This is a genomic window from Streptomyces sp. NPDC005281 (assembly GCF_040607495.1).
Classification (GTDB): Bacteria; Actinomycetota; Actinomycetes; order Streptomycetales; family Streptomycetaceae; genus Streptomyces.
This window is the reverse complement of sequence record NZ_JBEXGX010000026.1, coordinates 57,472-115,142: the sequence shown is the minus strand read 5'-3', so window position 1 is coordinate 115,142 and position 57,671 is coordinate 57,472. Positions and strand designations below refer to the sequence as shown.

Annotated in this window: 46 protein-coding genes and 1 tRNA gene (1 of these 47 running past the window's edge); 21 read left to right on the top strand and 26 right to left on the bottom strand. The window is 71.3% G+C overall.

Annotation, left to right across the window (positions count from 1 at the left end; translation table 11 throughout):
- Positions 1–141 precede the first annotated feature (141 nt).
- Both ABZV42_RS30830 and ABZV42_RS30825 read right to left on the bottom strand, forming a co-directional pair.
- The gene (locus ABZV42_RS30830; protein WP_355988413.1) at positions 142–813 is read right to left on the bottom strand and encodes a response regulator transcription factor; all 672 of its coding nucleotides are present in this window, start codon (positions 811–813) and stop codon (positions 142–144) included.
- Between the two features lie 86 nt (positions 814–899).
- A complete protein-coding gene (locus ABZV42_RS30825) occupies positions 900–2,105 on the bottom strand; it encodes a sensor histidine kinase (RefSeq protein ID WP_355988416.1) in 1,206 nt (401 codons plus the stop codon).
- A 254-nt stretch (positions 2,106–2,359) separates the two neighbouring features.
- On the opposite strand from ABZV42_RS30825, the gene ABZV42_RS30820 reads away from it, so the two are divergent.
- On the top strand, positions 2,360–3,688 hold the full coding sequence (locus ABZV42_RS30820; RefSeq protein WP_356054652.1) for an SAM-dependent methyltransferase: 1,329 nt from the start codon (positions 2,360–2,362) through the stop codon (positions 3,686–3,688).
- Here ABZV42_RS30820 and ABZV42_RS30815 read toward each other — a convergent pair.
- Positions 3,653–4,804, bottom strand: coding sequence for an NADH-quinone oxidoreductase subunit D (locus tag ABZV42_RS30815; RefSeq protein WP_355988421.1), 1,152 nt, complete (start codon positions 4,802–4,804; stop codon positions 3,653–3,655). The two genes, ABZV42_RS30820 and ABZV42_RS30815, sit on opposite strands and share 36 nt — an antisense overlap.
- A gap of 31 nt (positions 4,805–4,835) precedes the next feature.
- Here ABZV42_RS30815 and ABZV42_RS30810 point away from each other — a divergent pair, with 31 nt between their 5' ends.
- Both ABZV42_RS30810 and ABZV42_RS30805 read left to right on the top strand, forming a co-directional pair.
- Positions 4,836–5,339: a PH domain-containing protein gene (locus tag ABZV42_RS30810; RefSeq protein ID WP_355988424.1), complete on the top strand. Its 504-nt coding sequence runs from the start codon at positions 4,836–4,838 to the stop codon at positions 5,337–5,339.
- A 167-nt stretch (positions 5,340–5,506) separates the two neighbouring features.
- A complete protein-coding gene (locus tag ABZV42_RS30805; RefSeq protein ID WP_355988500.1) occupies positions 5,507–6,841 on the top strand; it encodes a PH domain-containing protein in 1,335 nt (444 codons plus the stop codon).
- 302 nt (positions 6,842–7,143) lie between these two features.
- Here ABZV42_RS30805 and ABZV42_RS30800 read toward each other — a convergent pair whose 3' ends face one another.
- Both ABZV42_RS30800 and ABZV42_RS30795 read right to left on the bottom strand, forming a co-directional pair.
- Positions 7,144–8,916: a hypothetical protein gene (locus tag ABZV42_RS30800; RefSeq protein ID WP_356054650.1), complete on the bottom strand. Its 1,773-nt coding sequence runs from the start codon at positions 8,914–8,916 to the stop codon at positions 7,144–7,146.
- A 360-nt stretch (positions 8,917–9,276) separates the two neighbouring features.
- Positions 9,277–10,407, bottom strand: a complete 1,131-nt coding sequence (locus ABZV42_RS30795; RefSeq protein WP_355988429.1) for an alpha/beta hydrolase-fold protein — start codon at positions 10,405–10,407, stop codon at positions 9,277–9,279.
- 223 nt (positions 10,408–10,630) lie between these two features.
- On the opposite strand from ABZV42_RS30795, the gene ABZV42_RS30790 reads away from it, so the two are divergent.
- The 6 genes from ABZV42_RS30790 to ABZV42_RS30765 all read left to right on the top strand — a co-directional run bounded on the left by ABZV42_RS30790 (position 10,631) and on the right by ABZV42_RS30765 (position 15,868).
- Complete coding sequence (locus ABZV42_RS30790) at positions 10,631–12,436, top strand: phosphatidylglycerol lysyltransferase domain-containing protein (RefSeq protein ID WP_356054647.1); 1,806 nt, start codon at positions 10,631–10,633, stop codon at positions 12,434–12,436.
- A gap of 256 nt (positions 12,437–12,692) precedes the next feature.
- Positions 12,693–13,604 (top strand): dihydropteroate synthase, encoded by a 912-nt coding sequence (gene folP / locus ABZV42_RS30785; protein WP_356054645.1) that lies wholly within the window; start codon positions 12,693–12,695, stop codon positions 13,602–13,604.
- Positions 13,601–14,092: a nuclear transport factor 2 family protein gene (locus tag ABZV42_RS30780; protein WP_355988438.1), complete on the top strand. Its 492-nt coding sequence runs from the start codon at positions 13,601–13,603 to the stop codon at positions 14,090–14,092. The genes folP and ABZV42_RS30780 overlap by 4 nt, the downstream gene beginning before the upstream one ends.
- Positions 14,093–14,338: 246 nt before the next feature.
- Positions 14,339–14,698: a dihydroneopterin aldolase gene (folB, locus tag ABZV42_RS30775; protein ID WP_355988441.1), complete on the top strand. Its 360-nt coding sequence runs from the start codon at positions 14,339–14,341 to the stop codon at positions 14,696–14,698.
- Positions 14,695–15,306: a 2-amino-4-hydroxy-6-hydroxymethyldihydropteridine diphosphokinase gene (folK, locus tag ABZV42_RS30770; protein WP_355988444.1), complete on the top strand. Its 612-nt coding sequence runs from the start codon at positions 14,695–14,697 to the stop codon at positions 15,304–15,306. Before folB ends, folK begins: the two co-directional genes overlap by 4 nt.
- 73 nt (positions 15,307–15,379) lie before the next feature.
- On the top strand, positions 15,380–15,868 hold the full coding sequence (locus tag ABZV42_RS30765; protein WP_355988446.1) for a DUF3180 domain-containing protein: 489 nt from the start codon (positions 15,380–15,382) through the stop codon (positions 15,866–15,868).
- A 3-nt stretch (positions 15,869–15,871) separates the two neighbouring features.
- Here ABZV42_RS30765 and ABZV42_RS30760 read toward each other — a convergent pair whose 3' ends face one another.
- Positions 15,872–16,525 (bottom strand): hypothetical protein, encoded by a 654-nt coding sequence (locus ABZV42_RS30760; protein ID WP_356054643.1) that lies wholly within the window; start codon positions 16,523–16,525, stop codon positions 15,872–15,874.
- A gap of 203 nt (positions 16,526–16,728) precedes the next feature.
- Here ABZV42_RS30760 and ABZV42_RS30755 point away from each other — a divergent pair, with 203 nt between their 5' ends.
- Positions 16,729–16,884 (top strand): hypothetical protein, encoded by a 156-nt coding sequence (locus tag ABZV42_RS30755; RefSeq protein WP_356054641.1) that lies wholly within the window; start codon positions 16,729–16,731, stop codon positions 16,882–16,884.
- 41 nt (positions 16,885–16,925) lie between these two features.
- Here ABZV42_RS30755 and folE read toward each other — a convergent pair whose 3' ends face one another.
- The 6 genes from folE to dacB form a co-directional block, all read right to left on the bottom strand.
- Positions 16,926–17,531, bottom strand: coding sequence for a GTP cyclohydrolase I FolE (gene folE / locus ABZV42_RS30750; protein ID WP_355988450.1), 606 nt, complete (start codon positions 17,529–17,531; stop codon positions 16,926–16,928).
- A gap of 144 nt (positions 17,532–17,675) precedes the next feature.
- Positions 17,676–19,703 (bottom strand): ATP-dependent zinc metalloprotease FtsH, encoded by a 2,028-nt coding sequence (gene ftsH / locus ABZV42_RS30745; RefSeq protein WP_355988502.1) that lies wholly within the window; start codon positions 19,701–19,703, stop codon positions 17,676–17,678.
- A gap of 200 nt (positions 19,704–19,903) precedes the next feature.
- Positions 19,904–20,464: a hypoxanthine phosphoribosyltransferase gene (gene hpt, locus ABZV42_RS30740; protein ID WP_339130687.1), complete on the bottom strand. Its 561-nt coding sequence runs from the start codon at positions 20,462–20,464 to the stop codon at positions 19,904–19,906.
- A 163-nt stretch (positions 20,465–20,627) separates the two neighbouring features.
- Positions 20,628–21,791: a tRNA lysidine(34) synthetase TilS gene (gene tilS / locus ABZV42_RS30735; protein WP_355988452.1), complete on the bottom strand. Its 1,164-nt coding sequence runs from the start codon at positions 21,789–21,791 to the stop codon at positions 20,628–20,630.
- A gap of 193 nt (positions 21,792–21,984) precedes the next feature.
- A complete protein-coding gene (locus tag ABZV42_RS30730) occupies positions 21,985–23,133 on the bottom strand; it encodes a zinc-dependent metalloprotease (RefSeq protein WP_356054639.1) in 1,149 nt (382 codons plus the stop codon).
- 169 nt (positions 23,134–23,302) lie between these two features.
- The gene (dacB, locus tag ABZV42_RS30725; protein WP_356054637.1) at positions 23,303–24,859 is read right to left on the bottom strand and encodes a D-alanyl-D-alanine carboxypeptidase/D-alanyl-D-alanine-endopeptidase; all 1,557 of its coding nucleotides are present in this window, start codon (positions 24,857–24,859) and stop codon (positions 23,303–23,305) included.
- Positions 24,860–24,938: 79 nt separating this feature from the next.
- Between dacB and ABZV42_RS30720 the strand changes: the two genes are divergently transcribed.
- Both ABZV42_RS30720 and ABZV42_RS30715 read left to right on the top strand, forming a co-directional pair.
- Positions 24,939–25,430, top strand: a complete 492-nt coding sequence (locus ABZV42_RS30720) for an inorganic diphosphatase (RefSeq protein ID WP_328449784.1) — start codon at positions 24,939–24,941, stop codon at positions 25,428–25,430.
- Between the two features lie 154 nt (positions 25,431–25,584).
- Entirely contained in the window at positions 25,585–27,240 is a 1,656-nt protein-coding gene (locus tag ABZV42_RS30715; RefSeq protein ID WP_355988458.1) for a threonine/serine exporter family protein, read from the top strand.
- 71 nt (positions 27,241–27,311) lie between these two features.
- Here the strand turns inward: ABZV42_RS30715 and ABZV42_RS30710 are convergent, their stop codons facing one another.
- A complete protein-coding gene (locus tag ABZV42_RS30710; protein ID WP_356054634.1) occupies positions 27,312–28,721 on the bottom strand; it encodes a DedA family protein in 1,410 nt (469 codons plus the stop codon).
- Positions 28,722–28,863: 142 nt separating this feature from the next.
- On the opposite strand from ABZV42_RS30710, the gene ABZV42_RS30705 reads away from it, so the two are divergent.
- Positions 28,864–29,229, top strand: a complete 366-nt coding sequence (locus ABZV42_RS30705; RefSeq protein ID WP_339130681.1) for a YbjQ family protein — start codon at positions 28,864–28,866, stop codon at positions 29,227–29,229.
- A 177-nt stretch (positions 29,230–29,406) separates the two neighbouring features.
- On the opposite strand, the gene ABZV42_RS30700 is transcribed toward ABZV42_RS30705, so the two are convergent.
- A complete protein-coding gene (locus ABZV42_RS30700; RefSeq protein WP_356054632.1) occupies positions 29,407–30,174 on the bottom strand; it encodes a MerR family transcriptional regulator in 768 nt (255 codons plus the stop codon).
- 132 nt (positions 30,175–30,306) lie between these two features.
- Here ABZV42_RS30700 and ABZV42_RS30695 point away from each other — a divergent pair, with 132 nt between their 5' ends.
- Both ABZV42_RS30695 and ABZV42_RS30690 read left to right on the top strand, forming a co-directional pair.
- A complete protein-coding gene (locus ABZV42_RS30695) occupies positions 30,307–31,593 on the top strand; it encodes an ion channel protein (RefSeq protein ID WP_355988464.1) in 1,287 nt (428 codons plus the stop codon).
- 67 nt (positions 31,594–31,660) lie between these two features.
- Positions 31,661–33,067, top strand: a complete 1,407-nt coding sequence (locus tag ABZV42_RS30690; protein WP_356054665.1) for a glutamate decarboxylase — start codon at positions 31,661–31,663, stop codon at positions 33,065–33,067.
- A 110-nt stretch (positions 33,068–33,177) separates the two neighbouring features.
- Here the strand turns inward: ABZV42_RS30690 and ABZV42_RS30685 are convergent, their stop codons facing one another.
- The 3 genes from ABZV42_RS30685 to ABZV42_RS30675 form a co-directional block, all read right to left on the bottom strand.
- Complete coding sequence (locus ABZV42_RS30685) at positions 33,178–33,726, bottom strand: DinB family protein (protein ID WP_356054630.1); 549 nt, start codon at positions 33,724–33,726, stop codon at positions 33,178–33,180.
- A 114-nt stretch (positions 33,727–33,840) separates the two neighbouring features.
- Positions 33,841–35,301, bottom strand: a complete 1,461-nt coding sequence (locus tag ABZV42_RS30680) for an aldehyde dehydrogenase family protein (RefSeq protein ID WP_355988468.1) — start codon at positions 35,299–35,301, stop codon at positions 33,841–33,843.
- Between the two features lie 135 nt (positions 35,302–35,436).
- Entirely contained in the window at positions 35,437–36,261 is an 825-nt protein-coding gene (locus ABZV42_RS30675) for a helix-turn-helix transcriptional regulator (protein ID WP_355988507.1), read from the bottom strand.
- Between the two features lie 338 nt (positions 36,262–36,599).
- Here ABZV42_RS30675 and ABZV42_RS30670 point away from each other — a divergent pair, with 338 nt between their 5' ends.
- The gene (locus ABZV42_RS30670; RefSeq protein ID WP_355988469.1) at positions 36,600–37,121 is read left to right on the top strand and encodes an ATP-binding protein; all 522 of its coding nucleotides are present in this window, start codon (positions 36,600–36,602) and stop codon (positions 37,119–37,121) included.
- A 140-nt stretch (positions 37,122–37,261) separates the two neighbouring features.
- Here the strand turns inward: ABZV42_RS30670 and ABZV42_RS30665 are convergent, their stop codons facing one another.
- Positions 37,262–37,546: a DUF397 domain-containing protein gene (locus tag ABZV42_RS30665; protein WP_103552684.1), complete on the bottom strand. Its 285-nt coding sequence runs from the start codon at positions 37,544–37,546 to the stop codon at positions 37,262–37,264.
- Positions 37,547–38,265: 719 nt separating this feature from the next.
- Between ABZV42_RS30665 and ABZV42_RS30660 the strand changes: the two genes are divergently transcribed.
- Both ABZV42_RS30660 and ABZV42_RS30655 read left to right on the top strand, forming a co-directional pair.
- Positions 38,266–38,772, top strand: coding sequence for a hypothetical protein (locus ABZV42_RS30660; protein ID WP_355988472.1), 507 nt, complete (start codon positions 38,266–38,268; stop codon positions 38,770–38,772).
- A gap of 176 nt (positions 38,773–38,948) precedes the next feature.
- Entirely contained in the window at positions 38,949–39,506 is a 558-nt protein-coding gene (locus ABZV42_RS30655) for a DUF4232 domain-containing protein (protein WP_356054628.1), read from the top strand.
- 250 nt (positions 39,507–39,756) lie between these two features.
- On the opposite strand, the gene ABZV42_RS30650 is transcribed toward ABZV42_RS30655, so the two are convergent.
- Complete coding sequence (locus ABZV42_RS30650; protein WP_356054626.1) at positions 39,757–40,887, bottom strand: DUF2786 domain-containing protein; 1,131 nt, start codon at positions 40,885–40,887, stop codon at positions 39,757–39,759.
- Positions 40,888–41,118: 231 nt separating this feature from the next.
- Between ABZV42_RS30650 and ABZV42_RS30645 the strand changes: the two genes are divergently transcribed.
- Positions 41,119–41,868, top strand: coding sequence for a Clp protease N-terminal domain-containing protein (locus ABZV42_RS30645; RefSeq protein ID WP_355988478.1), 750 nt, complete (start codon positions 41,119–41,121; stop codon positions 41,866–41,868).
- A gap of 212 nt (positions 41,869–42,080) precedes the next feature.
- The gene (locus ABZV42_RS30640) at positions 42,081–43,781 is read left to right on the top strand and encodes a bifunctional 3'-5' exonuclease/DNA polymerase (RefSeq protein WP_355988480.1); all 1,701 of its coding nucleotides are present in this window, start codon (positions 42,081–42,083) and stop codon (positions 43,779–43,781) included.
- A gap of 244 nt (positions 43,782–44,025) precedes the next feature.
- Here the strand turns inward: ABZV42_RS30640 and ABZV42_RS30635 are convergent, their stop codons facing one another.
- The 3 genes from ABZV42_RS30635 to ABZV42_RS30625 form a co-directional block, all read right to left on the bottom strand.
- Positions 44,026–48,081, bottom strand: a complete 4,056-nt coding sequence (locus ABZV42_RS30635; protein ID WP_356054624.1) for a BTAD domain-containing putative transcriptional regulator — start codon at positions 48,079–48,081, stop codon at positions 44,026–44,028.
- A gap of 596 nt (positions 48,082–48,677) precedes the next feature.
- Entirely contained in the window at positions 48,678–49,592 is a 915-nt protein-coding gene (locus ABZV42_RS30630; protein ID WP_355988484.1) for a glycosyltransferase, read from the bottom strand.
- 127 nt (positions 49,593–49,719) lie between these two features.
- Complete coding sequence (locus ABZV42_RS30625; RefSeq protein WP_355988486.1) at positions 49,720–50,145, bottom strand: DUF3052 domain-containing protein; 426 nt, start codon at positions 50,143–50,145, stop codon at positions 49,720–49,722.
- A gap of 336 nt (positions 50,146–50,481) precedes the next feature.
- Between ABZV42_RS30625 and ABZV42_RS30620 the strand changes: the two genes are divergently transcribed.
- Positions 50,482–52,044, top strand: a complete 1,563-nt coding sequence (locus ABZV42_RS30620; RefSeq protein ID WP_355988488.1) for an APC family permease — start codon at positions 50,482–50,484, stop codon at positions 52,042–52,044.
- Between the two features lie 155 nt (positions 52,045–52,199).
- On the opposite strand, the gene ABZV42_RS30615 is transcribed toward ABZV42_RS30620, so the two are convergent.
- The 4 genes from ABZV42_RS30615 to tmk form a co-directional block, all read right to left on the bottom strand.
- A tRNA-Thr gene (locus ABZV42_RS30615) sits at positions 52,200–52,273 on the bottom strand.
- A 97-nt stretch (positions 52,274–52,370) separates the two neighbouring features.
- Positions 52,371–53,957, bottom strand: coding sequence for an alpha/beta hydrolase (locus ABZV42_RS30610; RefSeq protein ID WP_355986937.1), 1,587 nt, complete (start codon positions 53,955–53,957; stop codon positions 52,371–52,373).
- Positions 53,958–54,150: 193 nt separating this feature from the next.
- Positions 54,151–55,356, bottom strand: coding sequence for a DNA polymerase III subunit delta' (locus ABZV42_RS30605; protein WP_356054622.1), 1,206 nt, complete (start codon positions 55,354–55,356; stop codon positions 54,151–54,153).
- Positions 55,357–55,631: 275 nt separating this feature from the next.
- A protein-coding gene (gene tmk / locus ABZV42_RS30600; protein ID WP_355986932.1) for a dTMP kinase crosses the window boundary here: on the bottom strand, positions 55,632–57,671 show its 3' portion. The gene runs 1,329 nt beyond the window's last position; 2,040 of the gene's 3,369 nt are visible here — the last part of the coding sequence; its start codon lies off the right edge, out of view; its stop codon occupies positions 55,632–55,634.

Sequence of the window (57,671 nt, the reverse complement as noted above, 5' to 3'; positions counted from 1 at the left end):
CACGCCCCGGCGCGGGCCGGGGGTCACCTCACGGACTGAGGACGCGTCGCGGGCGCGGCACGGGCTGCCGGGCGCGGCGCGGGTACGGGCTGCTGGATGCGGCGCGGGTGCTGCGCGGGCTGAGGGGTTCGGCCGGGAGCCTCAGCCGAGCCCGCCCGCCCGGACGAGCCCCGTCTCGTAGGCGAGGACTACCACCTGGACGCGGTCGCGCAGTCCCAGCTTGGTGAGGATGCGCCCGACGTGGGTCTTCACGGTGGCCTCCGAGAGGACCAGTCGGGCCGCGATCTCCCCGTTGGACAGGCCCTGCGCGACGAGGATCATGACCTCGCGCTCGCGCTCCGTGAGCCGCTCGAGGCCCTTGTGCCGGGGCTCGTTGCCGGTGTTGGGCAGCAGCGGCGCGAACCGGTCGAGCAGGCGCCGGGTGGTGGACGGCGCGACCACGGCGTCGCCGCTGTGCACGGAACGGATGGCGGCGAGCAGCTCGGCCGGGGGCACGTCCTTGAGCATGAAGCCGGACGCGCCCGCCTTCAGTCCGGAGAACGCGTACTCGTCGAGGTCGAACGTGGTGAGGATCAGCACCTTCGGCGGATTCGGGTCCGAGCAGATGCGGCGGGTGGTCTCCACACCGTCGAGCTTCGGCATACGGACGTCCATCAGGACCACGTCGACCTCGGTGGCGCTCAGCACCTGGAGGGCCTCGACGCCGTCGCCCGCCTCGGCCACGACCTCCATGTCCGGCTGGGCGGCGAGCACCATCCGGAAGCCGGTGCGCAGCAGCACCTGGTCGTCGACGAGCATCACGCGGATCGCCATCGGGGGCCTTTCACTTCGTCGGAGCCGGTCACGAGGACCGGGTGACTACAGGTGGACCGGTCACGAGGACCGGGTGTGTACAGGTGTCAGTGGGCCGCTTTGAGCGGCAGCAGGGCACTGATGCGGAACCCCCCGCCGGGCCGCGGCCCGGTGTCCAGGGTGCCGCCGACCATGCCGACGCGCTCCCGCATGCCGATCAGACCGTGGCCCTGCCCGTCGGCGCCGCCCTCCTCGTACAGCTCGTGGGGGGCACCCTTGCCGTCGTCCTCGACGAGCAGGCCGAGGCCGTCGTCGAAGTAGACCAGACGAACGCTGGCACCGGCGTTCGGGCCTCCGTGCTTGCGGGTGTTGGTCAGCGCCTCCTGGACGATGCGGTACGCCGTGAGCTCCACACCGCTGGGCAGGGGGCGCGGGGTGCCCTCCACCTTGAAGTCGACGGGCAGACCCGAGGTGCGGCACTGCTCGATGAGATCGTCGAGCTGCTCGACGTCGGGCTGCGGCACGTACTCGCCGCCCTCCTGGTGCTCGCCGGTGCGCAGGACGCCGAGCAGCCGGCGCATCTCGGCGAGGGCCTGCCTGCCGGTCCCGGAGATGGTCTCCAAGGCCTTCCTGGCCTGGTCCGGGGCGGTGTCCATGACGTACGCGGCGCCATCGGCCTGGACCACCATCACCGAGACGTTGTGCGCGACGACGTCGTGCAGCTCGCGCGCGATCCGGGCTCGCTCGGCCGCGACCGCGACCTTGGCCTGCGCCTCGCGCTCCTTCTCCAGGCGGGCGGCGCGCTCCTCCAGCTGCGCGAGGTAGGCGCGACGGGTGCGGATCGAGTCGCCGAGTACCCAGGCGAGCGCGAACGGGACGGTCTGGAAGATCGCTATGAAGACGCCTCCGGGCCCGCTGGTCTCGGTCACGGGCCAGCGCAGCTGCGCGATCGTGCCCGCGCACAGGCCTCCGATCAGCGCGAGCCGGGAGGCCCAGCGGGCGCCGTTCGCGGCGACGGTGTAGATGATCACCAGCATCGCGAAGTCCTCTGGCGCCGAAGGCACGTCGAGGAGCAGCTGCGCGAGACCTGCCAGCACGGCCAGGACAAGCATCTTCTCCGGCATGCGGCGGCGCAGCGCGACCACCGCGCTCAGCGCCACGGCGATCGGGAGCGCCACGGCGGTCGACGGCCGTCCGTCCGCGGGGCCGTTGACGTTGCTGATGCTCACCCAGGAGATCCCGAGCAGGGCGACGGCCCAGAAGCTGTCGACCCATGTCGGGTACCTGCGGAGAAGGTCATAGAGGCGTTGCACGTAACCCAGAGTAGGGAGGCGCGCGGTGTGCCCGGGTCAACCGGAGGACCGATCCGGGAGCTCCCCTCGTACTCCCCAAGGTGGATGCCCCCTGCTGCGGGACGCTCAGGGGCACCCTCCGGGACCGGCCCGCGAACGCCACCCGATCCGGACGGCCCCGGCACCGGAGCCACCATCCGGCCCTGGCAGGCCAGGCTCCGGAGCCACGATCCCATCCGGACGGGCCCGGCCCCGGCACCGCTTAGCCTGGCCCCGTGGAACGTGCGGCGGCGGATGAGTGGCGTGGGTGGCGTGAGGCGACCGAGGAGGCGCTGTACGGCCCCTCGGGCTTCTATCGCCGGCCCGAGGGACCGGCAGGGCATTTCCGGACCTCGGTGCACGCCTCCCCGCTGTTCGCGGGCGCCGTGGCGCGGCTGCTGTGCCACCTCGACGCGGTGCTCGGCCACCCGGACCCGCTGACCTTCGTCGACATGGCGGCCGGCCGCGGTGAGCTGGTGACCGGCGTCCTCGCCGCCCTCCCGGCCGACGTGGCAGCCCGTACGCGCGCGTACGCGGTCGAGCGGGCGGAGCGGCCGGCCGGCCTCGACCCCCGGATCGCATGGCTCAACGAGCCGCCGCGGGGGATCACCGGGCTGCTGTTCGCCAACGAGTGGCTGGACAACGTGCCCGTGGACGTCGCCGAGGCGGGCCCGGACGGCGTGCCGCGGCTGGTCCTGGTCCGCGACGACGGAACCGAACGTCTCGGGGAGCCCGTCACCGGCGAGGACGCCCGGTGGCTGCGGACCTGGTGGTGGCCACCGACGGGCGCCCGGCCCGCGTCAGGACCGCCGCCGGACGCCACGCCCCGCCACGAGGCACCCCACCCCACGCAAACGCCCCCGGACCCCGCGCCCATCCATGAGGCACCCCGGCCACCGGGACCGCCTTCGGACCCCGCGCCCACTCAGGAGGCACCCCAGCCACCGGCGGCGCCGCCGGACCCCGCGTCCGCACCAGAAGCACCCCGTCCACCGGGGGCGGGCGCGTCTCACGGCGCGCTCCTCGCACCCGCCGAGGGCGCCCGGGCCGAGATCGGGCTCCCCCGGGACCTCGCCTGGGCCTCCGCGGTGTCCGCGCTCGACCGAGGTCTCGCCGTCGCCGTCGACTACACGCACTTCGCGGGCGGCCGGCCGCCCTTCGGCACTCTCACCGGATTCCGGGAAGGCCGCGAGACCGCGCCGGCGCCGGACGGCTCGTGCGACATCACCGCCCATGTGGCGCTCGACGCGTGCGCTCTGCCCGGGGGGCGCGTGCTGACCCAGCGCGCGGCGCTGCGCGCGCTGGGCGTGAACGGCGCCCGCCCCCCGCTCGCGCTCGCCTCGACCGACCCGGCCGCCTACGTACGCGCTCTGGCGGGCGCCGGGCAGGGGGCCGAACTGACCGCGCCTGGCGGGCTCGGCGACTTCGGCTGGCTGCTCCAGCCCGTCGGCCTCCCCGACGGGCTCCGGGACTTCCCCGACGCCGTCCTGGGCGAAACCCCGCCGACCGGCGCCTCCGGCCACGGACGCCTACTTGTCGATGTCCCCGACCACGAAGAACAGTGACCCCAGGATCGCCACCATGTCGGCGACCAGCGTCCCGGGCAGCAGCTCGGTGAGCGCCTGGATGTTGTTGAACGAGGCGGAGCGCAGCTTCAGCCGGTACGGGGTCTTCTCGCCCTTGCTGACGAGGTAGTAGCCGTTGATGCCGAGGGGGTTCTCGGTCCAGGCGTACGTGTGTCCCTCGGGCGCCTTCAGGACCTTCGGCAGGCGCTGGTTGATCGGACCGGGCGCCAGCTCGGCGAGCCGGTCGAGGCAGGCGTCCGCGAGGTCCAGGGAGACGTGGGTCTGCTCCAGGAGACACTCGAAGCGGGCCAGACAGTCGCCCTCCTGGCGCGTGACGACCTTCAGGGTTTCCTGGAGCTCGCCGTACGCGAGGTAGGGCTCATCGCGGCGCAGGTCGAAGTCGACGCCCGAAGCGCGCGCGATGGGTCCGCTCACGCCGTACGCGTGCACGGCCTCCGGCGCGAGGACGCCCACACCGCGCGTACGCCCACGGAAGATCTCGTTGCCGAGCACCAGCTCGTCGTACACGCCCATCCGCGAGCGCAGGGCGGCGACGCAGGCACGCGCGCGTGTGGCCCATCCGGCCGGGAGGTCCTCCTTGAGGCCGCCGACGCGGTTGAACATGTAGTGCATGCGCCCGCCGGAGATCTCCTCCATGACGTGCTGGAGCTCCTCGCGCTCCGTGAAGGCGTAGAAGATCGGGGTGATCCCGCCCAGCTCCAGGGGATAGGAGCCGAGGAACATCAGGTGGTTGAGGACCCGGTTGAGCTCCGCGAGCAGCGTGCGCATCCACACCGCGCGCGCGGGGACCTCCATGCCGAGCATCCGCTCCACGGCCAGGACGACGCCCAGCTCGTTCGAGAAGGCCGACAGCCAGTCGTGGCGGTTGGCCAGCATGATGATCTGACGGTAGTCGCGCGCCTCGAAGAGCTTCTCGGCGCCGCGGTGCATATAGCCGATGACCGGCTCCGCGTGCCGGATCCGCTCACCGTCGAGTACGAGCCGCAGCCTCAGCACGCCATGGGTCGAGGGGTGCTGGGGGCCGATGTTGAGCACCATGTCGGTGCTCTCGGCAGCGCCGCCGATACCGACCATGGTCTCCGTCGTAGGAGTCATGGACACAGTCTGTCGTACGTACGCTTGCTCCATGGAGACGGGGAGCGCGCGGACCGAGGAGAGCGCGCCGGGGGAGCCGGTCTGGACCGGACTGCCTCCGGGGCTGCTGCGCATGCGACGACTACTGCTGGTGGTATGGCTGGGACTCCTGACGATCACCGTCGGGCTGCCCCTCGCCCTGCTCGCCGGTCCGGGCTGGGCGGCCTTCGCGCTGCTGCCACTCGCCCTGGCCGCGTGGGGCTGGCGCATGCTGGGGCGCAACTGGCGCTCCTGGCGGTACGCCGAACGCGCGGACGACCTGCTGATCAGCCGGGGTGTGCTGTGGCGGGAGGAGACCGTGGTGCCGTACGGGCGCATGCAGCTGGTCGAGGTGACCTCCGGGCCCCTCGAACGCCACTTCGGGCTCGCCAGCGTGCAGCTGCACACGGCCGCCGCGGCCACCGACGCGTGCATCCCGGGTCTCGACCCGGCCGAGGCCGAGCGGCTGCGGGACCGGCTGACCGAACTGGGCGAGGCACGATCGGCGGGCCTGTGAGCACGGCCTCCCCGGACTCCCCGGACTTCTCAGACTCCCCGGACTTCTCAGCTCCCTCGGACTCCCCGGTTCCACCGGGCTCCTCGGACTCCGCGGACTTCTCTGGCTCCCCGGACTTCTCGGGACACGCGTCCGCCGCGCCCGGGGGTCCCGCCGGTACGACGGTCCTGCCGGGCGACGACGACTCCGTACAGGAGGAACAGCCACTGGAGGAACAGCCCTTGCCCGAACGGCGGTTGCACCCCGTGACCCCGTTCCGGCGTGCCTGGGCCCCGGTCGCCGTGCTCGCCGGCTGGGCCGTCCACGACCCGGGCCAGGCACAGCAGCAGCTCACCCGGCTCACGACGACCGCGCTGCTCATCGGACTCGCCGTGATCGTCCCGGGCGCCGCCCTCTACGGCTTCCTGAGCTGGTGGTTCACCCACTTCGCGGTGACCGACACCGAACTGCGCATCCGTACCGGCCTGTTGTTCCGCCGCACCGCGCACATCCGGCTCGAACGGCTCCAGGCCGTCGACATCACCCAGCCCCTGCTGGCCCGGGTCGCGGGGGTCGCCAAACTCAAGCTCGACGTCGTCGGGACCGACAAGAAGGACGAGCTGGCCTACCTGGGCGAGGGCGAGGCCCGCAGGCTGCGCGCCGAACTCCTGGCCCGGGCGGCCGGGTTCGCGCCCGAGGCCGCCCGCGAGGTCGGCGAGGCGCCGGTCCGGCGGCTGCTGAACGTCCCGCCCGGCGTCCTCGCCGCCGCCCTGCTGCTCACCGGAGCCACCTGGGCCTCCCTGGTCGCCGCGATCGTCGTCCCCACGCTGCTGTGGTTCGCCACGCACAGCGCCTGGACGGTCCTCGCGACCGGACTGCCCCTGCTCGGCGCGGCGGGCGCGAGCAGCGTCGGGCGGTTCGTCGGCGAGTACGACTGGACGGTGGGCGAGTCGCCCGACGGTCTGCGCATCGATCACGGGCTCCTGGACCGTACGCACGAGACGGTGCCGCCCGGACGCGTGCAGACCGTACGGATCGTCGAACCCCTGCTCTGGCGCGGCAGATGGGTGCGGGTCGAGCTGGACGTGGCCGGGTCGTCCAACTCGGTCCTCGTGCCCGTCGCTCCGCGCGAGGCCGCCTACGCCGTGATCGCCGCGGTGCTGCCCGGCGTGACCGTCCCGGCAGCCCTGGACCGGCCGCCGCGGCGGTCCGGCTGGTGCGTGCCGTTCTGGTGGCGCGGGTACGGACTCGCCGTCACCGGCACCGTGTTCGCGGCGCGCCGCGGGCTGTTGCGGCGCCGCCTCTTCCTCGTCCCGCACGCGAAGGCGCAGAGCGTCCGGCTGTCGCAGGGGCCCTGGCAGCGCTTCAAGGGGCTCGCCGACGTCCACATCGACGCCGGAGCGGGCAAGACGGTGACGGCTCGGCTGCGGGACGCCACGGAGGCGGCGGAGCTTCTCCAGGCACAGGCGGACCGGTCCCGCACGGGACGGCGGGAGGCCCGGCCGGACCGGTGGATGGCCTGAGACACCGCGAGCCGAACGTTCACGCCAGGGGGAGTTCACGCCGGGGCCGCAGCTCTCACCCTGGCGGGAGTTCACGCAGGGACGTGAGGTCGCGTTGAGACCGGAGCTCCCACTCCGGCGGGGAGTTCACGACTGAGCGGACCCGGGAAGTCGCCTCGTGCGTCGCGGCAAGTGGGCCGCCGGGGGCGGGTGTTGTGGTCTCCGCCCAGGGAGCGCGGACGGCTGAGGGCAGTGGCGTGGTGCCACTGCCCTCACTTCGTCGTGTCCGCCCACTACGTCATGTCAGCCGGCGGGCGGGCGGCTCAGGAAGCCGCGCTCCGCAGCCCCGTCATGTCGATGTGCTCGGTCTCGTCGTGCGCGGTCAGGTCGATGACCTGGCGGTCGGCACCCTCCGCGACCTCGCCCGCGGGCGAGAACCCGGACTCGGCCTCGGCCTTGTGCACGGCGAGCGCCTCCTGGCCGACCACGTCGGCGAGGTCCTCGTTCTGCACGGCCTCCATCGCCGCGGCGTCGGCCTCCTCCTTCTGCGTACCGAAGAAGTCGAAGCCTCCCTCGACCGAGGGGCGCCGCACCGGAGCGGTCTGCGGGACGACGGCCACCGCCGTCGGCACGGTGAAGTGCCCGGAGCGCTGGGCGGGCTTGGCGGGCGGAAGCGCCGCCCGGGCCGGCGGCGCCGTCACGGCCCGGCGGGAGGTCTCGGGCGCGGTGGGCGTCGACGGCTCGGCCTCGGCGGCCGCGCGCTGATGCTCGCGGGCCGCCTCGGGCTTCCCCTGCGCCCCACCCGCCTCCGCGACGGAGCCCGCGGACGGACCCGCCTCGGTGGCCGAAGAGCTCTTCGTGGCGGCCTCGCCGTTCGCGGCCGCGTCCCGCCCGGAGGCCAGTTCCTTCGTGGCGGTCGCGCCCTTCCGCATCGCCGCGCGCTTCTTCGCCGCGTCCCGCTTGACGGCCGCGTCCAGCGCGGACCCGGCGGGAGCGGGCACGTCGTTCCGGGACCTGACCGTCGCCGAGCCGGCGTCGGGGGTCCGGGCCGAGTCGGCGTCGGGGACGGCGGCCGGTACGGCGTCGTCGGGGTCGGGGTCCACGTCGGGGTCCGAGTCCGGCAGCGCGAGTGCCACGGCCGTCGAGGCCGTCGAGGCCTCGGCGCCTCGCGCCTCCTGGGCGTCGCCCGCTGTCCGGCTCAGCGCCGCTCCGGCCCGCAGGAAGAGCGACGACCCGACCGGGGAGAAGACCTCGGAAGACTCGTCGGTCCCGGCACCGGCCTCCGCCTTCGCGTCCTGGTCGTCCGGAGCGTCCTCGCCGTTCTCGGTGTTCGAGAACTCCGTGTCGTCGTCGGGTGCCATGAAGGCCTCGATGGCGTCCGTCCCGCTTCCGGAGGCGGACGTCCCGTGCCCGGAACCCTCGGACTTCGCCGTCTCCTCGGACGCGGCGGACCGTGCCGGGTCCGCGGAAGCGTCCGGTCCCCCGGACGTCTCGTCCGCCTCGGACGTGTCCGGCGAGTCCACCGGCGCGGAGGAGTCCGCGGAGCCCGGCGCGCCGTTCGAGTCCGGTGCGCCGGAGGCGTCCTGAGTCTCCGTCGCGTCCGGAGCAGTCCGCGCGGCCGGCAGGGCACGGGCCGGTACCGAAGCCTCTATGGCGAGCTGCCTGCGCCCTTCCAGAGCAGTGGCCCGCTCCGTCTCGGCCGTGGCGTACCGCCGCAGCAGCGCCGCGTGCTCATTGCGTAGGCCGGCCAGCTCGGTGCGCTTGACGCGCAGCTTCTGCTCCAGCTTGACGCGCAGTTCGCGCGACTCCTCGAGATCCGTCTCCAGTTCGGCGACGCGCTCCTCATAACGCCACTCGTCGCTCGCCCGCGCGCGCGTGAGGTCGGCGACGCGTTTGCCCGCCGCGGTGTCCCATTGGCGCAGGACGACCGCGCTGACGACCGCCGTCGCCGCAGCACCCGCGGCCAGGACACGAAGCGCGAACGCGTCCGTGAACAGCCAGGGTCCTATGGCGCAGACGAGCGACACGCCGGCGATCGCCGAAGAAGGCAGCACCCTGTGCAAGGGCGGGGAATGGCGGTGGCGTCCACGTGGCATGGCCAGAAACTTACCGCGCGTAGGCGAATCTTGGTGCCCCGCACGGTAAAAACACAGTCTCCCCGGAGGCTTTGTCCTGTACCAGCCGCCTACAGGACACACCCCTTGTCCCACAAAGCCCGCCACGCCCCCCGATCGCACCGGCTTCACGATCAATTCCGCAGGCTCCGAACGTTCCCCGAATCGTAATCACCGGGGCTCCGGCATTCCTGCGCGGGACGGCATTTCCGCGCGCCGGACAACCCAATTCGCCCGCCCGGCGCGACACCGCCCGGCACGGCTCCGCACCTGTACCGCCCCGCTCCACACGCGTACCGCCCTAGGCCGCCCCGGGCCGCCCCGGCCCAGGCGCGGCGCGTGTCAGCGGTCGCTCAGCCGTCCGCTGATCCACTGGAGCGCGGCGGGGATCTCCCGCCGCCAGGTGTTGAAGTTGTGGCCGCCGCTGTCGAGGATGATCGACGAGATCCTGGTGAGCCTCTTGGATTTCACGAGGTCTATGAAGGCCAGAGTGGCCTTGTAGTTGGATTCGCCCATCCTGCTGCTGGTGACGAGGAGCGAGGTGTCGGGCGCGGGCTTGTTCCTCAGGTACCAGCGCAGGTCGGCACTGTCGCGCAGGGCCTTGTCACCGCGGAAGAGATCGCCCGTCGTGCGGTCGATGGGCGCCTTGTAGTACGGCGACAGGCCGACGCCGGCCGCGTACGCACCGGGGTGGTGGACGGCGAGTTTCAGCGCGCAGTATCCGCCCGTCGAGTCGCCGATGATGCCCCAGCTCCGGGCATTCGCGCCCACCCGGTAATGGGCCGACACCGCCTCGGGGAGGTCCTTGGCGAAAAAGGACTCGGTCCGCGGGCCGCCGGGGATGTCCACGCACTCGGTGTCCCGCGGCGGAGCGACGGTCGGCCGCAGCATCACCAGGATCATCGGCTGGCTCCTGCCGCTCCTGACCAAACGATTCGCCGTCTGCGGGAAGTGCAGGGCCTTGATGAGCGCCTGGGCGGTGCCGGGATAGCCGGTCAGCACGGTGACGGCCGGGAACGTACGGGTGCGGTACCGCGGCTGGAAGTACTCAGGCGGCAGGTACACGTACGCCGGTGTGGCGATACGGGTCGTACGGCCGACGATGTCGATCTTCTGGATCTGGCCGCCGGTCTGCGGCCGGGCCCCGCCCGAGACGGCCACCTGCTCGGTGTCCACGACCTGGAGGGGGCCGCCGGCCGGACCGCCCGCGCCGTTGTGGTCGACGACCACACCCTCGCCGCTCTCCCTGCCCAGCAGATCCGCCCAGCTGGCATAGAACCCGAACGCCTGGTTGGCGCACAGCCCGATCGAGGCGAACAGCATCACCTGGGTGGCCAGCAGCAGTCCGACACGGCCGCCGACGGACCACCAGGTACGTCTGGCGAGCCGCGGCCACCACCACACCGTGCCGATGAAAAGCAGCACAGCGAGCAGGACCACCAATGCCAGCACCTTGTTGCTCGTGAGACCCATGGGTTGCTCCGCCTGCGCTTTCCGTCCGGGTCCGTCCCGCGCATTGGCGAGTCCTTGCCCTGGACTTTCCTTGCCTTTTGAACCGGCTTTCCGGAAGGGAGTGAACCTGTCTCCCCAAGACACCGTCCTAGAGGGCGCAATGTCGCCGGATGCCGGAATGGCACCGGATTCAAGGTCTCTCGCAGAACCACGGGATGCGATGTCTGTCAGGATAGATGGGGAAATGTCAGGTGGGGTTCCAGCCCGAACAGGCCGGACGCGGCGCGTACTGCGCGGTCCGAGCCCGGAGGCCGTCCCCGCACTGGTCGCCAGGGCCTGCACGCTCGTGGGTCTCCTGGACATCGCCGCGGGCGTCTTCCCGCGCTTCCGGCACAGCCGTATGCACGCCCTGGCCGAGGTGCTGCCCGGCGCGTTCGGGCCGTTCGCGGCGGCGCTGTCGCTCAGCGCCGGTGTGCTTCTGCTGCTGCTCGCCCACGGGCTGCGGCGCCGCAAGCGCCGGGCCTGGCGGGCCGCGGTGCTGCTGCTGCCCGCGGGTGCCGCCGCGCAGTTCGCGTACCGCCACTCGGTGATCGGCGTCGTCCTCTCGGCGGCACTGCTCGCACCGCTGCTGCGCCACCGCGACGAGTTCGCGGCGCTGCCCGATCCGCGCAGCCGCTGGCGCGCGCTCGCCAACTTCGTTCTCATGGGCGCCGGTTCCCTCGTCCTCGGACTCGTCATCGTCAGCGTCCACGAGGACCGCATGATCGGCGACCCGAGCCTGGCCGACCGGCTCAGTCACGTCCTGTACGGCCTGGTCGGCTTCGAAGGCCCCGTCGACTACGCCGGTCCGACGTCCTGGACCGTCGCCTTCTCCCTCGGCGCGCTCGGCTGGCTCACCGCCGTCACCACCATCTACCTCGCCTTCCGGCCCGAACACCCCGCCGCACGCCTCACGGAGGACGACGAGGCCCGGCTGCGCGTCCTTCTCGACAAGCACGGCGGCCGCGACTCCCTCGGCCACTTCGCGCTCCGCCGCGACAAGGCGGTCGTCTTCTCGCCCAGCGGCAAGGCGGCGGTCACCTACCGGGTCGTCTCCGGGGTGATGCTCGCCAGCGGTGACCCCATCGGCGACGTGGAGGCCTGGCCCGGCGCGATCGAGCGCTTCATGGACGAGGCCAAGGCACACTCCTGGACCCCCGCCGTCATGGGCTGCTCCGAGACGGGCGGCGAGGTGTGGACCCGCGAAACCGGCCTCGACGCCCTCGAACTCGGCGACGAGGCGGTGGTGGACGTCGCGGATTTCTCCCTGTCCGGGCGCGCGATGCGAAACGTGCGCCAGATGGTCAAGCGCATCGAGCGCGCCGGCTACGAGACCCGGGTACGGCGTGTCCGTGACCTCGGCGAAGGCGAGCTGGAACGGATACGGCACGCGGCGGAGGACTGGCGCGGCACCGACACCGAGCGCGGCTTCTCCATGGCACTCGGCCGTATCGGTGACCCGTCGGACGACGACTGCCTCATCGCCACGGCGCACAAGGCCGACGACCCGCCCGGCCCGTACGGGGACCTGAAGGCCGTCCTGCACTTCGTGCCGTGGGGCCCTGACGGCGTGTCGCTCGACCTCATGCGCCGCGACCGCGCGGCCGACCCCGGCATGAACGAACTCCTCATCGTGGCCGCGCTCCAGGCGTCACCGCGGCTCGGCATCGAGCGCATCTCGCTCAACTTCGCGATGTTCCGCTCGGCGCTCGCGCGCGGCGAGAAGATCGGCGCGGGGCCGGTGCTGCGCGCCTGGCGCGGACTGCTCGTGTTCCTGTCCCGCTGGTTCCAGATCGAGTCGCTGTACAAGTTCAACGCCAAGTTCAGCCCGCGCTGGGAACCGCGCTTCGTGGTCTACGCGGCCTCCCGCGACCTCCCCCGCATCGGCTTCGCCGCCATGCAGGCCGAGGGCTTCGTGAACTTCGCCCTGCCCCGGATACTGCGCCGCCGCGCACAGGCCCCACGCCCCTGCGCCCACGCGACGACGGAGCGGGGGATCAGGGCGGCGTAGCCAGGTGGAGCCAGGTGGACACCGCCCGCCGGGCCGGCCTCCTCCGGAGGAACCCCCGGCGGGCGGGCTCCGCGCCCGCCCGCTCCAGGGCCCGTCACCAAGGCGACGAGCGCCTCCGTGGCAGACCGGACCGTCACGAAGGCGACGAGACGCTCCGTGGGAGAGCACACCCTCACGAAGGCGACGAGACCCTCGGTGGGAGACCGGACCGTCACGGAGGCGATGAGGCCATCCGCGGGAGGCCTAGGCTGGACGTATGAGTATCGAGCGCGGGCGCGGCCGAGTCGCGGGACTGCCGACGTGGGACCGCTGCGCGGTCATGGGGGTCGTGAACGTCACCCCCGATTCCTTCTCCGACGGCGGCCGCTGGTTCGACACGACGGCCGCGGTCAAGCACGGCCTCGGCCTGGTCGCCGAGGGTGCCGACCTCGTGGACGTCGGCGGCGAGTCCACCCGCCCCGGAGCCACCCGCGTCGACGAGGCCGAGGAGCTCAAGCGGGTCATCCCCGTGGTTCGCGGGCTCGCCTCCGAGGGCGTCACCGTGTCCGTGGACACCATGCGCGCCTCCGTCGCCGAGCAGTCCCTCGCCGCGGGCGCCGCCCTCGTCAACGACGTCAGCGGCGGACTCGCCGACCCCGCGATGATCCCGGCCGTGGCCGCCGCGGGCGCCCCCTTCGTGGTCATGCACTGGCGCGGCTACCTGGCCGGCGGGAACATCCAGGGGGCGTACGAGAACGTGGTCTCCGAAGTCCTCGACGAACTCCACGCGCGCGTGGAGGCCGTCCTGGCGGGCGGCATCGCCCCCGACCGCATCGTCGTCGACCCGGGACTCGGCTTCTCCAAGGACCCCGAGCACGACCTGGCCCTCCTGGCCCATCTCGACCGCCTCCGCGCCCTCGGCCACCCCCTGCTGGTCGCCGCCTCCCGCAAACGCTTCCTCGGCCGCGTCCTGGCCGGTCCCGAGGGCGCCCCGCCTCCCGCGCGCGAGCGCGACGCCGCCACCGCCGCCGTCTCGGCCATCGCCGCCCAGCAGGGCGCCTGGGCGGTCCGCGTGCACGAGGTACGGGCCACCGCCGACGCCGTACGGGTCGCGCGCGCCGTCGAGGGCGCCAGGACCGGCGGCGCGGCCGACACTCCCGGCGGCACGCCCGTAGAGGGAGCCCGGTGAGCACACCGCGAACCGACGTCGAGCAGGTCGAACTCGCCAATACGGCGTACTACGAGGCGATGGAACGAGGTGACTTCGAGGAACTGTCGTCGATGTGGCTGGTCCCGCCGGACACGTCCGACGAATTCGAGGGCGAGGACACGGCCGTCTCCTGCGTCCACCCGGGCTGGCCCGTCCTGAGCGGCCGCGGCGAGGTGCTCCGCTCGTACGCGCTGATCATGGCCAACACGGAGTACATCCAGTTCTTCCTCACCGACGTGCGCGTCTCCGTGTCCGGTGACACGGCCCTGGTGACCTGCACCGAGAACATCCTCAGCGGCGGTCCGGCGCCCGACGACGGCGAGGAGCTCGGTCCGCTCGTCGGCCAGCTGGTCGTGGCCACGAACGTGTTCCGCCGCACGGCCGACGGCTGGAGACTCTGGTCCCACCACGCCTCCCCCGTGCTGGCCGAATCCGGCGAGGAAGAGGACGAGGACACCGCCGGCTGACGCGTGCGGGCCCCCGGAAACCAAAAGGTGATTGGAATCGCCGCTCCCGGGTAGGGGCGGCGCTACCGGCTCGTGAGCCGCCGCGTTCCCCAAGGGAAACACCCGGTGAAGCCTCGTGGCCTTCACGGTGCGCCCGTCCCCGCGGGCGAGCGTTGTCGGTGCCCGCAGGTAGATTCGTTCGAGGTCCGTGTGCCGACCGCATTCGGCTCATGACGGCCTTCACCGACAATTGCAGGAGTGATTCGCGTGGATCGTGTCGCGCTGCGCGGCCTCAAGGCCCGCGGGCACCACGGCGTCTTCGAGAAGGAACGCGAGGAGGGCCAGACCTTCATCGTGGACCTGACTCTGGGCCTGGACACCCGGCCGGCCGCGGCCGACGACGACCTGACGAAGACCGTGCACTACGGCATCGTGGCGGAAGAGGTCGTCGCCGTGGTCGAGGGCGAGCCGGTCGATCTCATCGAGACCCTCGCCGAGCGCATCGCCCGGACGTGTCTCAAGCACGACGTCGTCCAGGAGGTCGAGGTCTGCGTCCACAAACCGGACGCGCCCATCACGGTCCCGTTCGACGACGTGACCGTCACGATCATCCGGAGCCGAGTATGACCGCGTCCTTCACCGAGGGTCAGAGCGACCCGACCGTACAGCCGGTGCCCGCCTCCGTGGTCGAACAGGTCGACGCCGCCGACACCACGCTGAGCAACCCCAAGCGCGCCGTGATCTCCCTCGGTTCGAACCTGGGCAACCGCCTGGAGACCATCCAGGGAGCCGTCGACGCCCTGGAGGACACCCCCGGCGTCCGGGTCAAAGCCGTCTCCCCCGTCTACGAGACCGAGCCCTGGGGCGTCGAGACGGGCAGCCAGCCCTCGTACCTGAACGCGGTCGTGGTGCTCAGGACCACCCTCCCGCCGTCCTCGCTCCTGGAGCGGGCGCACGCGGTCGAGGAGGCCTTCCACCGGGTCCGGGACGAGCGCTGGGGCGCGCGCACGATCGACGTGGACATCGTGGCGTACGCCGATGTCGTCTCGGACGACCCGGTGCTGACCCTTCCTCACCCGCGCGCCCACGAGCGGGCCTTCGTCCTCGCCCCCTGGCACGACGTGGACCCCGAGGCACAGCTCCCCGGCCACGGCGCCGTCGCCCGGCTCCTCGACACCATCACCCAAGAGGGTGTCGCGGCCCGCGCCGACCTGGAACTCCGGCTGCCCGAGTAGTCGTTAAGGTCAAGACGACCACCGGCCGGCCCGACACGGGCCCCGGCCGTACGCGGGCTACCGAAGGGGCAACGTGAAACAGCTGCGGATCAGGACACTGGCTGCCGTGTTCGTGGTGGCCGGAGTGCTGTCCTGGGCGGGCGCCCGCCTGTGGAACGCGGTGGGCACGCTGCCCCGGGTCCCCCTGGCCGCGCCCATCGTCCTCGCCCTGATCGCGATCGTCCTCCTCGCGACGGCCCTGTCGCTGCGCGCCCGCCTCAAGGCCCAGCGCGAGCGCCGCCCCGGCGCCAAGGGCGTCGACCCGCTGATGGCCGCCCGCGCGGTCGTCTTCGGCCAGGCGAGCGCCCTGGTGGCCGCCCTGGTGGCGGGCATGTACGGCGGCACCGGCGCGTTCCTCCTGGAGTCCCTGGAGGTCCCCGCCCGCCGCGACCAGGCCATCTACGCCGGCCTGTCCGTCATCGCCGGAATCGGCGTGATAGCGGCCGCCTTCTTCCTGGAGCGCGTCTGCAAGCTCCCGGAAGACGACGACGAACACCGCAACGGAACGGCCCCGGTGGCCTAGCCGTCACCAGCGCTGCCGAGCGAGATGGCCGTTGATCAAGAAGCCGTCGTAAGGAGCGAGCCGGAACTCGTAGAGCGTGCAGGGCTTGTTGCCGGGGTCTCGTCGGCGTACCTCGTGGACCTGGACCCAGGAGGATTCCCTGAGCTGGAGCGGATGGCGCTCGGGCCTGAACGTGCCCCGCTTCGGCCAGGTGTCCACCACCACCAGGTGTGACGCCGGGCCGTGGATACGCGGGGTGAATCTTGCGCCGACGATCTCCGACAGGTCGGTGAGGAACGGCACGTTCGCACTGACCAGTACTCGCCCGGCCCACGTCTTGCTGCGGTACCCGTCGCCGTCCGTATACCCGTCCAGGAAGCCTTCGAAGGTCGACCGGTCCCGCAGCACCCCTCTGGGAAACCTCTGGCGCATGTGGTGCGCGTCGCCACCCACGTACTGACGCATCAGATCAGCCAGGTAGGACGAGACGACGCGTACACGAAACCCCGGTACCTCGCGGCACAGGTATCCGGACGGCCGAGTAACAGGTTCGAGTCTCGCTCCGAGACCGGTGGCGCTGGACAGGCACCGCGCGTACCGCTCCGCGAACGCTTCGTCGTTGACCACGAGCGACACATAGTTGGTGCCGACCGTGCCGTCCGAGCATGTTGCGCCCACCGATATCCGAACGCGTAGCCCGGTTTGATGGTCAGCCGCTCCCGGCACAACTTCCTCGCATGCGTCCGGGCGAGGACCGTGCCTCCCGCCTCCCTCGCATGCGTCCAGCCGTCCGGCGTGCGGAGCATCTGGTCCGGAGAGACAGTGAAGGCCGAGTGATCGGTGACGACATCGACGACCTCCCGTGTCCGAACCGTCGCCACATGGGTGACCGTCGTCGGGACCGTGCGCTCTCCGTCCAGCGACCACAGGCGGACTCCGGCCTGAGCGTCACGCACACGTACGCGGGGCCGTCCAAGCCGTTCACCGTCTGCCTGCTGGGCACCCCGTACCCCATCGCGATCCCCCTCGTTCGATGACGCCTCACCAGGGACCGTATAGGGCAGTACTGACAATCAGGTCAGCGCGCCAATATCAGACTCATCGCCTCATGACGGGTCGTAGCATCACGAAGCTGCCCACGTACCGCCGAGGTCGTCGTCTTGGCTCCGGGCTTGCGGATGCCCCGGACGGACATGCACATGTGCTCGGCCTCGATGACCACGATTGCGCCGCGCGCCTCGAGAATCCGCATCAACGAGTCGGCGACCTGAGTGGTCAGACGCTCCTGCACCTGCGGCCGGCGGGCGAACACCTCGACGAGCCGGGCCAGCTTCGACAGGCCGGTGATCTTGCCGCTCTCCGCCGGAATGTATCCGACGTGGGCGACGCCATGGAACGGAAGCAGGTGATGCTCGCACAGGCTGACAATTTCGATGTCCTTCACCAGGACCATCTCGTCGTGGCCGAGATCGAACGTGGTGGTCAGCACGTCTTCAGGAGCCTGCCTGAGCCCGGCCAGCAACTCCTTGTACGCCCTCGCCACTCGTGCCGGCGTGTCCCGCAGGCCCTCGCGGTCCGGGTTCTCGCCGACCGCGATCAGGAGCTCCCGTACGGCGTTCTCGGCGCGCTTCGCGTCGAACTCGCCGATCACGGCCTCGTCGTGCAGCGTCACGGGGTCGGTCATCTGGTCCTCGTTCCTGTGGATCCTGCGCGTGCCTCGACGCGTCCAAAACTGCGGGCACACGAAAATGCCGCGCCCTCCAGGCTAGAACCTGGGGGGCGCGGCATCCATTCCGGGCCTGGTGGGGCCGCCTTCAGCCGAGCTCGCTCAGTTGTCGGTGCGGTCCTCCGGGGCCGTCTCCGTGGCCGGGACGGACTCCGTCGCGGTGGCGATGGAAGCCGTCGATCCGTTCGCCCCGTTCGTCAGTGACAGCTCCTTGGGGGAGAGCACCGGCGGGCGGGTGGACGGGGTGCGACGGGAGGAGCCGGTCCACGCGGGGCGGGCCGGGCGCTTGACGATGGGAGCGAAGACCTCGGCGATCTGCTCCTTGCTCAGCGTCTCCTTCTCCAGCAGCTGGAGCACCAGCTGATCGAGGACGTCGCGGTTCTCCACCAGGATTTCCCAGGCTTCGTTGTGCGCGTTCTCGATGAGCTTCTTGACCTCTTCGTCGACGAGCGCGGCGACCTCTTCCGAGTAGTCACGCGGGTGCGACATCTCCCGGCCCAGGAAGGGCTCGGCGTTGTCGCCGCCGAACTTGATCGCGCCGAGGCGCTCGGTCATGCCGTACTGCGTGACCATCGAGCGTGCTGTGGCCGTGGCCTTCTCGATGTCGTTCGCGGCACCGGTGGTCGGGTCGTGGAAGACGAGCTCCTCGGCCGCGCGGCCGCCCAGCATGTACGCGAGCTGGTCCAGCATCTCGTTGCGCGTCGTGGAGTACCTGTCCTCGTCGGGCAGGACCATCGTGTAGCCCAGTGCACGGCCGCGCGACAAGATCGTGATCTTGTGGACCGGGTCGGCGTTCGGAGATGCCGCCGCGACCAGGGCGTGGCCGCCCTCGTGGTACGCGGTGATCTTCTTCTCCTTGTCCGACATGATCCGGGTCCGCTTCTGCGGGCCCGCAACCACACGGTCGATCGCCTCGTCCAGCATGGAGTTGTCGATCAGCTTCTGGTTGCTGCGCGCGGTGAGCAGCGCCGCCTCGTTCAGCACGTTCGCCAGGTCGGCGCCCGTGAAGCCGGGGGTCCGGCGTGCCACGGCCGACAGGTCCACGTCCGGAGCGACCGGCTTGCCCTTCTGGTGAACCTTGAGGATCGCCAGACGGCCCAGCATGTCCGGGCGGTCGACCGCGATCTGCCGGTCGAAGCGTCCGGGGCGCAGGAGGGCCGGGTCGAGGATGTCGGGCCGGTTCGTGGCGGCGATCAGGATGACGCCGCCCTTCACGTCGAAGCCGTCCATCTCGACGAGCAGCTGGTTGAGCGTCTGCTCGCGCTCGTCGTGACCACCGCCGAGGCCGGCGCCGCGATGGCGGCCGACCGCGTCGATCTCGTCGACGAAGACGATCGCCGGAGCGTTCGCCTTGGCCTGCTCGAACAGGTCACGGACTCGGGAGGCACCGACACCGACGAACATCTCGACGAAGTCGGAACCGGAGATCGAGTAGAAGGGAACGCCGGCTTCGCCCGCGACAGCGCGTGCGAGGAGCGTCTTGCCCGTACCGGGAGGCCCGTACAGCAGGACACCCTTCGGGATCTTCGCGCCGACGGCCTGGAACTTCGCCGGCTCCTGGAGAAACTCCTTGATCTCGTGGAGCTCCTCGACCGCCTCGTCCGAACCCGCGACGTCCGCGAACGTCGTCTTCGGGGTGTCCTTGGTGATGAGCTTCGCCTTGGACTTCCCGAAGTTCATGACCCGGGAGCCGCCGCCCTGCATCTGGTTCATCAGGAACAGGAAGACGACGACGATGAGGACGAAGGGAAGCAGAGACAGCAGGATGCCCACGAAGGGGTTCTGCTTGGACGGCGAGACGGTGTACCCGTCCGGAATCTGCTTGTTCTGGAACTTGTCCTGGAGCGTGTTGGCGAGGGCCACGCCCTGGTCGCCGATATAGCTCGCCTGGATCTTCGAGCTGCCGTCAACCTTCTCGCCGTCCTTCAGCGAGGCCTTGATGATCTGCTCGTCGCCAGTGGTGATCTTGGCTGACTGGACCTTGTTGTCATTGATCGCCTGGACGACCTGGCCTGTGTCCACCGTCTTGTAGCCGCCGGACGAACCGACGACCTGCATCAACACGACCACGGCAAGGACGGCCAGCACGATCCACATGACCGGCCCACGGAAGTATCGCTTCACGTCCATCCATACGGAGCGATGCCGCCCCGTCCCTCCTGCCATAGTGAGTTTGATAAAGACTGTTCTTCGGACGGTACCCCAGCATTGTCACCCGAAGCCGCAGGGGACTGCTGGCAATCCCGCCCACGCATGCTCCAACGGCGCGAAACCCGCTGGGGTTCCCGAACGTCCCACAAGGACTTGAGCCGCCCTCAGGAAGAGGAAGCTCAGCCGCCGTAGACGTGAGGCGCGAGCGTACCGACGAACGGGAGGTTGCGGTACTTCTCGGCGTAGTCCAGGCCGTACCCGATGACGAACTCGTTCGGGATGTCGAAGCCGACCCACTCCACGTCGATCGCGACCTTGGCCGCGTCGGGCTTGCGCAGCAGCGTGCACACCTTCAGCGTGGCCGGCTCGCGGGAGCCGAGGTTGGAGATCAGCCAGGACAGGGTCAGCCCGGAGTCGATGATGTCCTCGACGATCAGGACGTGCTTGCCCTTGATGTCGGTGTCCAGGTCCTTGAGGATCCGCACCACGCCGGAGGACTGGGTGCCCGCGCCGTACGACGACACGGCCATCCAGTCCATCGTGACGGGGGTGGACAGCGCACGCGCGAGGTCCGCCATGACCATGACGGCGCCCTTGAGCACTCCGACGATCAGCAGGTCCTTGCCCGCGTACTCCGCGTCGATCTTCGCGGCCAGCTCGGCCAGCTTCGCGTCGATCTCTTCCTTGGTGATGAGCACCGACTTGAGGTCGGTGCCCATGTCTTTCGCGTCCACCCGCATCACTTTCGGTCGTCCGTCCCACTTTTTTGGGCTCGCTCACCTACAGGGCGCCGGTGTCACCGGCGGCGGTCCCCTTCGACTCGCGCGCGGCCGCTCGGACCGCCCGCGACCCGAAGTAGGGGTCCTGGGAGCCGCGTGAGCGGCTCCGGTGCAGGGTCCGGTTTCAGCCTTGCCGAATCACCAGTCTGCCACCCTGGCGCTGGGCGACGACTTTGCCGGGGAGATTGATGGCCCCCTGACCGCGCCAGCCAGTGATCAGCCGGTCGATCTCCTCGATGTGCCGGGCGAACAGCGAACCGGCCGGAGCGCCCGCCTCGATGGCCGCGCGGCGCAGGATCCGGCGGCGTACGGCGGGCGGCAGGGCGTAGAGCTTGGCGCACTCCAGGAGGCCGGCCGCGTCGCGTACGGACGCCTCCGCCTGGCTGGCCCACGCGTCGAGGGCGTCGGCGTCGTCCCGGGAGAGCTGGGCCGTACGGGCGAGAGCCTCGACGACTCCTTTGCCGAGCGCCTTCTCGAGGGCGGGCAGACCCTCGTGGCGGAGCCGGGACCGGGTGTAGGCCGGGTCGGTGTTGTGCGGGTCGTCCCATACGGGCAGCGACTGGACCAGGCACGCCTTGCGGGCGGTCTGCCGGTCCAGGTGCAGGAACGGGCGTCGGTAGCGGCCGTCGGCCCCCGAGACCGCGGCCATTCCGGACAGCGAGCGGATGCCGGAGCCGCGGGCGAGGCCGAGCAGGACCGTCTCGGCCTGGTCGTCGCGGGTGTGGCCGAGGAGGATCGCGGAGGCGCCGTGGCGCTCGGCGGCGGAGTCCAGAGCGGTGTACCGGGCGTCGCGGGCGGCGGCCTCGGGGCCTCCGTCGCGGCCGACGGTGACGGCGATCGACTCGGCCGGGGCGAGCCCCAGTTCGGTGAGGCGCAGCACGACTTCGTCGGCGCGCAGTTCGGAGCCGGGCTGCAGACCGTGGTCGACGGTGATGCCACCGGCGCGGATGCCGAGTTTGGGGGCTTCGAAGGCGAGGGCGGAGGCGAGCGCCATGGAGTCGGCGCCGCCGGAGCAGGCGACGAGCACGAGCGGCGCCGGAGCGACGTCCTCGCCGGGCAGGGGCCGGGAGTTCGTGCGGGGCCGGTCGTGCGGGGGCCGTGCGGGCGTGGCGACGCTGCGCCGCGTCCCCGGGGCGGGGACGCGTTCCGCGTCGGGGGCGCAGGAGCGCGCGGCACCGCGTGCGGGCGTGCGCCGGGTGTCGTGGGCGGGCGGTTGGTCGGTCAGGATGTCGTGGAGTACGCGGCGGACCGCCAGGCGTATCGCCGCGACCGCAGGATGGGGACCCATGTCCGGTTCCCTTCATGAAGTTTTCGGGGGGTTAGCCCGGGGATCTGTCACTCAGAGTGTGTAGATGGTGACAGAACCGGGGCGTTCCCCGAGCATTGCACGCCTACCCATGCTCCACGGTCCCTCGGACGGGTGATAGGAGAAGCGTTTGCCTGCCATCGGCCGGATTCGTTTCACGACCGTCCCGTAGGGTTCACGACTCCGCCTTGCGGTGCACCCGCGCGACCCAGTCCGCCGGTTTGGCGATCTCCACCTTGGTCGGGAGCGTGTTCGGGGAGGTCCACACGCGGTTGAAGCCGTCCATGCCCACCTCGTCGACGACCGCCCGTACGAACCGCTCGCCGTCCCTGTACTGCCTGAGCTTGGCGTCCAGGCCGAGCAGTTTGCGCAGGGCCATGTCGAGCCGGGAGGCGCCCTTGGCGCGGCGCTGCTGGAACTTCTCGCGGATCTCGGCGACGGAAGGGACCACGGCGGGTCCGACGCCGTCCATGACGAAGTCTGCGTGTCCCTCCAGGAGGGACATCACGGCGGTGAGCCGGCCGAGGATCTCGCGCTGGGCGGGCGTCTGGACGATTTCCACGAGGGAACGCCCTCCGTCGTCCTCCTCGGTGTCGGGGCGGGAGCCGGAGAGCGACTGCGCGGCCTCCCTGATGCGCTCCAGGACGGTCATGGGGTCGACCTCGGTCTCCCCCAAGAACGACTGGATTTCGCCCTCCAGGTGGTCGCGCAGCCAGGGCACGGCCGAGAACTGGGTGCGGTGCGTCTCCTCGTGGAGGCACACCCACAGGCGGAAGTCGTGGGGCTGGACATCGAGTTCACGCTCCACGTGCACGATGTTCGGGGCGACCAGCAGGAGCCTGCCGCCGCCGTTGCCGGAGGCCGTGGGCGCCCCCGCGGGCAGATCGCGGGTCGCGGGCGCGAACGTCTCGTACTGCCCTAGGACCCTGGACGACAGGAACGACAGCAGCATGCCCAGCTCCACGCCGGTGACCTTGCCGCCGACGGCGCCGAGGACGGCTCCGCCCGGGGTGCTCCCGCGCCGTTCCTGCATCTTGTCCAGAAGGGGCTTGAGGATCTCCCGGAACCCGGCGACGTTCGCCCGGACCCAGCCGGGGCGGTCGACGACGAGGACGGGGGTGTCGTGGACCACGTCCGCGCCCATACGGGTGAAGCCCCGCACGTGCTCCTCCGAGGCCTTCGCGTGCCGGCGCAGTTCGGCGACGATGGCCCGTGCCTCGTCGCGGCTCACCTCGGGGCCCGGCCGTACGAGCCTGGTCGCGGTCGCCACCGCGAGGTTCCAGTCGACCATCCCAGTAGATGCAGCACCACCGATGCTCGTCATGCGTCAACCGTACGTGAGCGGGTCCGGCTGCGGTTAGGGTCCGGCGCCGTACACGCCCCGGCCGAGAGGCTGGTGGTGCTCATGGTTCTCACGGGCCGAAGGGGCCGGGTTCCGTGTCCGGCGTACGGCCCCCGGCGCGCCGGAATTCCCTCCCGCGTACGAGAACCCGCTACCGGCAGCCGCACGCCACCAGTGCCGTCGCCGTGTGGTCCAGGGCCGCCCGGGCCTCCAGGGGGTTCGGCGGGTGGGCGGCGTCGGAGGTCAGGAAGGCGAAGGCCAGCAGGCGCCCGTCCTTGTCGACGACGGTCCCGGCGAGGGTGTTGACCCCGGTCAGGGTGCCCGTCTTGGCGCGGACGACTCCGGTGGCGGTGGGCGAGTCGGTGTACCGGGCGCTGAGGGTGCCGGTGAAACCGGCGACGGGCAGGCCGGTGAGGACCGGACGCAGCTCGGGGTGGGCCGGGTCGCCCGCCTTGGCCAGCAGCGCGGTGAGCAGGTCGGCGGAGACCTTGTCGGCGCGGTTCAGCCCGCTGCCGTCCGCGAACTGCGCTCCGGTCAGCGGGAGTCCGAGCTTCTTCAGCTCGGCGCGGATCGCCTTCGCGTCGCCGTCGAAGCTGGGTTCCTCGCCGGTGGCGAGGGCGACCTGGCGGGCCAGGGCCTCGGCGATGTCGTTGTCACTGTTGGTCAGCATCCGCTCCACCAGGGCGGACAGCGGCGGCGAGGAGACGGAGGCGAGTGCCTGGGAGCGGCTCGTCGCCTTCGAGGGGCCGGGCGCCGTGGCGGTGATGCCGTGGTCGTGGAGCAGGCCCGCGAACCTCCGCGCGGCGTCCGCCGCCGGGTCGGAGGCGCGCCCGGCCGGCCCGCCGTCCGAGTCGTCGAGGCGGCCCTCGTCGGCCATCAGAGGGGTGACCTTCGCGATGTTCTCGTTGACCCCGATGGGGTGGAGGCCGGGGCCGGAGTACAGCGAGGTGTCGTAGGACAGCGTCACGTGGTCCATGTGACGGGCCTTCAGGGCGGTGGCCGTCCCCTCGGCGAGCGTTTCCAGGTCGGCCCAGCCGTCCGCGGGCTTGCGGGCGGTCAGCGTCGGGTCTCCGCCGCCGACGAGCACGACCTCCTTGGTGTCGGGCTCCAGGACCGTACGCGTCCGGATGCGGTAGTCGGGACCCCGCGCCGCGAGGGCCGCGACCGCGGTCGCGATCTTCGTGGTGGAGGCCGGTGTCTGGACCTGGTCGGCACCCTTGCCGTAGAGCCGCTTGCCGGTCGCCACGTCGACCACGACGGCGGTGCGCACCGAGCCGAGGACGGGATCGGCCAGCAGCGGGTCGAGGACGTCCGCGAGTGCCTTGCCCGCGGGCGCGGGCAGGGTGCCCGTCGGGCCGCCGAGCCCGGCGAGCACGGAGGCGGCGCTGGGGGCGGGCCGGGGTGACGTTCGGTGCGTACCGGACGTACGTGCGTGATCTGTGCCACCCTCGGGCGTCCGCGATGCGGCCCAGTCCCGCTCGGCCGTACGCTGACCGCTGGAGTCCCAGGGGCCGGCCGCGGTCACCGCTCCGGCCGCGAGCGCCAGGCCGACAGTGGCGGCAACGGCTGTGAGCTGCGGTGTCGTCAACCGCACGGCGCGCGGCCGCACAGCCTGGGTGATCCGCGTCACATGCGGTTTCACCGTCCGCGCGACCCGCACCACATGCGGTCTCGCGGCCCGCCAAGCCCTCAGCTCTGGCACGACCACCAGCCCCTTTCGCGATCACCCACCTGCGTGAGGGACACTTAATCACCAGAACTATGTGCTGATCATGGAGGAGCCACCGGTGGAGTTCGACGTCACGATCGAGATTCCGAAGGGTTCACGGAACAAGTACGAGGTGGACCACGAGACCGGTCGGATCCGTCTGGACCGTCGACTCTTCACCTCGACCAGCTACCCGGCCGACTACGGCTTCGTCGAGAACACTCTCGGCGAGGACGGCGACCCGCTGGACGCCCTGGTCATCCTGGACGAGCCGACCTTCCCGGGTTGCCTCATCCAGTGCCGGGCGATCGGCATGTTCCGTATGACGGACGAGGCCGGCGGCGACGACAAGCTGCTGTGCGTCCCTGCGCACGACCCGCGTGTGGAGCACCTGCGCGACATCCACCACGTGTCGGAGTTCGACCGCCTGGAGATCCAGCACTTCTTCGAGGTCTACAAGGACCTGGAGCCGGGCAAGTCCGTCGAGGGCGCCGACTGGGTCGGCCGCGCGGACGCCGAGGCCGAGATCGAGCGTTCGTACAAGCGCCTCAAGGACCAGGGCGGTCACTGACCCCCTGCGGGCGGTCGCCGACCTCCCCCTCTTCCGAACGGGCCGCGTGATCCCCTGGGGGTCACGCGGCCCGTTCGTGTGTCCATACGCATACTGAGGCATACGGAAGGCAAGACGGAGAACCACACAGACGGGAAAGGCGAGGCTGGAGTTGGTGGCGGACCCGGAAGCGGAAGACCGCAAGCCGCACTCGGACGAGGCGAGGAGCGCCTTCAGCCAGCCCACGGGGGTGGCGCCGCCGGGGGTGGCGGGCGACGACGAATCGTCGACGACCTCGGAGTTCGCGCTCCCCCGGGGACTCGACGCTCCGCAGCCGGCCGCGCCCGATCAGGGGGGCTCGGCGTTCAACACCCCGCGCACCTACAGTGCCCGGACCGCGCCTCCCGCCTTCACACCGGCGACCGGCGTCCCCGTGGTCAGCCTGACCAAGGACGCGCCGTGGCAGGACCGGATGCGCACGATGCTGCGCATGCCGGTGGCCGAGCGGCCCGCACCCGAACCCGTGCACAAGGGGGACGAGTCGGGGCCCGCCGTCCCGAGGGTCCTCGACCTGACCCTGCGCATCGGCGAGCTGCTCCTCGCCGGCGGTGAGGGCGCCGAGGACGTGGAGACGGCGATGTTCGCCGTCTGCCGGTCCTACGGCCTCGACCGCTGCGAGCCGAACGTCACCTTCACCCTGCTCTCGATCTCGCACCAGCCGTCCCTGGTGGACGACCCGGTGACGGCGTCACGGACCGTCCGCCGCCGGGGCACCGACTACACGCGCCTGGCGGCCGTCTACCGGCTCGTCGACGACCTGAGCGACCCGGAGACCGTGATCCCCCTGGAGGAGGCCTACAGGCGCCTCGCGGAGATGCGGCGCAACCGGCACCCGTATCCCGGCTGGGTGCTCACGGCCTCCGGTGGACTGCTGGCCGGCGCGGCCTCGGTGCTCGTCGGCGGTGACGCGATCGTGTTCGTCGCCGCCGCGCTCGGCGCGATGCTCGGCGACCGGCTGGCCTGGCTGTGCGCGGGACGCGGACTGCCGGAGTTCTACCAGTTCACGGCTGCCGCGATGCCGCCCGCCGCGATAGGCGTGGCGCTCACGGTGGCGCACGTCGACGTGAAGGCGTCCGCGGTGATCACCGGTGGGCTCTTCGCGCTGCTGCCGGGGCGGGCGCTCGTCGCGGGGGTGCAGGACGGACTGACCGGCTTCTACATCACCGCGTCCGCGCGGCTGCTGGAAGTCATGTACTTCTTCGTGGGGATCGTCGTCGGCGTCCTGGTGGTGCTCTATTTCGGGGTGAAGCTGGGCGCGCAGCTCAACCCGGACGCGGCGCTGAACATCTCCGAGCGGCCACTGCTCCAGATCGCCGCGTCGATGCTGCTGTCGCTCACCTTCGCGGTCCTGCTCCAGCAGGAACGTTCCACTGTCCTCGCGGTGACCCTCAACGGGGGCGTGGCCTGGTCGGTGTACGGGGCGATGCACTACGCGGGCGGGATATCGCCGGTGCCCTCCACGGCCGTCGCCGCGGGCCTGGTCGGCCTCTTCGGGCAGCTGCTCTCGCGTTACCGGTTCGCTTCCGCGCTGCCGTACACGACGGCCGCGATCGGGCCCCTGCTGCCCGGTTCGGCGACCTACTTCGGACTGCTGTCGATCGCCCAGAACAACGTCGACAAGGGCCTGGTGTCGCTCACCAAGGCCGCGGCCCTCGCCATGGCCATCGCGATCGGCGTGAACCTGGGTTCGGAGATCTCGCGGCTCTTCCTGCGCCTGCCGGGCGGCTCCGCCGGCGGACGGCGTGCCGCCAAGCGGACCCGCGGGTTCTGAGGCCCGGTCCCTGGGGCCCGGCCCCGAAGCCCGGTCCCTGAGGCCGGGCTCGGCGGGACCGGGCGGGTGCGTCAGTTCTGCGTGGGGTCCTGACCGTAGGGGTACTGCTCGGCGTCGTACTGACGGCGGGGGTCGCCCTGGGGGTGCTGCTCGCCCTGCTGCCGGGGGTGGCCCTGCGGCTGCGGCCGGCCCTGGTCGTAACCCTGGTCGTAGCCCTGCTGGTAACCCTGGTCGTACTGCTGCTGGTCGTAGCCGTAGCCCTGCTCCGAGCCGTACTGCTGGTACTGCTGCTGGGGTTCGTGCCGGTGCTGCGGGGGCTGCTGCTGGCCCCCGTAGGCGTTGCCCTGCGGACCGTAGCCCTGGCCCTGGTTCCCGTACGACTGCCCTTGGCCCTGATCGCCGTACTGCCGGCCCTGGCCCTGGCCCTGATTGCCGCCGTACTGCTGACCGTGGCCCTGGTTGCCGCCGTACTGCTGACCCTGGCCCTGGTCGCCGCCGTACTGCTGACCCTGGCCCTGGTCGCCGCCGTACTGCTGACCCTGGCCCTGGTTCCCGTACGACTGGTCCTGGCCCTGGTTCCCGTACGACTGGTCCTGGCCCTGATCGCCGTACGACCGGCCGTGGCCCTGATTCCCGTACGACTGGCCCTGGTCCCGGCCGTGGTCCTGGCCGCCGTACGAGGAGTTCTGGCCCTCGTGGACCGGCGGCACCCGCAGCGGCCGGGTCGCGTCGTCCATGACAGGGGCGGCGGGGCGGGTGCGGCCGGCCTCGGGGTGGGCCGGGAAGTGCTCGGGGAAGTCCTCGAACCCCTGGGGCTCGTCGGACTCGTGGGACTCCTGGGACTCCTGAGGCGGGTTCTTCTTGGCCTGGGAGCGGGCGCGCAGGAACTCGATCAGGATCGGGACCACCGAGACGAGCACGATGAGGATCAGGATCAGCTCGATGTGCTTGTTGACGAACTCGATCTTGCCGAGCCAGGAACCGAGCAGCGTGACGCCCGCGCCCCACAGGACGCCGCCGATGACGTTGAAGGTGAGGAAGGGCCGGTACCGCATGCCGCTGACGCCCGCGATGATCGGCGTGAACGTGCGCACGACGGGCACGAAGCGGGCCAGCACCAGGGACTTGGGACCGTACTTCTCGAAGAACTCGTTGGCCTTGACCACGTTCTCCTGCTTGAACAAGCGGGAGTTCGGGCGGGTGAAGAGCGAGGGCCCGACCTTCTTGCCGAAGAGGTAACCCGCCTGGTCGCCGAGGACCGCCGCGAGACAGATCAGCGGGACGGCCGCCCACAGCGGGAAGTCCATCGCGCCGGTGGCGATCAGCAGACCGCAGGTGAACAGCAACGAGTCGCCCGGCAGGAAGAAGCCGATGAGCAGGCCGGACTCGGCGAAGACCACCAGCAGCAGGCCCCAGATGCCGAAATTGTCCAGGAGGGTGTTCGGATCCAGCCAGCTGGGACCGAGGGCGAGCGTCATCACGGGTCCGGGCTCCTGAGGGGGTGAAGGGAGGTACGGCGGTCCTTGTACGGCCGGCCAAAGCTATCAACGCAATGTGTCCACGCCAGGTTCCACCCGTGACTCCAGGATGCACTGTGCGACGACTGGGACAAAGCTGTGGACCATGGGCATCGATGAATACGGCGGCGGTCAGGGTCCCCACGAGGACGTCCTGGTCGTCACGACGAACGACGTTCCCGGCCATCGCGTCGAGCAGGTCATCGGCGAGGTCTTCGGCCTCACGGTGCGCTCGCGCCATCTGGGCAGCCAGATCGGCGCGGGCCTGAAATCGATGATCGGCGGTGAACTCAAGGGGCTCACCAAGACGCTGGTGCAGACCCGGAACCAGGCCATGGAGCGGCTCGTCGACCAGGCACGCGCGCGTGGCGCCAACGGCGTGCTCATGTTCCGCTTCGACGTGTCGGAGGCGGCGGACGTGGGCACGGAGGTCTGCGCCTACGGAACGGCCGTGGTCCTGGTGAAGGAGTAACCCGCGCCACACCGGAGGTGGCCGCCCGCAGATGGACCGTCGCGGTGCGGCCTCCGGACCCCTCCGGCGGACCCACCGCATCGGTAAGGGGCGCCCGCAATGGCGTACGCCCCTTACCCGCACCGGCGACTCACCGGACCCGCGCCCGTCGCGTCGTGGACGGGCGCCCGGTCCGGATCAGGCTTCCCCTGTGTGCCGGGCGGCGTTCGCCGTGATCGCTTCCTTCAGGTGTTCGGCCAGCCCCGGACGCGTGGAGTCGTAGAACGCCTTGAACCGTTCGTCCGCGACGTACATCTCGCCGAGTCCCCGGTGGATCTCGTAGGTGCACGTGTAGAACCACCGGGTGATGTGCTGCCGGTGCTCCTCGGCCATGTCCATGGCCCGCTCGCCGTCCGGCCGCTCCCCGGCCTCCATCAGGGCGCCGTACCGCTCGCCCCAGGAGGCCACCTCGGCCTGCATCCGCTTCCAGTCGTCCTTGGTGTAGCGGGCGGCGCGGCGCTGCGACTCCGCGTACGTCTCCGTGCCGCCCCAGCGGCGTTCGGCCTCCTCCGCGTGTTCCTCGGGGTCCTTGCCGCCGAAGACCTCGAACTTCTCCTCGGGCGTGAGGTTGATTCCCATCGTGCGTGCCTCCATGGCGTGCTCCACGGCCGCGGCCATCTTCCGAAGCTTCTCGATCCGGGCGGTCAGCAGGTCGTGCCGGCGGCGCAGATGCTCGCGCGGGTCCGCTTCCGGGTCGTCGAGCAGGGCGGCGACCTCGTCGAGCGGGAAGCCGAGCTCCCGGTAGAACAGGATCTGCTGCAACCGGTCGAGGTCGGCGTCGTCGTAACGCCGGTGCCCCGCGTGGCTGCGCTCACCCGGGGCGAGCAGACCGATCTCGTCGTAGTGGTGCAACGTGCGCACCGTCACCCCGGCGAATCCGGCGACCTGGCCCACTGAATAGCCCACTTCCGCTCCTTTCTCGGTACGCCCTTCACGATGAGGCCTGACGTGACGTGAGGTGCAAGCCCGAAGCCGCGGGCCCGATCCGGCAGTGAGGCTCGGGGTGTTATGTCGGATTCATCCGCTTAGGGTGAGCCCGTGACCCACGAAGCGGCTCCCCCGGGACCGGCCCCCGCCCTGGCGAGGCCCGCGCGGACGCTGCTGCCGCTGTTCCTCCCCTCCGTGGCCGTCGGCGTGGCCACGAGCCTCCTGCTCGTGGGAGTGAGCTGGCTCGCCGACCAGCTCAAGAACGTGTTGTGGACGGACCTGCCGAACGCGCTCGGCATCGGCGGATACTCCTCCCTCTGGATGATCGTCATGCTCACCACCACCGGCATCCTGGTCGGTCTGGTGGTGTGGATGGTGCCCGGGCACGCGGGCCCCGATCCGGCCACCCTGGGGCTCCAGGCGGCACCGATGGCCCCCTTCATCCTGCCCGGACTGCTGGTGGTGACCGCGCTGATGCTGGCGGGCGGTCCGAGCCTCGGCCCCGAGAACCCGATCATCGCCACGAACGTCGCGCTTGCCTTCTGGGCGGGCCGCCGGTTCGCACCCGCTGCGCCCGGCGAGCTGTGGGTGACCCTGGCCGAGGCGGGCACCATCGGCGCCCTGTTCGGTACGCCGGTCGCGGCGGCGCTGGTCATCTCCGAGGCGCTCGCCGGACGGCAGGTGAGGGGTCTGCTGTGGGACAACCTCTTCGCGCCGCTGACGGCCGCGTCGGTGGGCTCGATGACCACGGCACTGCTGGGGCACGCGAGTTTCGACCTGGGGCTGCCCCCGCTCGGCAGTCCGGGCTGGACCGACGTGCTGTCCGCGGTGGTGGTGGCCTCCGCCGCGGCGGTGCTCGGCATGGCCGGGGTCTACGCCTTTCCCCACGTCCACAAGGCCTTCATCCTCCTGCGCCATCCCATGGTGGCGCTGCCCGTCGGCGGGCTCGTGCTGGGCCTGCTCGGCTGCCTGGGCGGGCCGCTGACCCTGTTCAAGGGCCTGGACCAGGTCGCCGAGATCGCCCGGAATCCGGACGGCTGGTCGGCGGGCCGGTTCGCCCTGATGGCCGTGGTGAAGCTGGCCGCGCTCGTCGTGGCGGCGTCCTGCGGATTCCGGGGCGGCCGGATCTTCCCGGCCGTCTTCGTGGGTGCCTCGTTCGGTCTGTGCGCCCATGCGCTGGTGCCGTCGGTCCCGCCGTCGCTGGGCTTGGCCGCAGGGGTCCTCGGCACGCTTCTCGCGATCACCCGGCAGGGCTGGGTGAGCCTGTTCACGGCCGCCGTCCTGGTGGCCTCGCCTTCGATCATCGCCGTGCTCTGCATCGCCTCCCTGCCGGCCTGGCTGCTGGTGACCGGACGGCCGCAGATGCAACTTCACGACGACGGGAGCTCCGTCCGGTGAACCGCCGGGGCACCCTCATCCGATGAACAAATGGGACGCCCGTCCGCCGAACCGTTGGGAGAAGCCCATGCCGCTCCACCAGGGCCAGCCGAAGCCCGATACCCGCCCGCGCTCCGTCAATCCCTTCTACGGCGAGGCCAATCCGGTCAGCGGCATGGTCGAGGCACCGCCCAAGCACCGCCTCCCCGACGGCCCGATGCCGCCGACGACCGCGCTCCAGCTCGTCCACGACGAGCTCATGCTGGACGGGAACTCCCGGCTGAACCTGGCCACCTTCGTCACCACCTGGATGGAACCTCAGGCCGGGATCCTGATGGCGGAGTGCCGGGACAAGAACATGATCGACAAGGACGAGTACCCCCGGACGGCCGAACTGGAGCGGCGCTGCGTGGCGATGCTCGCCGACCTGTGGAACGCGCCGGATCCCTCGGCCACGGTGGGCTGTTCCACGACCGGGTCGAGCGAGGCCTGCATGCTCGCCGGCATGGCGCTGAAACGGCGCTGGACACAGCGCAACGCGGACCGCTACCCGGGCGCGCGGCCCAATCTGATCATGGGCGTGAACGTCCAGGTGTGCTGGGAGAAGTTCTGCAACTTCTGGGAGGTCGAGGCCCGTCAGATCCCCATGGAGGGCGACCGGTTCCACCTCGACCCCGAGGCGGCGGCCCAGCTGTGCGACGAGAGCACGATCGGGGTCGTCGGCATCCTGGGCTCGACCTTCGACGGGTCCTACGAACCGATCGCCGAGCTGTGCGCGGCGCTGGACCGGCTCCAGGAGCGCACGGGACTCGACATCCCGGTCCACGTCGACGGCGCGTCAGGCGCGATGATCGCGCCGTTCATCGACGAGGACCTCGTCTGGGACTTCCGGCTGCCGAGGGTTTCGTCGATCAACACCTCGGGCCACAAGTACGGTCTGGTCTATCCGGGCGTCGGCTGGGCGCTGTGGCGGACGGCGGCCGAGCTGCCGGAGGAACTGGTCTTCCGGGTGAACTATCTGGGTGGCGACATGCCGACCTTCGCGCTCAACTTCTCCCGCCCCGGGGCGCAGGTCGTCGCGCAGTACTACACGTTCCTGCGGCTGGGGCGGGACGGCTACCGCGCCGTGCAGCAGACGACCAGGGACGTGGCGCGAGCACTCGCCGAACGCGTCGACTGCCTGGGGGACTTCCGGCTCATCACCCGGGGGGACGAACTGCCGGTGTTCGCCTTCACGACGGCGCCCGAGGTGACGGCGTACGACGTGTTCGACGTGTCCCGGAGAATGCGCGAGAGCGGCTGGCTGCTGCCCGCCTACACCTTCCCCGAGAACCGCGAGGACCTGTCGGTGCTGCGCGTGGTCTGCCGCAACGGCTTCTCGTCCGACCTCGCCGACCTCTTCATCGAGGACCTGAGCCGACTGCTGCCGGAACTGCGCCGCCAGCCTCATCCGTCGACCCACGACAAGGCGGCGGCCACGAGCTTCCATCACTAGGGTCTGCCTGAGGCCGCCGCCGGAGATCGTCGCGAGAGACGGTCGCGCCGAACCGCTCACGGTCCTCCGGGAGGAGCCGCGGGCGGCCGGTGGCGCGGGGCCGCGAGGGCTCAGTCCCAGGAGGAGCCCCGCTCCTCCGCCACCAGCTCGAAGGCCGTCTTGCCGTCCAGCGACTCGCGGATGATGTCGGCGTGCCCCGCGTGCCGGGCCGTCTCGCGGATCAGATGGAGGGAAAGCCAGCGCATCGAGACGCGGCCCTCCGGCGGGAACCAGGGGTCCGGCGGAAGCGCGAAGGTGTCGTCCAGGCTCGGCACCGAGCGCAGGAAGGCCTCCGTCTCGGCGGCGACCTTCTCCCAGCACGCCAGCTGCGAGGCGACCGTCTCACCGTCGGCGAGGACGAAGCACTCGTGCCAGTTCGACTCGTCCCGCTTCACGGCGGGCGGCTCGCCCTTGGCCCGCGCGATCCAGCCCTGCTCGACCTCGGCGACGTGCTTGAGCAGCCCCGAGAGGGAGAGTTCGCTGGCGCTCGGCCTGCTCGCAGCCTGTTCCTCGGTCAGTCCGAGCAGCGACCGGCGGATGCCGCCGCGCTGCTCCTCGATGAAGGCGAGCAGCGCCCCGCGCTCGTCGCCCTGCTCTTCCGCTCGCACATGCGTGACCATGACCGGCCGCCTTTCGTCGGGTCCACCTGGCTGACACCGAAGACGCTACGGACCCTTGCGGTCAGGTTCTGTCCGCAAGGGTCCGGGCGCGCTGGACGATCACGCGAAGGCGTCTCAGAAGGGGAAGCGGCTCCGCCCGTGCTGCACCGAGATCCACTTCGTGGTGGTGAAGGAGTCGACCGTCGTCTCACCGTTCAGACGGCCGATGCCGGAGTGCTTCTCGCCGCCGAAGGGGACGAGGGGTTCGTCGTGGACGGTGCCGTCGTTGACGTGGAACATGCCGGTGTCGATCTGCTTGGCGAAGTTCACGCCGCGCTCGATGTCAGCCGTGTGGACGGCGCCCGAGAGGCCGTACGGGGTGTCGTTGACGATCCGGACCGCCTCCTCCTCCCCGTCGAAGGGGACGAGGAAGACGACCGGGCCGAAGACCTCCTGGCGGAGCAGGTCCGAGTCGGAGGGGACGTCGGTCAGGACGGAGGGCTCGACCAGGTTGTCCGTGGTGGTGCCGCGCAGCAGGGCGGTGGCGCCCTCGGCGATCGCCTGCTCGACGACGCTCGACAGGGCGTCCGCCTGGGAGGAGTTGATGACGGGGCCGATGACCGTCTGGGGGTCCCTCGGGTCGCCGGTCTTCAGCGTCCTGACCTTGGCGACGAACTTCTCGGTGAACTCGGCCTCGATCGACCGGTCCACGAGGACACGGTTGGCGGCCATGCAGACCTGCCCCTGGTGGACGAAACGGCTGAAGACCGCCGCGTCGACCGCGTAGTCGATGTCCGCGTCCTCCAGGACCACCAGGGCGCTGTTTCCGCCCAGTTCGAGCACCGAGCGCTTGAAGTTCGCGGCGCAGACGGTGGCGACATGGCGGCCGACCTTGTCGGAACCGGTGAAGGAGATGACCTTCGGGACCGGGTGCTCGATGAAGGCGTCGCCGATCTCCGCGATGTCGGTGATGACGACATTGAGGAGGCCGCCGGGCAGGCCCGCCTCCTCGAAGATCTTCGCGACCAGGGAGCCGCCCACGATCGGGGTGTTCTGGTGCGGCTTCAGGACCACGCCGTTGCCGAGCGCGAGGGCGGGGGCGACGGACTTGATCGACAGCAGGAAGGGGAAGTTGAACGGGCTGATGACACCGACGACGCCGACCGGAACGCGGTAGAGGCGGTTCTCCTTGCCGTCGCCCGGCGAGGGGATGATCTTTCCCTCGGGGCGCAACGCCAGCTGGACCGATTCACGCAGGAACTCGCGGACGAGGTGCAGCTCGAAGGCCGCCTTGAGGCGGGTGCCGCCGAGCTCGGCGATGATCACCTCGGTGATCTCTTCCTCGCGCTCGTCGATGACGGCGAGCGCCTTCTCGAAGACCGCGCGACGCGCGTACGCGTTCGTCGCGCCCCACTTCTTCTGGGCTCGCTCGGCGGCGCGGTAGGCGTCGTCGACCTCGTCGATCGTGGCTATCGTGATCGACGCCAGCTTCTCACCGTCGTACGGGTTGAAATCGATGATGTCCCAGGAGCCCGTTCCCGGACGCCACTCGCCGTCGATGTACTGCTGGGCCAGGTCGGTGAAGTAGGACGACATGTGCTCCCTCAATCCCTGTGCTGCCGAGGCAGTCCTTGGCCCGGGTCAGCAGACATCCGATCACGGTCTGATCACATGTCATCGTACTTGTGTTTCAAGGGAGTTGAAGGTGACCGGAGAAGTCTGTGGATGCTCTCAGGAGAGCTGGAGCAGCCCGCGCAGCAGATCGCGGCTCTCGGCCGGCCCGGGGCTGTCCTGCTGGAGCTGCTTGAGCGCGCTCTCGTACTGGTTGACGTCCTCGCGCTTGTCCAGATAGAGCGCGCTGGTGAGCTGCTCCAGATACACGACGTCCGACAGATCGGACTCGGGGAAGCTCAGGATCGTGAAGGCGCCGCTCTCGCCGGAGTGCCCGCCGAAGCTGAACGGCATGACCTGAAGACGTACGTTGGGCCGCTCGGAGATCTCGATCAGATGCTGGAGCTGCCCGCGCATCACCTCGCGGTCGCCGTACGGGCGGCGCAGCGCGGCCTCGTCGAGGACGATGTGGAACTCGGGGGCGTTCTCGGAGACGAGGTACTTCTGCCGCTCCAGACGCAGCGCCACACGCCGGTCGACGTCCGCGGCGGAGGCGCCCTTCATCCCGCGCCGGACGACCGCGTGGGCGTACGCCTCGGTCTGCAACAGGCCGTGCACGAACTGCACTTCGTACACCCGGATCAGGTGGGCCGCGCCTTCGAGACCGACATAGGTGGGGAACCAGCTCGGCAGGACGTCGGAGTAACTGTGCCACCAGCCCGCGACGTTGGCCTCCTTGGCGAGCGAGACCAGGGAGGTGCGCTCGGCCTCGTCGTTGATGCCGTAGAGCGTCAGCAGGTCCTCGACATCGCGGGTCTTGAAGCTCACCCTTCCCAACTCCATACGGCTGATCTTCGATTCGGAGGCACGGATCGAGTAACCGGCCGCTTCACGGGTGATGCCACGCGCCTCACGCAGGCGCCGCAGATGGGACCCCAGCAGCATGCGCCGCACCACCGAGCCGCTCGACTCACCAGCGCTCACGTTCGTCAGCCTCCCCAACCGTCTTCCAGACGCCGAAGTCTGCCACTAAAACACTTCAAGCAGTACTCGTTCAGTTACGGAAACGGAAAGCAGCCAAAGCCGAGGCACAGGAAAGGATCAGTGAAACGACGAGAACTGAGAATAAGGTGAAGGAAGAAATGACCAAGAAGTAGCAGAGGAAGGTCCAATTCGGGCGCGTGCACGTGCATCTGCCCTTGCATCTGCTGTACGCATTCGGAACCATGGTCCCCGCGCCACCGCTGCATCGCAACGACCGCGAACACCCGGGAGTGCCTCGCATGGGGACGAATGGATCGACCATGCTCGAACCCTTACGGCAGGGACTTCCGCCTCTCGATCCCGCGGCCGTGTCCAGCGCCGCCTCGTGCGCCCTGCCCGCCCGCTACGAAGCGGTCCGCGAGGCCCGGCAGTTCACCCGCGGAACGTTGGACCAGTGGGAGATAGGCGACCGTTTCGACGATGTCTGCCTGGTGGTCTCCGAACTAGTCACCAACGCCCTGCGGCACGCGCTGCCCTCGGACACTCCGCGCAAGGACGACCAAGGGCCGCCCGTACGGCTGCACTTGATGAGATGGACCTCGCGACTGGTGTGCGCGGTGCGCGACCCCAGCCACGACAGTCCGGTCGCGGGCGACTCGGACGACTTCGCGGCGGAGTCGGGGCGCGGCCTCTTCCTGGTCGACTCGTTCTCGGACAGCTGGGGCTGGCACCCGCTTGCCGGAACGCTCAGCGGCAAGGTCGTATGGGCGCTGTTCCGGCTGGGGTCCCAGCCGGACACGGCCGCGCCCTGCTCCGAATAGCGAACCGCGGCGCCTTTTGGCGCCGCGGTTCTACGCGCGTTACGGCACACAGGGTGAAGTTCACCCCCGATCGATGCCACCCGTCCCGCGTCCGGCCCTTCCGCGACCGGCCTGCCCGGGACAGCTCGCGATCACGGCCGTCAGCCCGCGATCAGGTGATCGAACTCGCCGTCCTTGATGCCCAGGAGCATGGCTTCGATCTCGGCACGCGTGTAGACGAGCGCGGGCCCCTCAGGGAACCGCGAGTTCCGCACGGCCACGTCACCGCCGGGCAGCCGCGCGAACTCCACGCAGGAACCCTGTGAGTTGCTGTGCCGGCTCTTCTGCCAGGCGACGCCGTCAAGCTCGGTCGCAGCCATGCCGTTGTACACAAATTCAGCCATACCGTTGTACACGTCATCCACGTCGAACACGTCGTGGTCCACAGGTCGCTCCCCGGTCGTGCAGTGGCTGAGGTGGCCATAGATGCAGTAGTCAACTGACTCGGATCATAGCTCTGTTCATGTGCAGATGCATGGGCAGATGCACGTGCACGCGGGGTGGTCCTGCGGTTACAGCTTTTACCGGCCTTTGACTACCGGCTGTCGTTCGCCCGACTACGGCCTGCACGTCACCGGAGTTCGGTACGGCCTACATCCGGTCAAGCGCATTCCCCGGAGATCGCATCACATGCGACCTCCAGCCCCCGTCCATGATCTTCCGCGCCATCGTCTGTGCGGGATCGTCCGGATCGAACCCCGCGTGTACTAGGAAGAGACGCATACCGCGCCCTTACTGTTCCAGTGTCCAGGTAATGGACCAGTCCGCGGATCGATGCGCGTTCGCGTCGGCCCGGCGGACACTCGGCGTCCGCTGGGGCTCGTAGGCGAGAACGAGCACCTCAACGGTGCCGAGAAGCCCACGTCGGGGCGTGGGACCGCGGTCGGCGCGTACCGGTGACCGACCTCGAGCCGGAAGTTCTCGGACCCCGGCATCCGCCACCGCGCGAGCAGTTCGGGATCGATGAGCGCCCGCCGGACCTTGGCGAGCGGATGCGGCCCGTGAGCAACCGCACGCCGATTGCCCGACAGGGTCCCCAGTCCCTCCTGATAGCTTGCTGCGATCGTTCTGGTGACCCGCATCCATCCCACCCTTGGGGGCTTCAGTGACTACGGCGACCTTCCCGTCCCGCCACGCGCATATCGCGGCCGCGACCGCGGGACTGGCGGCGGCGCTCGTGCTGACCGGTTGCAGCAGCGGGAGCGACGGCTCCGGGGGCCCGACGGCGAGCCCGAGCGCGTCCGCCACGGACGGCGCCGGCACGGGCGGCGGCTCGGGCGCCACGTCGGCGGCGGGCGGCAAGCTCCAGGGCAGCTGGCTCACCACCGCGGGCGGCAAGGCCGTGGTCCTCATGATCAACGGCAAGCAGGCGGGCCTCTTCGCGACCGGCGGGACCGTGTGCAGCGGCACCTCGTCCGACGAGGCGAGCATGAAGATGATCCGCCTCGCCTGTGCGGACGGCAGCAAGAAGCGCGCCGTCGGTATGGTCGACTCCGTCAGCGGTACGACTCTGACGGTCACCTGGTCGGGCGGCCTCGGCAAGGAGACGTACACCAAGAGCCAGGGCGGAAAGCTGCCCACCGGTCTGCCCACGGCGGGCCTCGGCTCCTGATCGCCCGGTCGCGAACCCCACGGGATCACGTCGGCCCATTCCGGCAGAACCGGAAGATCCACGGACACTATCGGGCGATACCGGTCCCGTGCGGGTGAACCGCCAGGGGTGCGCAACCTCGGCCGACCGGAGTGCGTGATGATCCATGCACATCGTCACGACTCCCAGGGGAACCCATGCGCGCTCTGCCCATCGCCGTCACCGTCCTCGCGGCGGCCCTCGCTCTGACCTCCTGCGACGGCGGCGGCTCCGGCAGCGCCGGTACTTCCGGGAAGTCCGGTGACACGGCCGGTTCGGCGAAGAAGGCCGCCGTCGCCGCCTGCGTGATCGGCGACACCGGGATCCAGGTCGGTCCTGCGAACGCCGCCACCGCCGCCGGCGACACGGGCAACATCCCGGTGACCCTCACCAACAAGGGCGCCCAGTGCACCCTGAAGGGCTTCCCCGGACTCTCCGTGGAGGGCGGCGGGACCTCCGCCGCCGTCGCGGCGGACAAGTCCGCGGCGCCGGAGCAGCTGACCCTCGCCAAGGGCGACACCGCGTCCTTCACCATCACCTACGTCCGCGGCGCCGAGGGCGATGCGAAGTCCCTCGCCGTGAAGACGCTGAAGATCGCCCTGCCCGGCGCCGACACCGCGCAGAGCTTCCCCTGGTCGTACGGCCCGGTCACCGGAAAGGGATCGGCGAGCAGCCCGAACGCCTCCACGACACCGTTCCAGCACGCGGGCGACTGACCCGCGCAGCGGTTCCACGGAGAGGGCACTCCGCCGCCGACCGGGGCCTACGGGAGCGGACGTCTCGCCGACGACCAGGGCCCAACGGAAGCGGACGTCTCGCCGACGACCGGGGTCGTACGGGAGCGAGCGCCTCACAGAGGACGGCGGCCCTACGAAAGCGGGCGCCCCGCACAACCGCCGCTCTGCGGAATCGGACGCCCCGCCGACCGGCCGTTCTACGGAATCGGACGCCCCGCCGACCGCCCTTCTACGGAAGCGGGCGTCTGCCCCGGACCTGGGCCCGGTCCGCCGCCGCCGCGCCCTCGTGCCATCCGGCCTCGTCGGTGACCCCGCGCATCCGGGTTGTCACCGTCTCGGGGAACATCCGGTCCAGATGGTCCGCGACCGCCACGTCGCGGGCCGCCAGGACCGGCAGCAAATCCCCCTCCGTGACAGTGACCTGCTCCTCGGCGACCGACGCGAGCCGGTCGCCGATCCGGTGCGCGTAGGCGGCCAGGAACGACTGCCGGAAGGTCTTCGTGCGCTTGCGGCCGCCCGCCCGCTGCGCCGCCTCCGCCTTGGCCATCGCCACCGTGGCCTGCACGAGGAGCGAGGTGTAGAGGAGCTCCACCGCCTCCAGGTCGGGTTCGAAGCCGACGACGGTCGAGAAGCAGAGAGCGTCGTTCCACACGGCCCGGCAGCGGTTCGCCCCGGCGACCGCGTCCAGGAGCACCGCCTTGGCCGTCTCGTACGGAGGCTCGACGCCGATACGGCAGGCGCCGGGCGCGTCCTTCGCGTGGGTCCGGGCCGCGAGCAGCGCCTCGTCGATGCTGTGCCGCGCCATCAGCTCCTGCGCCTTGGCGCTGAGCGCCTCCGCCTCCTCCGGGAACCCGGTCGCCTCGGCCTTCGCGAGCAGGGCGCGGATACGGGTGAGCATGCGCGTCTCCCGCGGGGCGCCGGCCGCGGCCGCCGGCGCCGTGGGCGCGTCGAGCGGCTCGATGGAGGGCAGGCGCAAGAGCAGACGGTAGAGCTCCAGGGTCGCGGAGGCGCGTGAGAAGCGGTCGGCCCTGAGGCCGTGAGGTTCGGCCGCCAGCTCGTCGAGCTGGGCCGTCCAGCGCGCACCCCGGGACACCTGCTCGCCCTCCCCGTCCTTGAGGATCAAAGAGATCAGCAGGCGTACGTGTACGTCGTCCAGGTCGCGCCGCACGATCCGTACGACATCGGCGGGCTGCCATCCTCGCCGCCAGGCCGCCGCGACGAACTCCTCACCGCGCCGGGCGAGTTCGGCGTCGCAGGCCGGGTCGGCGGCGAGCGCGGACGCTCCGCTGTCGAGGGCCGTGTCGGAGTCGGCGTAGAGGGCGGCCGCGAAGGCGCGCTCCACGGTGCTGGACGTACTCATCCCCCGATCGTGTCACGGGCCGCGCGGGTGCCGGCTCACGGTCCGGCGCCGGAGCCTCCGGCTCGTCCACACCCTGTGGACAACTCACGGGCCACCGGACCCTGCACGTCGGCCAACCCGTCACGCACCCTTTTCCGCGATCTCCTCACCGATATGACGCCGGGCTCTCCGCTCCACCCCAACTGTCAACTTCGGGTTGACAGTCCAGGACTGTCAACCTAGCGTTGACACATGACGACGAACTCACCCGGCAAGGCATCCGTGCGTCTCGACGACCTCATCGAGGCCATCAAGAACGTGCACAGCGACGCGCTCGACCAGCTCCAGGACGCGGTGATCGCGGCGGATCACCTGGGGGACGTGGCCGATCATCTGATCGGGCACTTCGTGGACCAGGCACGGCGTTCGGGAGCGTCCTGGACGGACATCGGCAGGAGCATGGGGGTCACCCGGCAAGCCGCGCAGAAGCGGTTCGTACCCAAGGCGGAGGCGGACCTCGACCCCAGCCAGGGGTTCGGCCGCTACACGGAGAAGGCCCGGAAGGCCGTCATGGTCGCGCACAACGAGTGCAAGGCCCTGGGCGGGACCGAGGGACTGCCCGAGCACCTCGTCCTCGGCCTGATCGGCGAGCCCGACTCCATCGGCGCACGGGCCATCACCGCGCAGGGAGTCTCCCTGGACACCGTCCGCGAGTCGGCCGTCGCCGCGCTCCCGCCGGCCGCCGACGAGGTCCCCGAACTGGTCCCGTACGGACCGGCCGCCAAGAAGGTCCTGGAGCTCACCTTCCGCGAGGCCCTCCGCCTCGGCCACAACTACGTCGGCACCGAGCACATCCTGCTCGCCCTGCTGGAGTTCGAGAACGGCCAGGGCGTTCTCAGCGGCGCGGGCGTCGACAAGCAGGCGGCCGAAGGACACATCGCAAGCATGATCACGGAGCTCGTGAAGGAAGAGACGGGGGAGAAGGGGGAGGCAGGGGCGTAGGCACAGACGCAGGCGTGGACGGAGGCACAGGCGTAGACGGGGACGGAGGCACAGGCGTAGACGGGGACGGAAAAGAAGACCGCGGAGCAGTCCCAGGGGCACCCGGAGGGGAAGTCCGCAGCCCACCCACGACGCACCGCGCCACGGGCCTGCCGGGCTGCCGGCCGCGTCGGCGGACTGCATTGTCAGACCCCCCTGCGAGACTCGGGAGCATGACCGAGCGCTGGGCTCTCGCGCCGGCCGAGGACGGTGGCGTCGAGATCGCCGCCCTCGGCCCGGACGGGCTGCCCGCGGGGGAGGTCCGCCGGGAGGCGGACCTCGCGGAGGCCGTGCGTGCCAGGCCGGACGTGAGCCGGTGGGTATGGCGGTCGACGGCCGATGTCTATCCGCGACTGCTCGCCACGGGGGTGCGAGTGGAGCGGTGTTACGACATGGAGGCCGCCGAGACCCTGCTGCTCGGACACGAGGGGCGGCTCGGCGAGCCCCGGTCGGCGGCCGCCGCGCTCGCGAGACTGCGCGGCGGCCCCGTACCGCCCGACCCGCCACAGCGTTCCGCCGAACCCGGATCGCAGTCCTCCCTCTTCGAACCCCGCCCGGTGCACGTGCCGCTGGCGGATCTCCTGACCGTCTACGCCGACCAGCAGCGTCGCCACGACGCCACCGCGCACCCGGAACGGATGCGGCTGCTGACGGCCGCCGAGTCCGCGGGGATGCTGGTCGCCGCCGAGATGAACCAGGCAGGGCTGCCATGGAGCGCGGACGTCCACCGGGACGTGCTGCACGAACTGCTCGGCGAGCGGTACACCGGAGGCGGTGAGCCCCGGCGCCTCGCCGAGCTCACCGAAGAGGTGTCCGCCGCCTTCGGGAGGCGGGTCAGACCCGACCTGCCGGCCGACGTCGTCAAGGCGTTCGCGCAGGCCGGGATCAAGGTCAAGTCCACCCGGCGGTGGGAGATCGAGTCGATCGACCATCCGGCCGTGAAACCGCTGATCGAGCACAAGAAGCTGTACCGCATCTGGGTCGCCCACGGCTGGTCCTGGCTCCAGGACTGGGTGCGCGACGGACGGTTCAGGCCCGAGTACCTGCCGGGCGGGACCGTCACCGGGCGCTGGGTGACGAACGGCGGCGGCGCGCTCCAGATCCCCAAGGTGATCCGGCGTGCCGTCGTCGCCGACCCCGGCTGGCGGCTGGTCGTCGCCGACGCCGACCAGATGGAGCCACGCGTCCTCGCCGCCATCTCGCGCGATCCCGGCCTGATGGAGGTCGCGGGCCGGGAGAGCGACCTCTACCAGTCGGTGTCGGACCGGGCGTTCTCCGGCGACCGGGCACAGGCCAAACTCGCCGTGCTCGGCGCCGTCTACGGCCAGACGTCGGGCGACGGGCTCAAGAACCTCGCCCTGCTCCGGCGCCGTTTCCCCAAGGCGGTGGCCTACGTCGACGACGCGGCCCGCGCGGGCGAGGAGGGGCGCCTGGTGCGGACCTGGCTGGGACGGACCTGTCCCCCGGCGGCCGGGGCGGGCGACGGCGGCGGGGAGGAGGCGGGCATACCGCAGGACGACCCCGCCGACACCACCGACACCGCCGGCGACCAGGGCTGGGTGCCGGGCTACGCCTCCTCCAACTCCCGTGCCCGCGGACGCTTCGCGCGCAACTTCGTCGTGCAGGGCAGTGCCGCCGACTGGGCCCTGCTCATGCTGGCGGCGCTGCGCCGCACCTGCTCCGGACTCGCCGCCGAACTGGTCTTCTTCCAGCACGACGAAGTGATCGTGCACTGCCCCGCCGAGGAGGCGGACACCGTGGTGGCCGCCATCCGCGACGCGGCCGAACTCGCCGGCCGCCTCACCTTCGGGCAGACTCCGGTGCGCTTTCCGTTCACGACGGCGGTCGTGCGGTGCTACGCGGACGCGAAATGACGCGACCCGCGCCTGGCCGGGTGGGCTGAGGTCTCGGCAACCGGCACGGTCCGCCCGTCGCCGGGCTGTCGACCGTGCGGCGGCTTTCGCAGTGTGCCCATCACCAGGCCGTTCGCCGTCCCGGCAGCTTCCGTAGTACGCCCGTCACCAGGCCGCCCACCGTGCCGACAGCCTCCGCGATCCGGCCGTCACCAAGCCATCTACCGTGCCGGCAGCTTCCGCGGTCCACCCGTCACCGAGCCGCCTACCGTGCCAGCAGCTTCCGCAGTTCGCCGGTTACCGGACTGTCCGTGTCCTCCAGGGCCTCCAAGGCGGACGCCCACTCCTGGTAGGCCGCTTCGGGCTCGCCGCGTTCCCGCAGCAGCAGGCCGGCCTGGTGACGGGCGAGGCCTCCGGTGTAGCGGTCGGCGCGACGGTCGGCGCGGCATCGCAGCAGGTCGCACTCGCGCGTGGCCCGTTCCCACTGACCGACTCCGCGCAGGGCCCGCACCAGGCCGAGCCTGGTCTGGGACTCGCCGTGCCAGTCGCCGTGACCGCCCAGGATGCGCAGGCTCTCCTCGAAGTGCGGTACGGCGGCGGCCGGTTCGCCGAGTGTGAGGTGGGCGTAGCCGATGTTGCAGTGCGCGGAGTGCCGGATGATCACATCCTGCACGGCGTCGCCTATGGCGAGACTGCGCTTGTGGTGATCGATGGCGGCCCTCGGGTCGGTGTGCTCGTACAGGTTGCCGAGGTGGCTGTAGGTGATGGCCTCCATGTGCGGGTCGCCCAACTCCCGCGAGAACTGGAGGCTTTGGAGCAGAGCTTCACCGGACTCGGCATGGCGGCCGAGGGATTCGAGGAGCATGCCCCGGTTGTTCAGTGCTCGCCGCTGGCAGGAGCGCACTCCGAGGCGGCGCCAGATCGCGAGCGCGTCGTCGTTCAGGGTGAGGGCCTCGCCCACCCGGCCCGTCATGAAGTGCAGGCCTCCGAGGTCGCCGAGCGCGTACGCCTCGGCCGCCTCGTCTCCGAGCAGTCGCGCCGCCGTGAGCGCCGCCCGCTGGAGGACCTCCAACTCGGCCACGCGGCCGCTGCGTTGGACGTACGGGTTGAGGAGGCGGGCCAGCAGGGGAAAGTACGGCGAGACGTGCGCGTACCGCTCCGCCAGCGCCACCACGTTCGCCAGCTCCGTGTCGCCCCAGGCGAAGGCCTCCCGTGCGGAACAGAACGGCGGGGTGGCCGCCACGTCCGCCGCGTGCCCGGCCGGCTGTGAGTCGGTCGGCCTACTGCGGTCCTCCCGGTCGAGACCGGGTTCGAGGATGGCCTCCAGGGAGCGGGCGGCCACACCGGCGTACCAGCGCAGGGCGCGCTCGGTGACCACCGCGTCATGGCCGAGGGACATGGCACCGCCCTGCCCGCCGGGGAGGGCCTGACCGTCACCACCGGGGACGGAGACGCCCTGACCTTGGGGAAGGCTCCCGGTGGCCGCGACGTCCGCAGCGGCGTCCAGGGCCGCCGCCGCGAGGACGCACTCCGCCGCGCCCGCGATCTCACGGGCGAAATCCCGCACGAGATCGTGCGGTGCGTACCGCCCGTACGCCGTCTCCTCCAGGAGGGCGACATCGACGAGGCGGTCGAGCGCGGCCTCGGCACGACGTTCGTCGGTGCCGGTGAGCCGGGCCACCAGGGCGGCTCCGTAGGCGGGGAGGTCGAGCGCGCCGATACGGCACAGCGCGAGCGCCGCGTCCCGGTCGGCCTCTCGGTCGGAGGCGCGCAACGCGTCGTGCGCGACGGCGAGCGAACGGCGCACGCTCAGGTCGTCGTACTCCAGATGGTGCAATCGCCCTTCGGTGGCAGCCAGTTGACCGGCGAGAACATCCGGGGTCAGGGCGCGGCGGGCCGCGAGCCTGGCCGCGACGACCCGGAGGGCGAGCGGCAGCCGGCCGGTGAGTTCGACGAGGGGGTGGCCCCGGTCGAGTCCGTCCCGGCGGCCGGAGACCGCGCGGAGCAGGGTCGCGCTGTCCTCGTCCGTCAGCGGCGCGAGCGGGAAACGGTCGGCGCCGTCCAGGGCGGTGAGCGGCGAGCGGCTCGTCACGATCACCGCGCAGCCCGGGCCGGCCGGCAGCAGTGGCCGCACCTGGGCGGCGTGCGCCGCGTCGTCCAGCACCATGAGGGTGCGGGTCGGCGCGAGCATCGACCGGAGCAACGCCGCTGCCGCGTCGGGGTGTTCGGGGATGCGCCGGGGTTCCGTGCCCAGGTCGCGCAGGAGCGCGGCAAGCGCCTGACCGGCGGTGAGCGGGGTCATGCCGGGGGTGGCACCGTGCAGGTTGACGTACAACTGACCGTCGGTGAATCGTTCCCGCAGTCCGTGTGCGACGTGCAGCGCGAGCGCGCTCTTGCCGACGCCGGCCATCCCGCTGATCACCGCGACCCGGGGCATGCCGGTGGCGGGCCCGCCATTGAGGGGCCGATCGTACGTATCGCTCCGCGCGCCGCCGGTCACCCCGCCGGCGGTCACGCCACCGGCGATTCCGCCTCCGGTCGCTCCGGCGGCCGTCCGGTCGGGCGCGCCGGAGATCGTCCCGTCGCCGTCACCGTCACCGGGTTCTCCGGCGGACGCACGGGCGGATGCACCGGCGGACGCGTCTGCGGATGCTCTGCCGTGAGGCCCGCCGTCCGGGCGTGCCGGGTCCTCCGGGTTCTCCGGGTTCTCCGGGTGAGTGCGACCTGCGGAGTGTTCCGGATCCAGGATCGCTAGCAGCCGGTCGCGCGCGTCCTCGCGGCCGGTGAAGTGCGCCGGGGGCGGCGGGAGTTGGGCAGGCCGGGGCGGCAAGGTGACATCCCGTTCGACCCGTGCGGAACCGGCCGCGGACTCCACCGCCCCCCGGTCCCCGTCCGAACCGCCGTCACCGACTCGACCACGGTCCTCGTCCCGGCCGCCGGTCCAGCCCCGATCGGCGCTCCCGTCCCGGCCGCCGTTCCCGTCTCGATCGACGTTCCCGTCGTGACCGCCGCCCCCGTCTCGACCACGGTCCTCGTCCGGGCTACCGTTCCCGTAGCGACCGCCGTTCCCGTAGCGGGAGCCATTCCCGTCGTGGCCGACATCGCCGCCCCGACGTCCGTTCCCGTCCTGGCGGACACTGCCGTCCCGGCGGCCGTTCCCGTCCTGGCGAACACTGCCGTCCCGGCGGCCATCGCCGTAGCCACCGTTCCCGTCCCGGCCACGGTCCTCGTCCCGACCCCCGTTCCAGCCGTTGGCTCCGGTGCCGTCCCCGCCTCTCGCCCCAGCTCCATCCCTGCCCTCGACCCTGCCCTCAGCCCTGGTCCTGCCGCCGTCGCTGCCCCCGTCGCCCTCGCTGCTCCAGGCCCTGGCCTGCCTGCGCCGGTCGCCGCCCTTCCTGCGGTCCACTTCCCCGCCCGGGATCCTGTCCGTGCCACCGCCGCCGCTCCAACCCCTGTCCGGGTCTCCGCCACCGGCCCCGGGGGCGCTCATGCCCATGGTCCGGTCCCCGGCGCCGGCCCCGCGCGGGGGCACCTCTCCGGCACGCGCGTCACCCGGGTGACGGTCGTTGTCCCGCAGGATCTCCAGGTGGGCCCTGCGCACGGCCGGGCCCGGCTCGATGCCGAGTTCGTCGAGCAGGCGGGCCCGCAGATCGCGGTGGACGGCGAGGGCCTCCGCCTGGCGTCCGGCACGGTGCAGCACAAGCATCAGGAGCCGGTGGAACGACTCGCGGAGCGGATGCTCGGCCGTGCGGGCGGCCAGCTCCGGCGCCAGCCGGTCCAGCCGGGAGACGGTCGGGTCGAGGCACAGCTCCGCCTCGTACCCCCACTCCAGGACGAGCAGCCGGGCCTCCTCCAGACGCTGGACGAAGGCGTGTCCGCCGGTCTCGGGCGGCAGGCCGCCGAGCGGGGTGCCACGCCACAGCGCGAGCGCGGCGGTGGACTCTCGCAGCGCCCCCTCCCAGTCCCGCTCCGCGTGCGCGTCCCGCGCGAGGGCGGCGTGCCGCTCGAAGACGCGGACGTCCAACTCGCCCTCGCCGACCCGCAGGACGTACCCCGGTGCCACCGCGCGCAGTCGTTCCGGATCGTCGAGGAGACGGCGCAGCCGGGTCACATGGTTCTGGAGGGACGCCTGGGCGGAGGCGGGCGGCGCCCCGCCCCACAGCGCGTCCTTGAGCACGTCGACGGAGACGACCCGGCCCGGTTCGAGGAGCAGCGCCGCCAGCAGGGCACGCGTCTTGCGGCTGCCGATCGAGCCGACCTCGCCATGGGCGTCGTACAGGACCGGCGGCCCCAGCAGCCCGAACCGCAGCCCGTTCCGCATCACGCCGCCCCACTGCCTTTCCGCCCGGCCGCGCCTGCCGCGCACCACGGCGGTTTCGCGCCCTCTCAGGACGAGTTCACGCCGGTCAAGTGATCGTTCCCGAAGGAACCGTTGGCCTCATGTTAGCGATCCGTTGGCGTGGCCTGATGTGATCATTCCATCGGATCTGGCCCGACGGTGCGCGCGTACTACGCGTAACTCGGGGGAGTGTCGCCGCCGCGGCCGGATCCGGGGACGTTAGAGGCCCCGGTCGTTGAGGTGATCGACCGGGGCCTCCGTCCGTTCCAGAACCTCCGCGCGGAACCCACGGCCGGAATCCCCGCGCGGAACGCACGCGCGAAATCTCCGCACAGACCCCTCGGACGGGATTCCCGTGGCTGAATCCCGCAGGGGGTCGGCCTACAAGACCGGTGCACGAAAACGGCAGACAGGGTTCCGACGGCATGTACGAAACCAGCCGGCACGGTTGTTCAGCGGGTCGGCCGACCCGACCGAACCGGTGCACAGACCCGGCCGGCCGACTTCGGACGACCGGCGGGCAGCCGGGTTCAGACGACCGGCGCGCAACCGGTTCAGATGGCTGGCGCGTGCCCGGATCAGATGACCGGCGGGCGGCCGAGACGGGTGAGCCGCCAGACCGTGCTCCATCGCATCGGGCGCCGCTCCCCGCCGGACCGCCGCAGCCCTTCCGCGAATCCGCCGAACCAGGCCCGCAGGCCGCCGACCGACCGCGTCCGCAGCAGCGTGAGCACGATCCAGATCCCCAGGTGCACGGGGATGAGCGCCAGGGGCAGCCGGCGGCGGGTGAGCCAGACCCGGTTGCGAGCGGTCACCCGGTAGTAGATGGCGTGCCGGGCGGGCGAGGTCTTGGGGTGCTGGAGGAGCAGTTCGGGCTCGTACAGCACGGTCCAGCCCGCGTCGATGGCCCGCCAGGCGAGGTCGGTCTCCTCGTGCGCGAAGAAGAACTCGGCGGGCCAGTCCCCTGTCTCGGCGAGCATCGGCATGGACAGCGCATGGCCGCCCCCGAGGAAGCCGGTGACCGGTCCCCCGCGCATCGGGTCCTTGGCCCCGACCCTCGGCACGTGGCGGCGCTGCGTCTCGCCGTTCTCGTCGGCGATGCGGAAGCCGACGATGCCGAGGCGCGGCCGGGCGGCGTACAGATCGCGCACCTTGCGCAGCACATCGCCGTCGACGAGGAGCCCGTCGTCGTCGAGTTCGACGACGACGTCCACGTCTCCGAACTCACGCAGCCGGCTCAGGCCGACATTCCGGCCACCGGGGCAGCCGAGGTTGTCGTCCACCTCGATGGTGGTCACCTCGCCCGGCAGGCCGAGGCGTTCGGCGAACTCGGGCAGCGGGCAGCCGTTGCCGATGATCACGATCCGGGCCGGCGCCACGTCCTGCTTGGCCACGGAGGTGAGCAGTGCGTCGACCTCGACGGGCCGGTTGCCCATGGTCACCACGGCAACGGCGATCCGCGGCCCCTCCTCCGCCTGTGACACGACACCCACCCCATCCCGGCCGACAACTGTGCCGCGATGCTAGTCGTTCACCGGGACGACCCCTCAAGTACTCCCTCGGGTACACGTATACGTCAGCCGTACGTACGTCCTGATCTACGGTCATACGTCCGTGTGGTCAGGAGCTCCGGTTCTCCTTGCGGCGGACGAATTTCAGCCCCGACCAGTCCTCCCCCAGCGCCGCCACCTTCACGTCGACGACACCGAGGGGCAGGAGCAGGTCCCGCAGATCGTTCTCCGTGATGTCGCTGCGGTGCCCGGCCGCGCGGCGGGGCCAGGCGATCCAGAGCATGCCCGCGTCGGACAGTTCCGCCGCCAGTCCCGCCGCCCGCGCGGCCAGTTCCGCGCGCTCCCGGAAGAAGGCGACGGTGACGTCGGCCCCTTCCGGGCCGCTCTCCCCGACCTCGCAGCCGTCAGGCAGCCCGGGAATCTCCCAGTCCCGCGGCCCATGGACCAGCCGCACCCGGTGCCCTGCCTTGATGCCGATCTTCCGGGCCAGAGGGGTCCCGGAGTACCCGCCGCCCGCCGCGCTGGATCCCGTCATCCCCGCAGGATGACACCGCCCGGCCCGGCCGGCACGGGCAGGCACGCCCGGGCCCATGGTCCCCGGCCGCGGGCGGCACGGGCAGGCAACCCCAGGCGCCCACGGTCCCCGGCCGCAGGCGGCACGGCCGGCCGGTTCCGAGCCCGCCCGCGAGGCCGTGAGGGCCGCCCGGGGCGCGGCTCGACTACCGGTTGTCGGCGAGCGGGTTCATGCTGGTGGGAGCGGCCCGGCCCCCGGGGCGTCCCATGCGACTCACGGGATGCCCAGGCTCCCGGGCCGGGGACAGCGTGCGCCCGGTCGACCCCCGGCGGGCGCCACCAGGTTCCGGAGGGCGCCATGAGCTCACGATCCGTCCCGCCGCCCGCGCCACTGCCTCCGCTGGGCCCCGGGGCCACGGACAAGGGCCTCAAGGGCGGAGCCCTGGGCCTGTTCTCCAGCACGGTGATCGGCCTGGCCTCCACCGCCCCCGCCTACAGCCTCGCGGCGACCCTCGGCGTCATCGTCGGCATCGTGGGCTTCCAGTCGCCGATCGTGGTCGTCCTCGCCTTCGTCCCGATGTTCCTGATCGCCTACGGCTACAAGGAGCTGAACCGGGCCGACCCCGACTGCGGCACCACGTTCACCTGGGCGGCAAGGGCCTTCGGCCCCCGTACCGGCTGGCTGGGCGGCTGGGGCATCGTCGCGGCCGACATCATCGTGATGGCCAACCTGGCCCAGATCGCCGGTGCGTACGGCTTCCAGCTCATCGGCGCGGACGGGCTGGCGCAGAACACGTTCTGGGTCACCTTCGTCGGCGTCCTGTGGATCGCCGTCATGACCCTGATCTGCTACATCGGCATCGAGCTCTCGGCCAACCTCCAGAAGGCGCTGCTCACCATCGAGATCGTGGTGCTGTTCCTGCTGGCGATCACCGCGCTGGTGAAGGTGTACGGCGGTACGGCGCCGAACGTCTCCTCGGAGATCTCGTGGTCGTGGTTCAACCCCTTCCAGATCAACTCGTTCGACGACCTGACCAAGAGCATCCTCGCCGGAGTGTTCATCTACTGGGGCTGGGACACCGCGGTGTCCGTGAACGAGGAGACCGTCGACCGCGACCGCACACCTGGCCGCGCGGCCGTCATCTCGACCGTCATCCTGCTGCTCGTCTACGTCCTGGTGACCACGTCCGCGCAGGCCTTCGCGGGAGTCGGCGACAAGGGCATCGGCCTGGCCAACCCGGACAACTCCGGAGACGTCCTCTCCAGCCTCGGCGCCGAGGTCTTCGGTACCGGCGGCTGGGGCACGGTCGCGACCAAACTGCTGATCGTCATGGTGCTCACCTCGGCGGCGGCCTCCACCCAGACGACGATCCTCCCCACGGCCCGCACGACCCTGTCCATGGCTGCGTTCAAGGCCATCCCGCAGCGCTTCGCCCGCATCCACCCCCGGTTCCTGACCCCGACCTGGTCCACCGTGGGCATGGGCCTGGCCTCGATCGTCTTCTACGTCATCCTGACCAGGGTGAGCGAGAACGTCCTGGCCGACTCGATCGGCTCGGTCGGCCTGATGATCGCCTTCTACTACGGACTCACGGGCTTCGCCTGCGTCTGGTACTACCGCAAGGTCCTCACCCGCAGCCCGCGCGACCTGTGGACGCGCGGGATCATGCCGGGCCTGGGCGGCTTGATGCTCCTCTACTTCTTCATCAACGCCTGCATCGTGTACGCCGCCGCCGACTACGGCAGCACCTCGTGGACCCTGCCGTTCCCGCCGCACTGGCAGCTCGGCGGCGTCTTCGTCACCGGCATCGGCGCCCTGATCCTCGGAGCCGTCCTGATGCTCGTGTACAGCGCGATCCGCCCGGCCTTCTTCCACAAGGAGACGATCCCGGTCTCGTCCCACGACCGAAGCGGCCACTGAACCGCACATCGGGCTTCCGGCCAGGACCAGGACCGCGGTTGGGGCCCGTAACCGGGACCGGGGACCGCAGCGCGGCCCGCGCACGGCGCCGTCGGCGTATCCGGAAAAAAGCAAAAGCCCCAGGTCACGGCGAGTGAGTCCTGAGGCTTCGGCAGAGCCGCCTTCGGGATTCGAACCCGAGACCTACGCATTACGAGTGCGTTGCTCTGGCCATCTGAGCTAAGGCGGCGCGCTGTCCACACCTATGGTGCGATCAGCAACGTCGGTAAGTCTACACAGTTTCCGAGGGTGCTCCGCACACGCCTCGGGGCGTGTGCGGAGCAGGGCTATGAGCAGCGTTTTCCCTTCTCGGGAGGGGTGCCCTGGACCAGGTAGCGGTTGATCGTGGAGTCGATGCAGGTGCTCCCGCGCCCGTAGGCGGTGTGGCCGTCGCCGACGTAGGTCAGGAGGGTGCCGGAGGAGAGCTGGGAGGCGAGGGACTGCGCCCAGGGGTACGGGGTCGCCGGGTCCCGCGTCGTACCGACGACGAGGATCGGCGCCGCGCCCTTCGCCTCGATGCGGTGCGGCTCGCCGGTGTTCCCGACAGGCCAGTACGCGCAGTTGAGCGAGGCCCAGGCCAGGCCCTCGCCGAAGACGGGTGACGCCTTCTCGAAGGCCGGGAGCGACTGCTGCACCTGGCCAGGGCCGGAGAAGGCGGGAGGCAGGTCGAGGCAGTTCACGGCGGCGTTGGCGGACATCAGGTTCGCGTACTGGCCGTCGGCGTCCCGCTCGTAGTAGCTGTCGGAGAGGGCGAGCAGACCCGCGCCGTCGTTCTTCTTCATCGCGGAGGTGAGCGCGTCACGCAGCTGCGGCCAGGCCGTCTCGTCGTACATCGCCGCGATCACCCCGGTCGTCGCGAGCGCCTCTCCGAGCTTGCGGCCGTCCGGATCGCCTGTCGGGATCGGCTCCTTGTCCAGCTGCTGGAAGAACGCCTTCAGGTTCCTGCCCACCTGATCCGGGCTCGTGCCCGCGTCGCCGAGCGGGCAGTCGCTGTGCCGCACACAGTCCTTCGCGAAGGACTGGAACGCCGTCTCGAACCCCGCCGTCTGCTCCTCGTTGAGCTTGCGCGCGTTCAGGGACGGGTCCAGTGCACCGTCCAGCACCAGCCGGCCCACCTTGTCGGGGTAGAGGCCCGCGTACGTCGCGCCCAGGAACGTCCCGTACGACGCCCCCACATACGTCAGCTTCCGGTCGCCCAGCACGGCCCGCAGGATGTCCATGTCACGGGCCGCCTCGACCGTGGAGACGTGCCGGAGCAGATCGGGCGAGTGCGCGCCGCAGCCCTCGGCGAACTTCTTGTACGCCTCGACGAGCTGATCCGTCTCCCGGCCGTCGTCCGGCGTGGTGTCCGTCTGCGTGAACGCGTCCATCGCGCGGCCGTTGAGGCATTCGACCGGTTCGCTGCGGGCCACCCCCCGCGGGTCGACCGCGACCATGTCGTAACGTGCGCGAACCTCCGCCGGATAGCCGATTCCGGCGTACTGCTGGAGGTAGCCGACCGCCGAACCGCCCGGCCCTCCCGGATTGACCAGCAGCGACCCGAGCCGCTTGCCCGGCCCCGTGGCCTTCTTGCGCGAAACCGCCAGCCTGACATCGCCCGAGCCGGGCTTTCCGTAGTCGAGCGGTGCCTTCATCGTGGCGCACTCGAAGCCGGGCACACCGCAGCTGCGCCAGTTCAGCTTCTGCTCGTAGTACGGCGCCAGCGCCGACGGTGTGGCGCGCGGCAGCGCGGTGAGCACCGCCTCGGTCGTCGCGGCCGTCGTCGTGGAACTCCCCGAGGAAGAGCAGGCGGAGACGAGCAGCGCCGCGGCGGCCAGCAGCGCGCCGCTCGCACGGAGGGGTCGGATCGGCCGTGTGGTGCGCCTCAGGTGCATCTCGCGAGCCTAACCTTGTGCGATCGATCGATCACCTTCAGTCGCGGAAGCGGCTCGTACGAGTGACCCGGTCAACCTGTGATCGGACGGGTCGGCCGCAGCCGGGCAGAACCCGCCGCCGACCGGGGCGCCCCCGGCAGGACGGGCCCCGCCGCCGTACGGGTCGCCCCCGACGGAGGCGGGCACGCGGGGATCAGCCCGCGCGGAGCGCCATCGTCATCGCCTCCACCGCCAGCAGCGGAGCGACGTTGCGGTCGAGAGCCTCGCGGCACGCGGCGATCGCGTCGATACGGCGCAGGGTCGACTCCGGCGAACTGCCGCGGGCCAGCCGCTCCAGCGCGTCCCCCGCCTCCGCGTTGGCGATGGCCAGTCGGGAGCCGAGCTGAAGGGCGAGTACATCGCGGTAGAAGCCGGTGAGGTCGATCAGGGCCAGATCCAGGCTGTCGCGCTGCGTACGCGTTCTTCGGCGCTTCTGCCGGTCCTCCAGCTCCTTCATGACGCCCGCCGTGCCCCGGGGCATCCGGCCGCCCTGAACCGCACCGAGCGCCACCTTCAGGTCCTCGGTCTCCTTGACGTCCACTTCCTCGGCGAGCTGTTTCGCGTCCTCCGCCGCCGTGTCGATCAGCTCCTGGGCCGCCTTGAGGCAGCCGCCGATGTCGTCGACGCGCAGCGGGAGCTTGAGGACGGCGGCCCGGCGCTGACGGGCGCTCGGGTCCGTCGCGAGGCGGCGGGCCCGCCCGATGTGGCCCTGCGTCGCGCGAGCGGCGGCCGCGGCGACGTCGGGCTCGATACCGTCACGGCGGACGAGGACGTCGGCGACGGCTTCCACCGGCGGGGTGCGCAGGGTGAGCAGCCGGCAGCGGGAGCGGATGGTGGGCAGCACGTCCTCGATGGACGGCGCGCACAGGAGCCAGACCGTACGGGGAGCGGGCTCCTCGACGGCCTTGAGCAGGACGTTGCCCGCGCCTTCCGTGAGACGGTCCGCGTCCTCCAGGACGATGACCTGCCAACGGCCGCCGGCGGGGGACAGCTGGGCGCGCCGGACCAGGTCGCGGGTCTCCTTGACGCCGATGGAGAGCAGGTCGGTACGGACGATCTGCACATCGGCGTGGGTGCCGACCAGGCTCGTATGACAGCCGTCGCAGAATCCGCAGCCGGGGATTCCGCCGAGCGCGCGGTCCGGGCTCACGCACTGCAACGCGGCGGCGAACGCTCGCGCCGCCGTGGAGCGGCCCGAGCCGGGCGGGCCCGTGAACAGCCAGGCGTGGGTCATCTTGGACGCCTCGGGGTGCGGGGCTTTCGCGGCGACCGCCGTGACGAGGGCGTCCGCGTCCCGGGCAGCGGCGGCGAGCTGCGCGTTCACCTTCTCCTGCCCCACCACGTCGTCCCACACAGGCATGGGCTCCGCCCTTCCGTCGCATTTTGTCTCGCGTCGTCCATTGTGCGGGTCGCCACTGACAACCGGGGTCCACCCGCCCGTCCACGGGATGTGCCCCGGGCCTGTCGGGCCGGGCGGGGCCGGGCGGGGCCGGGCGGCCAAGTCCGCACCCGCCAACCGCCAACCGCGGACCAGGGGCCGCCGGACATCCACCCACCCGCCCACTCGCGGACGGCCCCTGCCCAGCCGTCAGCCGGAGCCGGGGCGGCCCACTCCCGCCCCGGCCGTCGGCCCTACTAGCGTCGCCGTCCGCCGCGGCCCCGGCCGGGCCCCTCGTCCCAATCGTCCTCGTCGTCGCGCGGGCCCAGCAGTTCGTCCGCCAGGGTCGGGAGGTCGTCGAGCGGTGTCTCCTCGGCCCAGTCGGGGCGGGGCCTGCGGCGCGGGGCGCCCGTCTCGTCCACCTGCGGCAGTTCCCTCGTACGGTCGGAAGGTCCCTCGGGTCCCGCCGCCGGGCGTTCGTCACGGAAGAGGCCCCGGGGCATCCGGTCGGCGGAGCCGCCGGACGACCCGTCGGTCCTGCCGGCCGCGCCCCTGCCCCGTACCGGAGGGAGGACGGCCGTCTCGTCGGCCGCGCCCGGGGAGACGGGCGGCAGCACCGCCGTCTCGTCCGCCGCCCCGTCCGGAACCGGCGGCTTCGGCAGCGTGGCCGTGTCCTCCACGTCGGAGCGGGACGTCGGGCGGCCCTCACCCGGGCGTACGGCCGGAAGCACGGCGGTCTCGTCGGCCGCCGCCGGGTCGGTGAAGACCGGCGTGGGCAGTGTCGTCTCGTTGTCCGGCTCCGAAGCCACCCCGGCCCAAGAAGGCTTGGCGGCGGAAGCGCGGGTGGAGGCGGAACGGGAAGGGGACGAAGAAGGCGACGGAGACGGAGCTGCCGAGGCCGTGGCGGCCTCATCGGCGTCGCGTTCCCGGGCAACGGGCTCGGAACCCTTCGGGGCGTCGGCCCTCGGAGCCGTCCCGGTCCTCGGAGCCTTCCCGGCGCTCGACACCGCGGCCTCGGCCGAAGCCGCCGCGGCCGCCGACGCGGCGGCGGCCTCCGCGGCGATGCGCCGGGCCTCCTCGGCCCGCACCAACGCCTCCTCGGCCTTCCGCTGCTTCTCCAGTCGGCGTGCCTCGGCCTCGGCGCGCAGCCGCGCCTCCTCCTCGGCCTGCCTGCGCGCCCGCTCCTGCTCCGCGGCGCGGAGCTGTTCCTCGGCGAGCAGCCGGACCCGCTCCTCCTCGGCACGGCGGCGGGCCTCCTCGGCGCGCTGCCTGGCCTCCTCCGCCTGGCGCTCGGCCTCGCGCCGCTGGGCCTCTTCCAGCTCGCGCTGCTTGCGCTCCTCTTCCTCGGCGCGCAGTTTCGCGAGCTGTGCCTGGCGCTCGCGCTCCAGGCGCTCCTCCTCCGCCTTGCGGGCGGCCTCCTCCTCGGCCTTGCGCCGTGCTTCCTCCTCGGCCGCCCTGCGCGCCTCCTCCTGGGCCTTCACCTCGGCCTCGGAGAGGGGCAGCATCACGTCGAGCCGGTGCCGTACGACCGTGGTGACGGCCTCGGGCTCCTGCGCGGCGTCGACCACCAGGTAGCGGCTCGGGTCGGCGGCGGCGAGCGTCAGGAAACCGGACCGCACGCGCGCGTGGAACTCGAGCGGCTCCGACTCCAGCCGGTCGGGCGCCTCGGTGAACCGTTCGCGGGCCGCCTCCGGCGACACGTCCAGCAGAACGGTCAGATGCGGTACGAGCCCGTTCGTCGCCCACCGGTTGATACGGGCGATCTCCGTGGGCGACAGGTCGCGGCCGGCGCCCTGGTAGGCCACGGACGAGTCGATGTAGCGGTCGGAGATGACGATGGCGCCCCGCTCCAGCGCGGGACGTACGACCGTGTCGACGTGCTCCGCGCGGTCCGCGGCGTACAGCAGGGCCTCGGCGCGGTGCGAGAGGCCCGTGGACGACACGTCGAGGAGGATCGAGCGCAGCCGCTTGCCGACCGGCGTGGCTCCCGGCTCACGGGTCACCACGACCTCGTGGCCCTTGGCGCGGATCCAGTCGGCGAGGGCCTGCGCCTGGGTGGACTTGCCGGCCCCGTCGCCACCCTCCAGGGCGATGAAGAAACCGCTCGTCGCGGACTCCTGCGCCGGGTCGTCACCGCCGCGCAGCGCGTCCAGCAGGTCCTTGCGCAGCGGCACGCCGGAACGGTCGTCGACCTTGGCGAGCACCAGGGCGGCGACGGGCAGCAGGAGCGCGCCGACCAGCATCAGGGTGAAGGCGGCGCCGCCGTGCGCGAACACGAACTTGCCGCTCTCCAGCCG

What these genes read in the sequence shown, in the direction of transcription:
- ABZV42_RS30675 (WP_355988507.1), bottom strand. Translation starts at nt 36,261, where the DNA reads ATGCTGCTGGGGTCCCATCTGCGGCGCCTGCGTGAGGCGCGTGGCATC.
- ABZV42_RS30705 (WP_339130681.1), top strand. Translation starts at nt 28,864, where the DNA reads ATGGGCATCGATGAATACGGCGGCGGTCAGGGTCCCCACGAGGACGTC.
- ABZV42_RS30690 (WP_356054665.1), top strand. Translation starts at nt 31,661, where the DNA reads ATGCCGCTCCACCAGGGCCAGCCGAAGCCCGATACCCGCCCGCGCTCC.
- ABZV42_RS30830 (WP_355988413.1), bottom strand. Translation starts at nt 813, where the DNA reads ATGGCGATCCGCGTGATGCTCGTCGACGACCAGGTGCTGCTGCGCACC.
- ABZV42_RS30610 (WP_355986937.1), bottom strand. Translation starts at nt 53,957, where the DNA reads ATGCACCTGAGGCGCACCACACGGCCGATCCGACCCCTCCGTGCGAGC.
- ABZV42_RS30795 (WP_355988429.1), bottom strand. Translation starts at nt 10,407, where the DNA reads ATGGGTCTCACGAGCAACAAGGTGCTGGCATTGGTGGTCCTGCTCGCT.
- ABZV42_RS30810 (WP_355988424.1), top strand. Translation starts at nt 4,836, where the DNA reads ATGGAGACGGGGAGCGCGCGGACCGAGGAGAGCGCGCCGGGGGAGCCG.
- folP (WP_356054645.1), top strand. Translation starts at nt 12,693, where the DNA reads ATGAGTATCGAGCGCGGGCGCGGCCGAGTCGCGGGACTGCCGACGTGG.
- ABZV42_RS30620 (WP_355988488.1), top strand. Translation starts at nt 50,482, where the DNA reads ATGAGCTCACGATCCGTCCCGCCGCCCGCGCCACTGCCTCCGCTGGGC.
- hpt (WP_339130687.1), bottom strand. Translation starts at nt 20,464, where the DNA reads ATGCGGGTGGACGCGAAAGACATGGGCACCGACCTCAAGTCGGTGCTC.
- ABZV42_RS30800 (WP_356054650.1), bottom strand. Translation starts at nt 8,916, where the DNA reads ATGCCACGTGGACGCCACCGCCATTCCCCGCCCTTGCACAGGGTGCTG.
- ftsH (WP_355988502.1), bottom strand. Translation starts at nt 19,703, where the DNA reads ATGGACGTGAAGCGATACTTCCGTGGGCCGGTCATGTGGATCGTGCTG.
- ABZV42_RS30685 (WP_356054630.1), bottom strand. Translation starts at nt 33,726, where the DNA reads ATGGTCACGCATGTGCGAGCGGAAGAGCAGGGCGACGAGCGCGGGGCG.
- ABZV42_RS30790 (WP_356054647.1), top strand. Translation starts at nt 10,631, where the DNA reads ATGTCAGGTGGGGTTCCAGCCCGAACAGGCCGGACGCGGCGCGTACTG.
- ABZV42_RS30635 (WP_356054624.1), bottom strand. Translation starts at nt 48,081, where the DNA reads ATGCGGAACGGGCTGCGGTTCGGGCTGCTGGGGCCGCCGGTCCTGTAC.
- ABZV42_RS30755 (WP_356054641.1), top strand. Translation starts at nt 16,729, where the DNA reads ATGGGTGACCGTCGTCGGGACCGTGCGCTCTCCGTCCAGCGACCACAG.
- ABZV42_RS30655 (WP_356054628.1), top strand. Translation starts at nt 38,949, where the DNA reads ATGCGCGCTCTGCCCATCGCCGTCACCGTCCTCGCGGCGGCCCTCGCT.
- tilS (WP_355988452.1), bottom strand. Translation starts at nt 21,791, where the DNA reads ATGGGTCCCCATCCTGCGGTCGCGGCGATACGCCTGGCGGTCCGCCGC.
- folK (WP_355988444.1), top strand. Translation starts at nt 14,695, where the DNA reads ATGACCGCGTCCTTCACCGAGGGTCAGAGCGACCCGACCGTACAGCCG.
- ABZV42_RS30640 (WP_355988480.1), top strand. Translation starts at nt 42,081, where the DNA reads ATGACCGAGCGCTGGGCTCTCGCGCCGGCCGAGGACGGTGGCGTCGAG.
- ABZV42_RS30670 (WP_355988469.1), top strand. Translation starts at nt 36,600, where the DNA reads ATGGGGACGAATGGATCGACCATGCTCGAACCCTTACGGCAGGGACTT.
- ABZV42_RS30625 (WP_355988486.1), bottom strand. Translation starts at nt 50,145, where the DNA reads ATGACGGGATCCAGCGCGGCGGGCGGCGGGTACTCCGGGACCCCTCTG.
- ABZV42_RS30730 (WP_356054639.1), bottom strand. Translation starts at nt 23,133, where the DNA reads ATGACGAGCATCGGTGGTGCTGCATCTACTGGGATGGTCGACTGGAAC.
- folE (WP_355988450.1), bottom strand. Translation starts at nt 17,531, where the DNA reads ATGACCGACCCCGTGACGCTGCACGACGAGGCCGTGATCGGCGAGTTC.
- ABZV42_RS30650 (WP_356054626.1), bottom strand. Translation starts at nt 40,887, where the DNA reads ATGAGTACGTCCAGCACCGTGGAGCGCGCCTTCGCGGCCGCCCTCTAC.
- ABZV42_RS30680 (WP_355988468.1), bottom strand. Translation starts at nt 35,301, where the DNA reads ATGTCGTCCTACTTCACCGACCTGGCCCAGCAGTACATCGACGGCGAG.
- ABZV42_RS30815 (WP_355988421.1), bottom strand. Translation starts at nt 4,804, where the DNA reads ATGACTCCTACGACGGAGACCATGGTCGGTATCGGCGGCGCTGCCGAG.
- ABZV42_RS30645 (WP_355988478.1), top strand. Translation starts at nt 41,119, where the DNA reads ATGACGACGAACTCACCCGGCAAGGCATCCGTGCGTCTCGACGACCTC.
- ABZV42_RS30605 (WP_356054622.1), bottom strand. Translation starts at nt 55,356, where the DNA reads ATGCCTGTGTGGGACGACGTGGTGGGGCAGGAGAAGGTGAACGCGCAG.